Here is a 56,318-nt window from a genome sequence, read left to right as displayed (position 1 = left end):
CATCACCGGCAGGCACCACCCAACCACATTCAGCATCATCGACCAGGCGGGCCGTTTCGCTGTTGGCATCCACACTGGCCAGCACTGGTTTGCCAGCAGCCATGTACCCCAGCACTTTGCTGGGCACTGAATAGGTGCCTTTGCCAGGCAACAAACTCACCAAGGACAACGCCGCACAATTTTGCACCGCATTGAGTTGCGCCCGGGGTTGAAAGGGCAAAAAATAAATGTGGCTCATGCCGTGAGCCTGACGCTTCAGATCGGCAAGCACCGGGCCTTCACCCACAAACAGCCATTGAACGCCGGGCAACTGCCGGGCAGCGTCGATGACAACCTGAGCCCCGGATACATGGCCGATGGTACCCGCGTACAGCACCACAGGCTTGTTGGGATTTAAGCCATGTGATGTTAAAAATGCAGCACCAGCCGCCGGATCGGGATGAATTTCATCCACATCAATCCAGTTGGGAATGACAGCCACCGGCTGCACAGCGCCATGGCTACGCACATGCTGTTTGAAACCGTCGCAAATGACAGCCAAGGCGTCAGCACCGGCATACGCCTTGCGTTCCATCCATTTGAGTAGGCGAATAACGACGGGGTTACGCACAAGACCGAGATCGATGACGACATCGGGGTGTAGGTCTTGCACATTGAAAATCAGCTTGAAACCACGCAGCTTGGCGACCCACAACAACATGACACCCACCGGTAGCGGCTGCAGCACGGCAAACACCAAGGCTGGCTTGGGGCAGGTGAGCAAGTAGAGGAAGGCCCGCAGCACGAACGACAAAAAATTGAGCGCCCGTGTGAGCAAGCTGCGACGTTCGGATGTGAACAGCCACAACCGCGTGATGGTGATGTTGTTTGGTTGTTCAACCAACCGCCACTGCTTGGCATACGGCGGTTGAACACGGCCTGTGGGGTGGTTGGGAAAACCGGTAACAACCTCCACCTGAAAACCGGTCGTGGACAGGTGTTCGCCCAATTCCTTGAGCATGTAGCCAATTGGCGCATGCTCGGGTGGAAACCATTGGGACAATATCAGAATGCGGCGCTGGGGTTCTGGTGACATGCGGACTACCTGTAGGCGCACAGTGACTGGTAGGCCTCCAGCGTGGCATTGGCGCAGGCTGCCCAGGTGAACTGCGCGGCATGCTGCTTGCCCAGTTGCACCATGTCGGCACGTCGGGCTGTATCCTGCACGTCACGGATGGCTTGGCGAAGGTGGTCTGCGGTAACACTGTCCAGCAAGATACCGGCCTGGCCAGCCACCTCAGGAATGGAGGACACATTGCTGGCAATCACCGGACAACCTGCAGCCATGGCTTCGACCACCGGAATACCAAACCCCTCATACAAGGAGGGAAAAACCAGGCAAACCGCTTCACGGTAGAGTTGGCGGAGGGTGTGTTCGTCTGCCCAGGACAGGTGGTGATAGCGCCCGGCCAAATGTTGCTCACAAGCCAGCTTTTCAGGATCGGTGAAATCGCCACCGCCCACACAAACCAGGTGGAGGTGTGACCCGTTCAGTGCATGCACCAGGGGCATGAAATTTTTATAGGTGGACCGAGCGCCCACAAAGAGCACATACCCAGCCGAGTCGGCTTGGACTGGCAAGGGCGATGGACCATCGAATGGTGCATCATCAAAAAAAACAGGATTGGCTGCCAAGTGCGTGACTTTGACTTTGGCTGGGTTGACATCGGGCAGGTAAGTCAGCAGGTCGCGCCGGGTACTTTCGGAGATACACAACACTGCATCGGCAGCCCGAATGGCCCGGAATTTTTGCCATGAATGCACCAGCCGTTGCTTGAACGGAAAATAGCGCTCATAGGTGAAGTCGTACACCGTGACGACCGACCGAATGCTGCGATGGTTAGGCAAGCGATAGTACGATGAATGAAACAGCTCGCCTGTTGCAGACACGTCGCGATAGCGCTCCAGCAACCGGGGGGAATAAAACGAATAGTGTGGTTTCAGGGCGTCGGCGGGTTTTCCAACAAGGCCCTGGTTGGCCAACAACAATTCGCAGGGCTGAGGCCCGGCAGCCAACTGCGACACCAGTGCATTGAAATACACCGAGATGCCGCCGTAGCGTTGCAGCGAGAAAACAATGCCATCAAAGACCATCATGCCCCGCGACTGCACGCTGTGCCTGCACCATGCGCTGCACGATGTCTTCAATGGGAACGGTGGACCGCCAACCCAGTTGTTCATGGGCTTTGGATGGATCGGCTTTGCCTTCCGTCAAGTCGGAGGGGCGAAACAACCCGGGATCGGAGTCTACCCAGTCCTGCCAATTCAGCCCCACTGCTTTGAAAGCGAGATCGATGAAATAGGTCAGCGACACAGTGCGGCCTGTGGCAATCACATAGTCATCCAATTCCGGTTGCTGCAACATGAGCCACATGGCTTGAACGTAGTCGGGGGCCCAACCCCAGTCACGTGAAATCTGGATATTGCCAAGCTTGAGTCGCCCTTTACCGGATTGGGCAATTTGCACGGCACCTGCAATGATTTTCTGAGTCACGAAGCGGGCTGGGCGAAGCGGGCTCTCATGATTGAACAAAATGCCTGTGCACGCCTTCAGTCCATACGCTTCGCGGTAGTTGGCCACTTGCCAATGTGCCGCTGCCTTGGCGGTGGCATAAGGGCTGCGGGGTCGGAACGGCGTGTTTTCGTTGGCAGCAACACCATGGGTGTCGCCAAACACCTCGCTGGACCCCGCGTTGTAAAAATGGATGGGGCGATCGGTAAACCGAATCGCTTCCAGCAAATTCAACGTACCCACGGAAATACTTTCCAGCGTTTCAACAGGCTGCTCAAATGACAAGCCCACCGAGGTTTGGCCAGCCAGGTTGTACACCTCATCTGGCTGAACGCGCAGCAACAACTGGTAAACACTCCGGAAATCTGAAATGGAGACCGAGGCCATGTCGACCTGGGACTGAATATTCAGGGTTTTCAGGTTTCGAAGATTGGCCACCTGGGCATCCCGAGAGGCACCCACCACCCGATAATTTTTGGACAGCAGATGTTGCGCAAGATAAGCGCCGTCCTGCCCGGTGATACCCAATATCAATGCGGTTTTTTGACTCAAGCCCGGAACTCCCTCTGCGACGGACTGTAGGCCAACAGGCCAACGGCATAAAGGAAAAAGACGCCTTCAGCGAAATCGTAATGAAAGGAGTTGAACCCATTCAACACCAGGTAAGCGACCACGATGCTAAGCAGGGTGGTTTTGTGAGGGCTGGCCGCACGGACCACCACAGCGGCGAACACCGCGTACAACAGCAGCGCAAATACACCGCCCTGCACGGCAAACAGAAGATACTGGTTGTGGGGGTTGTCGAACACCCACAAACCAACCCGCTGGGCACAGGGGGCGATGGCAGGGCCAAAACCGCCGATGCCATGGCCGAACCATGGAGCGGCCTGAATGGCCTCCAGTGAGCACATCCAGAAATTCAACCTGCGGCCGTTGCTGGTGTCGACCGACACCGCTTGGTTGTTCATGAACTGCTGGGCCTCGAGCACAGCCGAGCCGATTCGGGCATGAACAAACGGAACCAAGGTGTATAAGGCAAAAGCCAACAGGCCCAAAACAACGGCCGTGGTTACCACCGCTTTGGAGCCTGCTCGACGGCCCGCCATCACCAGAAGAATGCAGTTCAAGGCCAACCAGCCTGAGCGCCCTTCCACCATGAAAATGAAGTTGTAGAAACACACCACCATCACCAGCAGCACAGCCGCATGGCCTGCTGCAGACCAATTCGGTGCAGACCGTTCCAGACGCCACACGGCGTATGCAGCCGCCATGACGATGAAAAAGTTGTGGGTGAGGTACATCTTGAAGTAAGTGGTGCCCTCGCCCGGCAACCAGCCAAGCTGCAAGGCGATGCTGGCCAGTACGCTGAGCACCACGCCCAGCGAGAAGGCGTCCAGAATGGTGATGCGATCGTCGTCATGGGCAGCCATGGCAGCAATAAACGGCAGCAGCGCAAACCGGGCGTATTTGTTGATGTAGGCCTGCGTGCCATCCCAGGTGCTTTCCGGCCAGGCGGCAGTTAGTAGTAGGTAGGCCAGCATTGCGAATGCAGACAGGCTCACCGGATGAGCCAGGGCAGAAACCAAACGCTGCCGGGCTTGGGCATTCAACAGCAGTGCCACCAGGGCAGCAACCAAAAACAGATTGACCGGTGCTGGTTTGATGGGCAGAAAGAAAGCAGACAGGGCCAGATAGACTGCAGGATTTTTAAGGCTGGCGAGGTTCACACCCACCCCCACTTTTGCCAGTGCATTTTCAAAAATGCGTAGGTGACTGGTGCAGTAATGAGCCCTGGCAAACCAAAGGCCACCTCGCCCAGGATGATGGCGATCAGCATTTCGGGCACGCTGGCCTGCACGTTGCGGCCAATGATGTAGCCGTTCACGAAATATTCCAGTTTGTGAATGACGAACAAATACACCACCGAGCCCAAGGACACCCAGGGGCCAAAGCGGATGGTGAGAACCAGGATGAGGGTGTTGGCCATGATGTTGCCTGCAGCCGGAATGAGGCTGGCAATGCTGGTGAACATGAGGAGCAGCTCGCGAAACGGCAACACCACGTCAAAGGCTGGCAGGATGCCGTAAATGAAGACCGCTGTGCAGAAGGTGTTCCAGATGCTGACATACACCTGCGCGCCCATGAGCAAGGTGAAGCAGCGCACGTAGCCTTCCATGGTGTGCACCCAGGCATGGGCCAGTGGGCGGGCTTGCGCCCCTGCAGCCACGCTGGCGCGGGTCATGAGCGCGGCAGACACGCCCAGAATGAGCGCAAACACCAACTGCAGGAACACGAAGAAACTGGCGCCACCGAAGTTTTTGGCGTAGCCCATGAGGTCACCCGTGGCATGGCGGGCCATGTCGAAAAATTCTTTGGCGCTGCCGGGCACCTTGCTGCGCACTTCCTCGGGCAGGCTGGCGGCCAAGGTGTTCAGGCTGCGAATGGCTTCTTCGGCCAGTTGTGGGCCTTGGGTGGCCACGCTTTCAATGACAAAACGCACGGCGGCGCCCAAGCCCAGAATAATGAGTACCAGGGCAGCAATCACCGTCAGCGTGGTGAGCCAGGTGGGCAAAAACAGGTAGATGGTGCGGCTGACTGGGTGCTGGGCCTGGGCTGCCTTTTTCAGAAACAGGCGCACATAAAAGCGCCGCGCAAAGCGGGTGAGCGAAAAAACAGCCAAACCCGCAATCAGACCCGTGCCAATTTTGACCGAGAGCATGAACACCCACAGCGTGAGGACACCGAGCACAGCCGCATATTCCCAACGCAGCGGGGCTTGGGCATTCGGCACATCGGGTTCAGGCACGCGGGGTTGGGGTAAATCACTCATGCAGGGGCTTTGTTGGGGTGCGCATTGGGTTGGAAAAGATTCTATCCCAGTTGCCCGAGCTCACCGTGCAAGCCTGCCCCTTCGGTGCCAAAACAACAACAAGGCCAGGGCCAACAAGCCCCACTGGTTCAATGCACCGCCGCCGCCTCCGCCACCACCGCCACTGCTGGCCGGCCCACCCGAGGATGTTTCGGTGGGCGTTACCGATGGGGTTCCGCCCGAGCCACCCGTGCTGCCCGATGCCGCCGAGGCTGGCATGAAGGTGCGTTCATTCACGCCACTGCCCACCACGCGGACCACGCCGCTGCTGGTTTGCCCACTGGCCGCGTCGGTGACGGTGAGTTGAAATTCGGCTGCATTGCTGGCCAAGCCGCTGTTCACGCTGAGGCTGGCCGTGTCTTGCCCCGATGTGCGAACCGGGTTGCCGTACACCTGCGACCACCGGTAAGCAAGCCCGCTGGCCTGGCCAGCCGCATTCGTGGACAGGTTGCCATCCAGCACCAACCCACCATCGCTTGAAGCCACCTGAGACTGCGGCACATTGGCCACGGCGCGCCCGCTGCCCAGCACACGCCCCAGTGCGCCTTCCGGATTGAGCAAGCCAACACCACAACTGCTCACCGTGCAACCGCAGCGCACCGTGCCAAACAGGCCGGCGCACACCCCGGCATTGTCGGGGTAGGCCCGGGCAGAGTTGCGCAAGGCGGCAATGAGGTCGGTGTTGCTGGCGCTGGGGTTGGCGGCTTTCAACAGCGACAACATGCCCGCCACCATGGGCGCTGAAAAACTGGTGCCGCGAAACAACAAGGTGTTGTTGCCCGCCGGGTCGGGTTGACCCCGCTGGCTGCCGGTGGCGATGCCACTGTTGTTGGCCCCCACGTAGCGGCCCTGGGCGTCACCGGGGGCTGAAATCGACAGGTCGGGCCCGTTGCTGCCTTTGGCGCTGTAGGTGGCCATGCGCCCATCATTTTGCGCTGCGGTGGCTGCAATGGCCCCTGCACAAGACGCCGGAAGCTGCAAATTGCCGCCACTGTTGTTGCCAGCCGACACCACCACCAGGGCATTGGCAGCGCGCGCGTCGGCGATGGCCTGGGCCAGGCCGGTGGCATCCCCGCTGCAACTGGTGCCCAGGGGCGAATCGGCTGCAAAGCTGAGGTTGATGATGCTGGCCCGGTTGGGATTGACGCCGATCAATGGGTCGACCCGGCCACTGCCGGTTGCCCAGTACATGCCATCAATGATGTCGGAGGAGGTTGCCACCCCGCAGCGCCCGGACACCCGCACCGGGAGCACCTTGGCATTCCAGTCCATGCCGGTCATGAATGCGGCATTGTTGGCTTGGGCAATGGCCACCGAAGCCACTGCAGTGCCGTGGAACGAACTGGTGGTGCTGCCGTCGGAACAGGTGGCGCCCGGTGGCGGCGCATCGCCAGGGTCGGTTGGGTTGGCATCGCGACCGTCGCCGTCGTTGGAGCCCCCTTCATTGCCCACACCGCCGGTGCCACTGCCGGTGGCGGGTGTCACCTGGGATACGAAGTCATAACCGGGCAGCAAGCGGCCCTTGAGATCGGGGTGGTCGTAGAGAATGCCGGTGTCGAGCACAGCAATGACCACGTTGGCGCTGCCACGGGTGGTTTGCCACACCGTGCGCATGTTCAGTGCTGCATAGGCACCCTGCCCCAGATAGCTGGCCTGGTTACCGGCGTAATTGGGATCGTTGGGTGCGGGCACCTCAGTGCGGTGAAGTGCAAAGTCGGGTTGCACAAAGCGCACGCCCGGTACGCTGCGCATGGCATTGGCCACAGCCAAGTCAGATTGCAGGCTACCCAGGGCAGGCAACTTGCGCAGTTCAACCAGCACACTGCCAGGCTGCAACAGGGGGCGCACTGGGTGAAGTTCTACGCCCAAACGTTGCTGAACTTGGCTCAGCAATGGAGCAGCAGGCAGGCTGCCGGTGTTGATGATCCAACGTTGTGAGGGCGCGGCCTGCACCCAAGGGGAATAGAGGCTGGCCACCAGCACGGTCAACAAGCCCAACATCCAACTGCGTTTGAAGTTCACATGCATCTCCTGGCAACAGTGGGTTTTACCGACAGAGCGAGGCGATGGATTCAAAAAAAACACCCCAGTTGCACTCAGCAACCGGGGTGCAGGCCTTAAGCAACCAGGTCGCCACCAATCACGCCGCCATCATTGCGGTAAATGGCAATGGTGGCAGAGCGCGGGAAGGTGTTGCCCGTTGGGTTGCCGGTGGCGTTGTTGCCCACCTTGGGGTCGGTGTTGGGCTGGGGCCAGCTGCTGCTGGGGCTGGACACGGAGGTGCCAGCGCGTGCGCTGGTGCCGGTGTTTTCGCCCGGGTGCTGAATGTTGATGAACAGTGTTTTGCCATCGGGGCTTTCCATCAGGCCGGTGATTTCGGCATCCCGCGGGCCCACCAGGAAGCGGCGCAGTTGCGACTCGCTCAGGTTTTTGCCCTTGAAGGTGTTGACCGCACCCACACCCGTGCCAATGGTGACGGGGCCGCCATCGCCGACCTTGCCCGGCACGGAGGCCAGCAGCATGCAGTTGGTGACGTCGGTGTACGCATCGTCATCGGTTTGGATCCACAAAATGCCGGTGGTGGGCGAGAACCAGCAGCCATCGGGCGAGGAGAAGTCCTGCTGGGCTGTGAGTGCTGACACGTTGACCCCTGCCGCCGTGTTGCGGATTTCAGCACCAAAGAGGTAGATGTCCCAGCGGAATGCGGTGGCGGCCGGGTTGGCGTTGGCCTCTGCAAACCGGATGATGTGGCCGTTGGCATTTTGCGCAGCGCCAGTGCCGGTGCCTGCGCTGTTCACGTCTTGATAGCTGCGGGGGTTGGCCGGGTCGACATACACCGGGCGGTCCTGGCTGTAGGCGGCGGTGCCCGATGGGGTGGTCACGAAAGCCCCCTGGGTTTGCCCAGCAGCCGTGATGGCAGTGCGGCGGCTGCTCTTGGTCAGCGTGAAATACACTTCGCCGTTTTTGGGGTTGACAGCCCCCCACTCCGGACGGTCCATGCGGGTACCGCCCACTGCATCGGCCGCAATGCGGGTGTGGATAAGCACATCACCGTCGTCGTTGAATGACAGACCATTGTAGGGGCCGGGCAGGTTACCCAACGCGGCGTTGACCGCCGTGCGGGTGAGTGGCAGCCACACGCCAGTGCCATCCGAATTGAATTTGGCCACATACAAGGTGCCGTCGTTGAGGTACAGGTCGCCAGCCAGAATGCCCAGCGATGCATCGGCTGGGTTCCAGTTTTTGGTGCTGACGTATTTGTAGATGTACTCGTTGCGGCTGTCGCAGCCCATGTAGTACACAATCGGCTTGCCTTCGGCCACGGGGCCCAGCCAGGCGCCTTCGTGGTAGAAACGGCCCATGGCGGTGCGTTTGCGGGGCACGGCGCTGGGGTCGAAGGGGTCGATTTCCACCACATAACCAAAGGTGTTGGCAGCGTTGCGGAAGTCGTCTGCAGCGGTTGTGCCGGAGGCGGTGACATCCCAGCGTGCAAATTCGTCGGTGGTGCCTGCCGTGGACCAGAACTTTTCGCTGCCCACCGAGGGGGTAAATTGCGAGGCGTCGCCACTGATGGTACCCAGGCCATAGCGCGCCAGGCGCAGGTAACGGCCCTGGTTTTTGTCCGCCCCTTTGCCGTCGGCCAAGCCAGTAACCGGCGTGGCATTGGGCCCGCTGCGGAAATAGAAGGGCCAGTTTTCTTCACAGGTGAGGTAGGTGCCCCACGGGGTGTAGCCAGCCGCGCAGTTGTTGAGCGTGCCGCGGGTGAGTTCGCCGGTGGGGCTAAACTTGGTCACAAAATATTTTTTGGCGGCGGCTGGGCCGCCCATGCTCATGACGGTGCCGGCGGTGTAGCGCTTGTTGAAGGGGCTGTCCACCACCACCGACCAGCGTTTTGTGGTGGTGTCACGGCGGATTTCAAACACGCTCACGCCATGGGCATTGACTTCCTTGCGAACCTGGTCGGCCGCGGTGGTGGTAACAGCCCCCACGGTGATGTCGGCGCGCGGGTTGCTGGTGATGCTGGCCGTGGCAATGCCATGGATGAACTGGGCGGTGCCCGCGATGTTTTCATGGTTGATGGCCAGCAGGGCGCGGTCGGTGGCCTTGGGGTCGAACTTGCCAGCGGCATTCATGCCAAAGTAGTGGCCGCCGTCATGGTGGTCGCCAGCCCGGTACTGCCAGGACGATGCCGGGTATGCCGGCACATTGGCGGTGTAGTCTGTGCCGTTGTAATGCGCAGGAATGGGGTTGCCCAGGGGGTCGGTGCTGACCAAGGGGTCGCCGGTGCGGTACAGCACCTCGTAGGTGTAGCCAGCGGGCAGCTTGATGTTGTCGTCCAGCAAGGCGGTGAGGTCGGTTGACCCGGCTGCGGTGCTGCTGGGGGTAAAGCTGAGGGATTGCACCGTGGGTGCCGCGGTGGCTGCAGAAGCCCCGTTGCCGCCACCCAGGCAGCCGGTCAAGCTGAGCATGCCCACGCCGGCGGCGCCAGCCTTGATGAAGTCCCGACGACCGGGGCTGGTGAGCGCCGCTTCAATGATGTCGTCGAGGTGGGGGGTGTTGGATAAATTTGTTGTGATGTCGTCGTCAAAGTCCTGCATTTTTGTGCCTCCATGTAGGAAGACAGAACCTTGCAAGACCGCTGTTTCAGAATGATGAATTGCTCATTATTTAACATTGATTGACATTTTGGCAGGCGCTTGCCTACCCCCAAACCCCGTGGCACACTCAAGCGACCAGGGTGTTTGCATGGGAGGCCCCTTGAACAAGGACGATGGTGTATTCAAAACCATTTGGAAGTGGTGGTTGTTGGTGTTTGCCTTGGGCCTGGCTGCTGCATTTGCAAACAAAGCCACCGCCGCCGAACCACCGGTGAAGCGGGATTACAACGTGGTGTACCGCCCTGCCTCCGTGAAATTTGTGGGCTTTGAGCGCAATGGGCGCCAAGTGGTGCATTCGGTGCAGATGATTGACCAAAGCCAGGTGCTGTGGAACGTATACTACCTGTTGGAAAAACTGCCGCAGGGCGGCTGGCGAATTTTCAGTTGCGACATTGAAAAAGCGGCCACCGACCTCATCTAGTGGTTATGAGCGCAACACACGACACCCCCACAGTGCAGATCAACCTGACCGATGCGGCGCAGGAACGGATTCTGGATCTGCGTGACAACATGCACAAACCCGCGATGATTCGCCTCTATGTGCAGGGGGGCGGCTGCTCGGGTTTTGAATACAAAATCGACATGGCGCGTGAGGTGGCCGAGGACGATATCCGCGTGGAAGTGAACCCGTACATTGAACTGTACGTGGACCCATTCAGCGCCCCTTACCTGGAAGGCACCACCATCGACTACGAAGCCCACACCATGAGTTCGCGCTTTGTATTCCATAACCCCCAGGCCAAAACCACCTGCGGTTGCGGCTCCAGCTTCTCGGTGGAATAAACCGGCCGCCGCTACAGCAGGCGGTTGCGCCGGAAGTGTGCATCCATCATCAACCGTTGAATCTGGAATTCGTCTTTGGGGTCGTTGGACACGAAGGCCTGAATTTGCAGTGCATTGAACACTGCGAACAAGCGGTTGACGCTGATGGAACCCGGGTTCTTTTCCAAGGCGGACACGGTGCGCTGGTCGATGCCCAGCAATTCTCCCAATGATTTTTGAGTGAGGCCCAACTCACGCCGGCGGTTTCGGATCACGCCGGTGAGGTCGATTACAGCAATTTTTTTAACAGTCATGGGGTGGTGTTCGGTGTGCAGAACCATTCACGGAACCGAAGTGTCACCCATGAAAAAAGCCCCGGCAAACCGGGGCTTGGATGTGCAGAACGAACCCGGGTTTACCCGATTAAATACTGCGCAGGGCAGCTACCCCGGTTTTAATGTGATCACTCACCTTGGGCTTGACGGTTTTTCCGCTGGCGTGGATCAATTCATAATCCGAAGGGTTGAAGCGTGCCATGCGCAAGCGGTACTCGGCATTCAAGCCCGGGTATAGGGTGTTGTTGCGGCCATTGGGGCTGAGGTACCAGCTGGCACAACCCGATTTCCACACCGTGTGTTCGCTGCGGTTGTCCATCACCCCCACAAACTTGCGCTCCACGGCCGGCTTCACGGCAATGGCTTTCAGGCTGCGCGCATTGCGCAATTGAATGGCCTGGATCACGTAATCAATTTGTGACTCGGCATAGGCAATGACGGAGGTGTGCCCAGGGCCAGTGAACGGGCCTACCAGGAAAAACAGGTTGGGGAAACCAGCCGTGGCCACGCCTTGGTAGGCCTCGGAGCCATCTTTCCATTTCTCGTTCAAGCTGGCACCACCAACGCCCTTGGCATCAATCGGTGAGCCGGTGTGGCGCACCTCGTAACCGGTGGCGTAAATGATCACATCGAGTTCATGCTCGGTGCCATCGGCCAGGCGAATGCCCTTCTCGGTGATGCAGTCAATCCCGGTGGTTTCCAGGTGAACATTGGGCTTTTGCATGGTGGTGTACCAGTCAGAGCTCACCAGCACGCGCTTGCAACCAAATTTGATGGTGGGGGTGAGTTTTTTGCGCAGATCTGGGTCTTTCACTTTTTTGCGCAGGTAGCTCAAGGCCAGCTTCTCGGGTTGCTGCTTGAAGAGGTCATATTTCAAAATCAGGAATGGTGCGGTCAGCTCGTTGTACCAGTAAACGCCCAAGCGGTCTTTTTTCATCGCCAGTTTGCTTTGGCGGTAGGTCTGCTTTTCGTTCTCGCCAATTTCGCGGTCGGGGCGCGGCATGATCCAGTTGGCAGTGCGCTGAAACACCACCAGGTTTTTCACCTGGTCGGCAATGGCAGGGCCCACCTGCACGGCGGTGGCACCCGTGCCAATCAGCCCCACGCGTTTGCCTTCCAGGCTCACGGAATGATCCCACGCGGCGGTGTGCACGACGGTGCCCTTGAAGGCGGATGCCCCTTTGAATTCAGCCACCTTGGGTGCCGAAAACGGGCCCACGGCCGTGACCACATTTTTGGCACGAATGGTTTCACCATTGGACAGGCCCACGGTCCACAGGCCCGTGTTTTCGTCGTACTGCGCACCCGTCACGGACGTATTGAACTGAATATGCGGGTAGATGCCGTACTTGCTGGCGCAATGGCGCAGGTATTTGTAAATTTCGCCCTGCTTGGCATACACATGCGACCACTCGGCCCAGGGTTCGAAAGAGTAGGAATACAGGGCGGATTTCACATCGCAACCGCAACCCGGGTAGGTGTTGTCGCGCCAGGTGCCGCCCACATCCTGACCTTTGTCGATGATGCGGAAGTTTTCAATGCCTGCCTGCTTGAGGCGAATGCCCATGCCCAGGCCAGACACGCCACAGCCCACAATGGCCACTTCGAGAATGGGGTTGGTATTGCTCATGAATGGATTCCTTGGTTGACTGACCGGCAGCCGAGTGGTTGATGAACGCACTGTACAGAGGCCACCGGTTGAACCGTGAGGGGCATGGGTGACAAACATGGAGTCATTTTGGGCCACGCTGTACAAGACATGACATAATGCCCGCATGCGCGCGCCACCCCCTTACCCGCTGGATGACACCACCGCGATGCGCCTGCTGGAGCAGGCCACCGTGGCCCAGGCTTACCCGCTGTTTTTTGCCAATTACGCCATGTCGCGCGGGTTTACCGAAGCGCAAGTGCTGGAACACACGGGCCTGACCCTGACCCAGCTGCAGGTGCCCAACAGCCGCATTCCAGCCGCCTTGCATGGCGTGCTGGTGATGAACCTGCTGCGCCTGTTCCAAAGCGAACACATTGCCATCGACATGGGCCTGCAAAGCAGCCTCACCAAGGCGGGCATGATTGGCTTTGGACTGATGAGCTGCGCCACCCTGCGCGAGGCGGTGGCCCTGGGCATTCGCTTTTTGCCCACCAAAGTGCCCTTTTACACCATTGACACCAGCGACGATGAACAGGGCCTGGTGTGCCACATTCGCGAGGCCATGCCGCTGTACCCGGTGCGCAAGTTTGCCATTGAGAATTTCATGGTCGAGGTGTGGCGGCTGTTTGAATCGCTGTTTGACCCCACGGGCCAACACCGCGATGCCACCGGCATTGAGTTGTGGTTTGACTGGCCGATGCCGTCGTATTACGGCGCCTATGCCAGCAGCCTGCCGGTGTGTCGGTTTGATGCGCCCAGCAACCAGATCCGCATTCCCACCCGCTGGCTGGACCTGAAGTTGCCCACCGCCAACCCGGTGACTGCGCAAATGGTGATTGCCCAGTGCGAGCAGGAAATGGCTCTGCTGGGCCAGGTGGATGATGTAAAAGCGCGGGTCAAAAACCTGTTGATGTGTGGCAACGGGCAGTACCCCAGCGTGGAGCGGATCGCCCACCAACTGCACACCACACCCCGAACCCTGAAACGCCGCCTGCAAGCACTGGGCACGAGCTACACGGCACTGCTGGGTGAAGTGGTGGCCCGTGACGCTTGCCGCCTGCTGGAGAGCACGCCGCTGAGTGTGGATGAGATTGCGGCACGGGTGGGCTACCAGGACCGTGCCAACTTTACCCGGGCCTTCAAAAAACTAACTGGCCGCACGCCCACCGAGCACCGCCAGTGGGCATTGACCCAACCCACCCAGCATTAGCTGAGCAGGCTTAATTGAGACATCAAGCGATTTTTCATGAGGGTGTATAAATCGCCATCCAGCAGGTGGTACGTGGCATCAAAACCCGCACGAATCCTTTCCAAGGTCTGCTGGAGATGTTTTCGGGCTTTGGTCATATCGCCCAGACCGAATAGCAGGGCATCTTGCAACAAGGCATCTTGACTGATGGCTTTGCTGACCCGGTTCAATGCCAAGGCCAAGTGGGTTGGGGTTGATTCCGGATTGGGTACCACGTCGTACGCCGGTGACAAACGCCAACACCCCTGAAGACTGTCATAGCACACGGCATGGTTGCGCAGGTGGTCGTCGTCGTTGCCGCACACGGCGTTGAAAACCATGCGATCAAACAACTCGAGTTGATCGGCTTGAGGTGCGCCCATCAAACGCAACTGACCGGCCAGGGTTGCATAACTGGGCAACCCGAACTGCCCTTCCCGCATGCCCAAACCCGGAAATTCGATCTGCAGCATGCTAGCCGCACTCATGCACAGCGTGCGCTGCGGCCCCTGGCGGTCGAAGCGCTTCACACGCACCACGGTGTGGTGCGTGGAAAACTCTGCATACGCTGTGCGCGCAAAATGCATGCCGCTGGCCGCTCCCCAGGATTGCGCAAAATGCTCCAGCATCGGGATATTGGTGGTGTCAGCTGCGGTCAGAGGCTTGACCAACCAGTACTGGCCTTGGGTATCTTGCACCGTGGCCTTGGGGCGCGCACCACCCAAGCTGGGCGTTTGTTGCAGGCGCTGCCGCAGAGCACTGTCCAAGGCGGGTTTTCGATTGGCCATGGCCTGCAGTTCCAGCACCACGGCCTGCAGCTTTGGCAAGCGCGGCGTGGCCAATTGGGCTACCCGCGGTGTGGGCGAACCACCCACGGCAAGCCCACCCCAGCGGTCTGCATTGCTGGCTACTTTGAGAAAGGTCAACATCGGCGATTGACTCGGTAAGTCGTGCAATTTGCAAAGCACCGCTTGCCCCCAGGAATCCGGACAGGCATCGCGAAGCACATCATGCAAGCCACCGTAGCGTTGCGCAGTGTAGACGAGCCCCTGCTGAGTGCTGCGCGGCAAATTGATCGGATCAATCGACCAGGGGTGGCCTGCATCCTCATAGCTGGGGGCGTATTTGAAACGTCCGATGCGGCTGCTTTCATCCTGCCAATAGGCGCCCACGGTCAACCATTGCGCAGTGCCCGGCTGCTGCATGTAAACGTACAAAGGCCGGATGCGTGAACGGCTAGAAGTAGCCAAGGTCATCCCCAGATTCTTGGCGGGAGAGGCGGGTACGCTTCGCAACCACACCTTGCAAGAGCGCTTGCGGCAGCGGGGGTGTGGCCACGGTGTTCAAACCCAAGGCATACAACGCAGACAGAACTGTACCGATGCCAACGGCTGGATCACCTTTCTCAATCCGACTCAGGGTGGGCAGGGAGACGCCGAGGCGCGTTGCCAATTGCGCAGCCGTTAGGCGCTGAAGCAGGCGTTGCGTGCGAATGGCCACACCCCACTCCAACACCTGGGCTTGAACAACGGCTGGCGCAGCCAGTGCAGGATTTTGTTTTTTCGGCATAAAATACCTTATAGATGTATTTTTATACCATATAACTATACATCTATGAAAATATTTTCCAGACAATCAAGTGAGAAAATGCGCCACCAGGGCCTGGGTATCCGGGTCGTGGGGCAGGCTGATGTGGTCGGTGCCCTTCACTTTGGCGGCCAGCGGCTCTACGGCGAAATGCCGCATCAAATTGGCCGATGACTCGTGCGGAACCACATCGTCCTGCTCGGCCAGCACAATGAACGTGGGGCAATGCACATAACCGGCACATTCGGTGGAGTTGAATTTGCTGCGCAACAACCACGACACCGGCGCCAAAGGCACCTTGCTTTTGGCGATGGTTTCCAGGCTGTCGTAAGGGGTAAACAGCACCAGCTTGTGCACCGGCGCACTGCTGGCCAGTTGCATGGCCACACCGGTTCCCAGGCTGCGACCAATCACGGAAATCCGGTTCAAGTCGCACCAGGGTTGCTCGGCCACCCACCGGTAAATGGCGCGGGCATCGGCCACCAAGTGCTTTTCAGAGGGCGTGCCGCCCGAATGGCCATAACCCCGGTGGTTGAAAAACACCATGGGCAGGTTTTTAAACCCGTGGGCTTCCGTGAGCAGCCAACGCACGTCTTCACTGCGGCCGCCGAAGTAAATGGCACAGGGCAACTGGCTGCCGGCACCCCCCAGGCCTTTGGGCATGCGCACCCAGCCTTCCAGGTTAACGCCTGGGGCGACATTCAGGCTGAGCTCGGTGAATTCAGAATCGACGGCGGTGCGCACTGGCAGCGGGTCGAGCTGCGGGCTGAAAATGTGACGGGTTTGACTGAAGTAAAGGTAGGTCCAGTAGGCCGCAAACCCCATGGAGGCCGACAGGGCCACTCGGGGTACCACTTTGTTGATGCGTTGCGGTTCGGTCTTCATGATGCTGGGTGCCACAAAAAACAGTGAAGTTCCTGACTGTGACAACGGCATGACGTGTCACTTCTTGAGATTCAGTGTATTGAAACCGCTTTGTCACAAATGCGTGATCTGCGGGCTTTTGGTGCGCCAGTTGCGCGATTGGAGGGAATTGCCCACATGACGTGTCACAAGGCACAGCGCCTTTGCAGCATGGAATGGGAAAACTTCCCGGGACAAAGCGGCTAGACTGAACTAGCGTGCGTAGAACACCCAAAGAGGATGAATGTGATGCAGTTGACATGGAAAGGATTGGCACTGGCAGTGAGCCTGGTGGCCAGCACGGCTGCCTGCTCGAAAAAGCCAGACACGCCAAAGACAGCCGAACCCCCCGTGGCGCAGAACGAAGCCACCAAGCCCAGCACACCCGCTGTGGTGTATGTAAGCCACCAGGATGGCCCCCTGACCGTGTACGCGGTGGGCGATTACACCAAGTTGGGCGAGATCAACGTGGGCGAAGGGGCCCGCGGTGTGGGGCTGAGTGATGACGGCAGCTTGCTGGTGGTGGCGGTGAAAAGCAGCGCCGACCTGGCCATTGTGGACACCGCCACCCGGCAGGTTGTAAAACGCGTACCGGTTGGAAAAAACCCCGAGTTTGTGCGGGTGCTGGGCGACCGGGCATTTGTGGCCTATGAACCCTCATCGGAAGGTGGGCCGCCGCCCAAGCCAGGCTCCAAAGAGGCCAAAGCGCGCGAAAAAGCCAAACAAGATGACGATGATGACCTGCCAGCCCAGGTGGCGGTGATTGACTTGAAAAAGGGCGAGAAGATCAAGGAAATTACGGCCGGCATGGAAACAGAGGGCATCGAATTTTCTGGCGATGGGAAAAACATCATCGTGACCAATGAAGCCGATGAAAATGTGTCGGTGCACAGCATTGAAACCGGTGAAGTGGTCAAACGGATTGACACCCGGCAATACGGCATTCGGCCACGGGGCGTTAAACGCGCACCAGACGGAAAGCACTATGCAGTGACCCTGGAATACGGCAACAAACTGCTGAAGCTGGACAAAGACTTCAATGTGGTGGACACCACACCCACCGGCGAAGTGCCTTACGGCGTGACCTATTCCCGCGACGGCAAGGAAATTCTGGTGGCCCTGGCCCGTGGCAAGGTGATCCAGGTGTTTGATGCAGACACCCTGAACCTGAAGCGTGAAATGCCGGTGGGCGACCGCTGCTGGCACTTCAGCTACACACCCGATGACAGTCAACTGGTGGTGGCGTGTGGCCGCAGCCGTGAAATTCGTGTGTTGAATGCCCAAACCGGTGAAACCTTGAAAACCATCACGGAAGGCGACATGCCCTGGGGCGTGATTGTTTCGCCAAAGTCAGTGGGCACCCTGGACATGCCCGGCAAATAAACCTGCCATACTGGGGGCAGTGCACGCCCCCAGTTCCCCCATGCGCCCATTACCCATTCGGATCATAACCCGCCGGCTTGTTGTCAGTGTGTGCGTACTCCTGACCATAAGCCTTGGTGCTGGCGCACACGCCCAGCAACGCAGCGCCCGAGGGCAGGAGTTTTACGAGCTGGGCCAGCAAATCGGCAAGGCCATTCAGGAAGGCCGCGACGACCAGGCTGAGCAAATGGCCCTGCAACGGTTGGAGATTGCCGGTGAGGGCAATGGCCACATGCAACGGGCCGCTTATTTCACGCTGGGCACTGCGCTGGCTGCACAAGGCCGCGCTGCGGAGGCCGAAATTGCCCTGAACAAAGCACTGGACATGCAAAACCCTGAACTGGCTGCCGGGCGGGACCTGAGCATCAAGATTTTGGGCCGCCTGGCTGTGGTGCAGGGCCAGCAAGGCAAACTGGCCCTGGCCAACCAGTCCATGGAATTGACCATGGGGCTGCTTCGGCAACAGGGGTTTAACTCGGCCGACGACTTGAAATGGTTCCGCCCCCTCATCCACAACCTGATGCAGCTCAAGCAGTTTGACCAGGCACAGGCCCGACTGGATGAGGCCTTTGGGATTGCGAACCGGCTGCCTGCAACGGTCGACCTGAATTTCCGCCTGGGCCAGTTGCGCGAGGTGCAAGGCGACCTGTTGGCCAGAACCGGGCGGCACCGACAAGCCGTTGCAGAATTTGACAAGGCTTTGACACTGTACAGCCCGCAGAACCCGGACATCCGCACTGACGTTCAACGCTGCGCACTGAGCAAGGCGGAGAGTTTGCTGCGGGTGGGACAAACCGCGGAGGCTGCTGCTGTGGTGGCCACCTGGCTGCCCATGATTCGTGATGCACGCGGTGAAAAGCACACGCTGTACGCCCGGGCGCGAGTGCTTCAGGCTCATGCTGTGAGCCTGACGGAACCCAGCGAGGCACTGCCCCTGTATGCCCAAGCCTGGGCAATTTTTCTGGACAACGATGCCAACAACGAACTGGTGCAGCTGCTGCCACGCTACGTGGCTGCCTTGCAGTCGGCCGGGCAGCTGGGCACAGCCCGGGACGTGACCCTGACTGGACTGGACCGCATTGACCGCCTGTTTGGGCAAACACAGGGGCTGGATGACCGCGTGCGAGAGGATTTGGCCAGGGCCACCCAGGGCAATTTTGAACGCGCCCTTGAACTGCTGACGCGCATGAACCGCGACACGCCCGGTGCAGGCCATGATCGGGATGCCTTGGGTGTGCTGTCTCGGATGCAAAGCCGGCTGTTCACCGAGCAGCTGCGCAAAGCCGATGTCAAGAGTTACAGCAAGAACACTGCACTGATGGACAAAGTCCGGGTGTTCAAGGCCGAAAGTGCGCGACTGGATGCCTTGCGGCTGCAAGGCCTGGTTCGCGGACAGACGGATGCCGACCCAGTGGCGCCGACCTCAGCCACGGAAGACCCGATGGTGGCGCAACGCAGAATCAAGTCCGACACGGAATACCGTGAACGGCGAAAGGCCCAATCAGCCCTGGTGAAAACGCTGGCCGACGATTTGTGGAAGACCTTTCCACGGTACATGGAGCTGACACGCCCGCGAGCCATTGATGTCACGGAATTGCAGAAGACTGTGCTTCGCAAGGACGATGCCGTGCTGAGCTATGCCTTGCTGGAGCATGAACTGCTGATTTTTCTGACCACACAACACCAATTGGTGTTGCGCAGTGTGCCGGTGGAGCGCAGCGACCTCAACCGCTGGGTGCAAGAGGTGCGGGCAACCATGGAAAACCCCGGTGACAACCTGGAGCATTTACAGGACCTGAACCCGGCCACACTGCACCGCCTGTACAGCATCCTGATCGAACCGGTTCAAGCCGAACTGGCGGCCTACCCCCGCTGGATTGTGGTGGCCGACGGCCCATTGTTTACCCTGCCCTTTGAGTTGTTGGTGAGCCGATGGGGGCCGCGCGAACAAACTGCGTTTGAAGCACTGAAAGCCACGCAAGGTGACACCCTGGGCCAGTACCGGGTGCTCAATTACCTGGCCCGCAACACACGCATCAGCTACCTGCCGAGCCTGTCGTCCCTGGTGTCGGTCCGCTTGTACAGCAACCCATTGCCGAGGTTTGAAACCGAGCTGACCTCTTTTGCCAACCCATCGTTTGGATCGGCCTCTGGAGACGTTCTGGAACGCGCACAACGCAGCCTTCACAAGCGCGGGGCGCTCAGCATTCCCCCCTTGCCGGAAACCGAAACCGAGGCTCGCCAATTGGCCCAAGTGCTGGGCAAAACCAGCCGCCTGTTTTTGGGAGAAGAGGCGCAGGAGCACCGTGTTAAAACCGAAAACCTGGCCAGCACCCGTTACCTGCACTTTGCCACCCATGGATTGCTGGGCAGTGAAACCGCCCGCCTGAACGACGGGCCCGCAGCACTGAACCAACCTGCCCTGTTGATGAGCCTGAGTGGCAACCTGCGCGGCGAAGACGGCTTGCTGACCATGTCCGAAATTTTGGGGGGATTGACGCTGAATGCCGAACTGGCGGTGCTGTCAGCCTGCAACACAGCGGGTGAAACGAGCAAGGCCAACAGTGGCGAGGGGTTTGCCGGCTTAACCCGGGCCTTCATGTTTGCAGGTGCCCACCGCTTGATGGTGAGCCACTGGAGTGTAGAAAGTGCCACCACCGAACGGCTGGTAACTCACACATTCCAGGGCTTGACCCGGGGCAACACAGCCGACGCGGCGCTGGACCAGGCCCGAAAGGACTTGATTCAGGACACCCTGACGGTGGGGGGCGTGGCCCTGTCGACTGCGCACCCTTATTTTTGGGCGCCGTTTGTGCTGGTGGGCGACTGAACTGGCGCAGCGGGCTGCGCAGGCTCGGCAGACCGAACAGACCGCATGATGACAGCGCCTGCATTGCGCTCAGGCGCACCGGTGGGATTGCGAACCACAGGCTTGCTGGCTTTGGGCAGCAAGGCCGGTGGATTGCCTTTGATGCCCTTCAATTCGAGCGCATTCACCTGGAATGTGGCTGGGCCCGTGACGGCGTACTCGGTACCTTGTTTGTACAGGGTTACTGTCATTTTGCCGCCAGGGGCAAGCTCAACGGTTGAGCCTTCCGTTAAAAAATCCAATGGGGCCAGTGCGCCGCCTGGCTTGGCCTGGGCGTTGCCTTGAAGGTCGATGATGGTGCCCACCTCGGCTGGTCCGGCAGCCTGCAGCAGCGCCATGGGGCCCACACTCAAGCTCAGTGCAAGCCATGCTGAGCGGACGGTTTTTGATGACAGGTTCATGCTGATTGCACTCCGTAAACAGACAGGTCGCTTCGCCCTTTTAAGGACTTTAGCCCCAGATCACGCCAATGAACAGCCCCCGGTGCATGGTGCTCAATGGAATCCACCACGGCGCGGGACACCACAATGCCCTGCCCCAGGCCCTTGCACAGCCCTTCCAGCCGGGCCGCCACGTTCACCACGTCCCCAATGGCCGTGTACTCACGGCGTTGCGGCCCACCGATAAAACCCACCAAGGCCTCACCCACATGCAACCCGATGCCGATGTGCAGCGAGGGCAGTTGTCGGGCAGCCAATGTTTGGTTCAGGTCAGTCAAGGCCTGCTGCATGTGCAAGGCTGACCGCACCGCGCACAGTGCCGGGCATTCCAGGGTGTTGGGGGCACCATAAAAAGCCATCAGGCCATCGCCGATGAATTTGTCCACCGTGCCACCGTGGGCATGCACGTGGTGCGTCATTTGGTCAAAGTACAGGTTCAGGAGTTCAACAACACGCTCGGGTGCAGTGTGTTCTGACAAGGTTGTAAAGCCACGGATGTCGGAAAACAGAACACACACCGGCACGCGACTGCCCTGTGACTGGGCCTTGAGTTGCCCACTGACCATGGCTTTGAGGACCTGTGGGCTGACTGACGACCCAAAGGCCTGTTGCAGGCGATGGCGCTCACGCAGGCCAAGGATTGCATCCACCGACCAACGGGTGGCCACCGTGCCCATGAGGGCCATGCACCAGGACACCGCGGGCCACCACCACTGGTGTGCAAGCCCATACCCTTGCAGGCCCACAGCGAAGACCATGGCCAGGGCCACACCGCCAAACCACCACCCCGCCCGCACACGCCAATAGGCCAGGCACGCCAACAGCAGCAAGGTTGGCAACAGCCAGGCAGGCATGGGTTGAATGCTGGCATGGTGCAACTGGGTGAGCGCAATTTGCGCATGCACCAGCACACCGGGCACGCGACGGTTGTCGGCATCCCAAGCGGCGATGGCACGGGGCACCCGGTGAATGTCGGTGTCGTTGAGCACAGAGCCCAGCAGCACGATGCGGCCCCCAAACTGGCCCTGCAACCAGGCTGTGTCACCCTGGCGGGCATGGTCTAGCACGGCCAACAGGGGGATATAGTCAAAGCCTTGGCCCAGGCCGTAGTTGATCCAACCCGTGCGCTGGGGCTGCAGGCCTGCTGCTTTCAACAATTCACCGGCAAAGTAGTGCGCGCTGCCATCGGCGGACAATTCGGGCTGGCAACCGGCACCCGGCAAAGCGCGCACCCGGTTGTCGCTGTGCACGCACAACATCACCGAGGCTTCCTTGTCGAAATCACCGGGTTGGCGATTCAACACGGCGCGGTAATCCACCAACGGTTCGCGGAACTGGCCGCGCTCGGCGTCCCAAATGCGGGCCACCACCACGGGCACGGACTGGCTGGTGCGCAACAAGCCTTTGAGCAGGCTGCGGTGAAAATCCACCAGACCGTCTCGCGATGCCACACCATCGAACCGTTTTTCAGGCAGAACAAAATCCACCCCAATGGCCCGTGCCTGCCCGGTTGCAGCCGCTTGCAGGGCGGCAGCCAACTCTTCGTGAATCAGCGACAGGGGTTTGTCCAGTTGCTGAACAAAGGCATCGTCCACACCCACCACCCGAATCATGTCCCCGGTATTTACCCGGGGTTGGTGGTTCAGTGCGGGGGTGTTCATCCACGCATCCAGCACAGCCAACTCAACAGGGTTGTGCTCACCAAATGCCAGCAAAGCCGCGCCCAGCAAGCCGGAGAGCAACAGACCAACACAGTGCAGGGGACGAATCATGGACGAGGAACACGGGTGAATGCCGACACAATAACTGGTTTGGCGATTCATTTGGCGTTAATTTGCACTGCCTAGTCTGTGACCATGCTCAACAGATTGGACTTTGGCAACATGCATCGCGACTGTGAAACCTGCCCGCAGGAATCGCCGAGACTGAACCTCGCGATCAGCGATCTGCGTGTTGAACGCGAATTGCGGGAATTCATTGCCGACACCTTCAAGCGCCATTACGATGCGCGCCTGGACACCTACTGCAACACCCTGGTGGGTGTTCGTGCAGAAGGCGGGCAGTTGCAGGCGGCTGCAGGCTACAACCTGGCCGACGAAGGCCCCTTGTTTCTGGAACAGTACCTGGACGAAGGCATTGAGCAACGGGTGTACCGCCAACTGAGCTGGCAAATTGACCGGGAAGACATTGCCGAGGTGGGCAACCTGGCTGCAGCGGGCGCCGGTGGCACACGCCTGCTGGTGAGGGTGATGACCCAACACCTGCACCGCATGGGCCGACGCTGGGTGGTATTCACCGCCACCCAAAGCCTGATCAACAGCTTTCACCGCCTGGGATTGCAACCAATTGCACTGGCACCGGCCATGGCCGAGAAGGTGAAATGCCCGCAAGCCTGGGGACGCTACTACGAGCAAAAACCGTGGGTGGTGATCGGTGACATTGCGCAGGGCTATGCACAGCTGGAAGGCTTGAACCAACTGATTCCGGCGGAGTGCCTGCAATGAAAGTGCATCACACACTGGACGCGGTCTTGAGCAACTACCGGGGGAATATCATCGGTGGGCCGCAGCAACACTGGACTGCTGACACATTGCGGCGACGTGTGCTGGACTGGATGAGTACCCTGCGCGCACACCCGGCCCTGCTGAACCGCACAGCCAGCGTGGGCGTGCTGATGGACAACAACCCCAACTGGATTGCGATCGACCTGGCCGCTGCATTGCTGGACGTGGTGATGGTGCCGCTGCCTGATTTTTTTGTGCGGGAGCAACTGGTGCACCTGGTGCAAGAGGCCCAGGTTGGACTGCTGATCACCGACCAGCCAGCCATGGGTGCTGCACTGGGGTTCTCTGGTTTGAAAACCACACACCCCACCACCCTGAACGTGATGGGATCGAACACCGACGGATGGTCGACACTGCCATCGGGGTTTAACAAAGTGACCTTCACATCGGGCACCACCGGGCAACCCAAAGGCGTTTGCCTGCGGGTTGACCAGCAGGTGGGTGTGGCACAGGCCCTGGATGCCGCCACGCGAAGCCTGCACATTCAGCACCACCTGTGCCTGCTGCCATTGGCAGTATTGCTGGAAAACATTGCGGGGGTTTACGCGCCCCTGCTGGCCAACGCCAACATTGTGTGCCCACCACTGGCCCAAACCGGTCTGACGGGTGCCAGCCAGTTTGATGCGCAGCAGTGCCTGAATACCATTGCACAGTACCAGGCCGAGAGCGTGATTGTATTGCCGCAAATGTTGTACGCATTGCTGATGGCCACCGAGGCTCAGGATGCACGCACCCGCAGCCTGCGGTTTATTGCGGTGGGCGGCGGAAAAGTACCGAAGAGTCTCCTGACCCTGGCGCACCAGCTGGGCTGGCCTGTGTTTGAAGGCTACGGGCTCAGCGAATGCGCCTCGGTGGTTTGCCTGAACACACCCCAGGCACAACAGGCGGGCAGCGTGGGCAAACCGCTGGACGGCGTTGAATTGCGCATTGCCGTCGATGGCGAAATTTGGGTGAAAGGCCGTGGCTTTGCAGGCTATCTGCACGACTTGAAAGCAGGCCGAGGCAACACGGTTGCCCAGGGCGACTGGATACCCACTGGCGATTTGGGTCGCCAGGATCCGGCTGGTTATGTGTGCATTGATGGGCGAAAAAAGAATTTGATCATCACCGGTTTTGGACGCAATGTGAGTCCCGAGTGGCCAGAGAGCCTCCTTCTGGCCACTGGCTTTTTTCTTCAAGCCGCCGTGTTTGGAGAAGGAGAAGCCACGCTCACTGCGGTACTGGTTCCCCGATCCCCGTTGCGCGATGCGCAATTGGCGTCGGCCCTGGACCAAGTCAACCAGCAACTCCCGGACTACGCGCGCATCACGCGCACCGTGGTCGCGGCCGAACCTTTTCAACATCACAACGGCATGGCAACAGCCAACGGTCGAATTCGACGCGAGGCCATTGCGCAGCGTTACCTTGCCGTTTCAGTGAACGCTCCCACGGAGATCCAAGCAGCATGACTTCTTTTTTTCAACAGCTTCAACGGGAAACCGAACCCAGCCGACAAGCCCTGGTCAGCACGCCAATTATTCAAGAGGCGCTACGCGGCGAGGTAACCCGACAGCAATACATTGCCTTTCTAAGCCAGGCTTACCACCATGTGCGCCACACGGTGCCGCTGCTGATGGCTTGCGGCAGCCGCTTGGGCAGTGGGCATGAATTTTTGAAGAAGGCGATTGCTGAGTACATCGAGGAAGAATACGGCCATGAGCAGTGGATTCTGGATGACATTGCAGCGGCTGGCGGCAACCCGGAACAGGTGAAGAACAGTCAACCCCACATCAGCACCGCGGCCATGGTGGCTTACGCTTACCACCAGATTGACCGCCGCAACCCGGTTGGTTTTTTCGGCATGGTGCATGTGCTGGAAGGCACCAGCACCGCGCTGGCGACATTGGCGGCTGAAAAAATCCAGACGAACCTCGGGTTGCCACCCAACGCTTTCAGTTACCTGACCTCCCACGGCAGCCTGGACCTGGAGCATGTGAAATTCTTTGAGAACCTGGTCAACCAACTAACGCTGGCGGATGACCACCAGGCAGTGATCGACACCGCCCATGCCATGTACCACCTGTATGGCAACTTGTTTCGCAGCCTGCCTCAGTCGGACAGCCACGCCTTGTTTGATGAAGCCCTGACTGCACACTGAGAGGAGGCTCACGCCATGCGCCTGAACAACACACCCCATCGAACCATATTGACTGGTGCCAGCGGTGGCATTGGCCGTGCCATGGCCTTTGAATTGGCCAAAGTCAGCAACAGCTTGCTGCTGTTGGGCCGGCAGGCCGATGCCTTGCTGGCCTTGCGCGATGAGCTGCTGCGCGAGCAGGGGCCAACGCCCATCCAGGTGGACGTGCTGGCGGGTGACCTGCTGGACCCCGACTACCTGAAAGTCGTGAGCGAGAAGGCCGCTGCACTGTCGTGCAATCTGTTGATCAACAATGCCGGCATCAATGCCTTTGGGCCCAGTCACCGGGTGGATGCGCAGGCACAAACCCGCATCGTTCAAACCAACCTGCTGGCCCCCATGCTGCTCACGAATGCCCTGCTGCCCGGTTTGTTGAAGCAGCCTCACGCCCAAGTGGTGCAGGTGGGTTCCATTTTTGGCTACATCGGCTACCCCGGCAACGCAGCCTATTGCGCCAGCAAATTCGGCCTTCGCGGTTACGCGCAGGCACTGGCCCGGGAAAACGCCGACAGCCCGGTGCGCGTGAAATATTTTGCGCCACGGGCCACGTCCACAACCATCAATGCAGGGGCTGTGGATGCTTTGAACAAGGCATTGAAAGTGAAGAGCGACACACCGGAGTTTGTGGCGCGGCAGCTCATCGATTTTTTGGACACGGCCGACTTTGAACGCAAGCTGGGCTGGCCCGAAAAACTGTTTGTTTTCTTGAACCAGCTCTTCCCCGGCCTGAACGACCGGGCCATTGCTGGCCAGTTGCCGGTGATACGGCAACATTTCTGACCCATACCTGGAGCACTTGAATGAAACCACTGTTTAAAACCCACCTGGCTGCCCTGGGCCTGATGGCCATGACCAGCCTGGCCTGGGCCATGCCCAGCGAAGCTGTGCGCAATCTGCAATCCGACTGGGCTGAGGCCATGTACCACCAGAAGGACGATGCCAAGGAAAAAGCCTTGGAAAAATTGTCGGACACGGCGCGTGGTGTGGTGGCCAGCAACCCCAAAGACCCGGACGCCTACATTTGGGAAGGCATTGTGCTGGGCAGTTATGCTGGCGCAAAAGGCGGTTTGGGTGCATTGGGCCTGGTGAAAGAGGCCAAGGCCGCTTTTGAAAAAGCCATCACGATGGATGCCAGGGCACTGGACGGCTCTGCGCTGACGAGTTTGGGCTCGCTCTATTACCAGGTGCCCGGCTGGCCTTTGGGTTTTGGCAATGATGAAAAGGCTGAAGAGTTTCTGAAGAAGGGCTTGGCGATCAACCCAACCGGCATCGACCCCAACTATTTCTACGGTGATTTTCTGTACCGCAAAGGCCGATACAACGAGGCCGAAGCCGCACTGACCAAAGCCCTGGCAGCACCAGCACGCCCTGGCCGTGAATTGGCCGATGAGGGCCGCCGTGGCGAAATTCAGGCCTTGTTGGTCAAAGTGAAAGCCAAGAAGTAAAAAGCGCACTACACTGCTGAAAAAAACGTCGTGGGAGACAGTTCAGTGCGTGTATTGCTGGTTGAAGACGATGAAGACATTGCCAGCGGCGTGGCCGAAGCGCTGCGCCGCCGCGCCTATCAGGTGGACTGGATTTCCGATGGACGGCAGGCCCTTCGCGCTGCGCTGGACAACCCCTTTGACCTCATCATTCTGGATTTGGGCTTGCCCGGGCTGGACGGACTGGATGTACTGGGCCAACTCCGCCAGAAACAGAAGTCCACGCCCACCATCATTGTGAGTGCCCGCGACACCACCCGAAACCGGATCGACGGATTGAACGCCGGTGCGGACGATTACCTCATCAAACCCTTTGACCTGGAAGAATTGTTTGCGCGCATCCATGCGATTGAACGACGTTCCAGTGGCGCATCGACCAACGTGCTCAAGTTGGGCTTGGTCGAGCTGGACCTGCGAGGCCTGACCGTGCGGTACAACGCCGAGGAAGTGGTGCTTCAACGCCGTGAATTCAGTCTGTTGAAGAAATTGATGGAAAACCCGCGGCAGGTATTCACCCGCGAGCAGTTGGAAGAAAGCCTGTACGGCTGGACATCGGATGTGGGCAGCAACACCATCGACGTGTATGTCCACAACATTCGCAAGAAAATGTATCCAGAGGTCATCAAAACCCTGCGGGGAGTTGGATATCGCATCGACCCCACCATTGCGGGCGGCGGTTCATCCGAATGAACTTCACCGCACAAACCGTGATTGAGGCACAACCCGAACGACGCCACGTCGACAGTGCCTATTCGATGCGAACCCGCATCATGTTGGGTTTGGTGGTTGCTGTGGCGGCCATCATGGGCATTGCTGGCGTGGCCAGCTACCGGGTTGCCCTGCATGAGGCCGATGAAATTTTCAGTGCCCGACTGGCCACGTCTGCCCGGGTGCTGGATACGCTGCTGGCCCAGCAAATTGAACACGCCACGATCGAGAAACCGATTGTGATCCACATCCCGGGGGGCTTGAAAGACGCGGACCCGGAAGACCCCTCCCCATCCGGACACCCGTACGAAACCAAACTGGCTTTTCAAGTGTGGAACCATGAAGGCCGCTTGCTGGTGCGGTCTGAATACGCACCCGACCAGCGCCTGGGTTTCGGGCGCGAGGGGTTTTTTGAGCGCCATGTGGGCGAACGCGACTGGCATGTGTTTGCCATGGACTCGCAAGACGGCCACATCTGGATTGAAGTGGCCGAGGAGATGGGCTTGCGGGCTGAAATTGCCGGCGATGTGGGGGTGGTGTTGAGCAGCCCGCTGTTCATTGGGTTTGTGGTGCTCCTGGTGGTGGTGAATTTGATTGTGATTGCCGGTTTCCGACCATTGTCCAAACTGGCAGAAACCATTGAAAGCCGTGACCCCAAAGACACCTCACCGGTGGCCCTGGACCGAACACCGAATGAAATTCTGCCGGTGGTTGAGGCGCTGAACCGCCTGCTTGACCGCATGGCCCATGTGATGAGTCGCGAACGGCGATTTACCGATTCGGCCGCACACGAACTGCGAACGCCGTTGGCAGCACTGTCGGTGCATGCACAAAACATCAGCAGCGCCCGCAACGAGGAGGAGCAGGCAGTCTCGCTGGCTCACCTGATGACCGGCCTGAACCGAACCAAACACCTGGTTGAACAGATGCTGACCTACAGCCGCATCCATTCTGATCTGGACGGTGAAGTGCCAGGCCCGGTGAACCTCAATGAAGAACTGCGCTACCTGGTCAACAACCAGCGTGCCGTGCTGGAGGGCACCGGCCTTCACATTGCCTTGTCGCTGCCGGAACAGGTGGTGACCATTCAAGCCCGAAAAGGCCTGTTGGAAATGATGATCCGCAACTTGCTGGACAATGCCTGCAAATACACGCTGAACCCGGCAGAACCGGTGGAAATCGGTTTTAATGAGGTGGACGCACACACCCTGACGCTGACCGTCAGCAACAGTGCCGAACCCATGACCACCGATCAAGCCCAGCAAATTTTTGAGCCGTATTACCGCATTCCGAATGCGCGCCAAAAGGGCAACGGGCTGGGCCTGGCCATCGTGAAAGAGGTGGTTGAACTGCATGGCTGGTCCCTGGCCTTGAGCCAAGGCGACGGGCGTTTCAACATTGTGGTCAGCCTGTACAACGGAGAACAAGAATGAGCAAGCCATCCAACGAGAGACAGGCCATTGAGCATCACACGATTGCTGTTCATGGCGCCAACCTGCAAGTGCTGGTTGGTGGCGAAGGGCCGGAAGTGTTGCTGGTCCATGGTTTCCCCGATGACCACACCGTGTGGCGCAAACAGATTCCGGCCCTCATTCAGGCTGGGTTTCGGGTGATTGCGCCCGACCTTCGCGGCTTTGGCGAGTCATCCCTGCCCAAATCGAAAAGCGCTTACCATTTAAGCCACCTCACCAATGACCTGGTGATGGTGCTGGATGCACTGCATGTGGAGAAAGCCCATGTGGTGGGGCACGACTGGGGGGCCATCATCGGCTGGTTCTTCACCATGGGCAATCAGGACCGGGTGTTGTCTTACACCGCAATGTCGGTGGGCCATCCTTTGGCCTATGCCAAAGGCGGATTGGCTCAAAAATTGAAAGGCTGGTACACCGTGGCTTTCCAGTTGCCGTGGGTGTCTGAAGTGCTCATCAAGGCGGCCAACTGGACAGCGCTGCGCACATTCACCGGGCAGACCGAGGAGGCAGAGCGCTGGATTGACCGGATGCGTCGACCGGGCCGCCTGACCGCAGGGTTGAACCTGTACCGCGCCAATGTCGACCTGATTCTGGCCCGCAAATACCCGGAGATTACCGTGCCGGTGATGGGCGTGTGGAGCGACGGCGATCGCTACCTGGCCGAGTCGCAAATGGTGGAAAGCGGCAAACTGGTCAAAGGCCCCTGGGAATACCACCGCATGGAAGGGGCCAGCCATTGGTTTCAGCTGGAAAAGCCCATGGAAACCAACGCCCTGCTCATCAATTACCTGAAGCACCACGCAGCCTAAAAACCAGTCGAGGAAACACGACGATGAAGGCAGCAGGACCGTGAAAACCCTTAAGGAAAAAACCCCCCTCCAAAGAGAATATATCTTCTGATTTGTCAACCATTTAGAATCGCCTGCAGGGAGGATGGGTTTCCCAGCCGCTGGCCGTGCAGCGCCAGCCGGAAACCACAGGAATGGCCATGACAGAACACGCACGCCTCATTGTCGTTGATGATGAGCAGCCCCAGCTCAATGCACTGTGCTCCATTTTGGAGGAGCACGGTTTTGAGGTCACGGCCTGCTCAAGCCCCATGGAGGCCATCGCCAAATACCAGGCGACCACCTATGACCTGCTTCTGACCGACCTGAAAATGCCCAACATCAGTGGCATCGACCTGGTCGCCCACCTTCGCAACCTGGACCCCCAACTTTGCGCTGTCTTGATGACCGGGCACAGCACTGTGCAATCGGCGGTGGATGCCATGCGGTCTGGTGTGCTGGACTATGTGCTCAAGCCATTCAAGTTCAGCGAAATACTGCCCGTGGTGCAGCGTTGCCTGCATGTGCGGAAACTGCGAATGGAAAACCAGCGGCTCATCACCGAACTGACGGCATCCAATCGCCAACTGTCGGAGATGAATGCCGAACTGGATGCGTTTGCCGGACGGGCATCCCACGACCTGAACTCCGTGATACACCTGATTCAGGGCTACGCCTCCAGGCTCACCAGCCGATCACCCGACAACTTCACCGACGACGAATGGAAATACCTTCAACGCATTCGGCAAACCAGCGAACGGGCCAGCACTGTGGTCACGGATTTGTTGTCGTTTGCCCGTTTGGGCCAGGCCAGCCTGGACATTCAACCGGTGGACCTCAATGCCATTGCCACGCAAGCGAAAATCCTCACTGAGTTGATGGCCGATGGCCCGCCAGCAGCCTGGGACATGGCCGAATTGCCCACGGTACCCGGCGATGCCTCACTGCTGGAGCAGGTGTTCATGAACCTGTTTTCCAACGCACTGAAGTTTTCGAGTCAGCGTGAAACCCCCCGCATTGAACTGGGCTATCGCGATGAGGGAAGCCACCATGTGGTGTGGATCCGAGACAACGGCTCGGGCTTCAACCCCGAGCACCAAGACCGTCTGTTCAAACCCTTTCAGCGGTTGCACACCCAATCGGAATTCGAAGGAAATGGACTGGGCCTGGCCCACGTGAAGCGCATCATCGAGCGTCATCAAGGGCAGATCTGGGCAGAATCCAACCCAGACGACGGCGCCTGCTTCTACCTGAAATTTTCCAAAACCCTGCAATTGACACCGGGTGTGCAAAGCCTGCCGCCGCTGCCACCCCCGCCACCGGCACGCCCTGAGCCCGACAAACGACCCATACCCGATTTGACGTTGGCGCTGCAACGCATCGGCGGATACCTGGGAAAAATCGGTGGATGGGCCATTGAGTACACACCAAACCGGCATGTGTACTGGTCCGATGAAATCTGGCGAATTCTGGATGCAGAGCCAGGCGAGCAGGCGGCACCCACGTTTGAAACCGGACTGCTGCTGTACCCCGAGCCCTACCAGGCCCGTGTTGCGCAAGCCCTGATGGACTGCGTCCAGCAGGGCACCGTGATGGACCTGGAAGCACAGATTCGCACCTTCCAGAACCGCTTAATCTGGGTCCAACTGCGCGCAGAAGCGGTGTTCGATGAACAGGGCGTACTGCAGCGCATTCAAGGCTGCATGCAAGACATCACCGACCGCCGCATGGCCATGACCACCCTGCGACGCATCAACAAAGCCCTGCAAGCGCAAAACCACATCAACATGGCCTTGCCCAACTTCACGCGGGTGGAGCAGGTGTTTGATGAGATCTGCACCCAAACGGCAGCCACCGGCGAGATCCCCCTGGTGTGGGTGGTGCAGAAAGACCCGGTTCGGGGCGGCCTGCGGGTGGTGTCCAGGGCCGGAAAGCACCAGGACATTATCGACACCATCATGGCCAACACCAATGTGTGCTTCCAGAATGAATGGCTGGATACGCTGCGCCGACGGGAAATCGTCTTGTGTCTGGACATCACCAACAATCCCCATGCCCAAGGGTGGGTTGGGCTGGCCAAATCTCGCGGGTTCTCATCATTTGCCATCATTCCCCTGCACTTGCGTGACAAGCTGATCGCCGGCGTGATCTATTTCGGCGAAGGGGTGGCCGCCTTTGACAAAGACCTGGTCGACCTGCTGCATGCCATTTCCAAAAACCGCTCTATCTCCCTGGAAAACCTGACCAACCAGATTGAACGGTCGGCCACACTGGAAAGGCTGAAGCTGCTGGAAACCTGCGTTGAGCGCTTCAATGACATGGTGGTGATCACCGAAGCAGAACCGGTGGTGGCCGATGGACCAAGAATTCGCTGGGTGAACCAGGCGTACTATCAGCGCACGGGTTTTACGCCCGATGAAGTGATCGGCAAAACACCGCGTATTCTGCAAGGCCCCCTCACCCAGCGGGACGCTTTGCAACGCATACACGCTGCATTGTCCAACTGGCAACCCGTCCGGGAAGAACTCATCAACTACACCAAGGCCGGCGAGCTGATGTGGTTGGACGTGGACATTGTGCCCATTGCCGATGAGAAGGGCTGGTTCACCCACTGGGTGGCCATTTTGCGCGACATCACCGAGCGCAAGCGCGCAGAAAGCGCCTTGAATGCAACCCTGCACCGCTTCCGTTCATTGGCCAATGCCACCAGCGATTGTATTTGGGACTGGGACCTGAACACGGACGAGGTGTGGTGGAGTGACGGCATTCAAACACTGTTTGGCCTGAACCACACCCAACTCGACAGCACACCAAAGTCGTGGTCAGACCGCGTGCATGCAGACGACCGTCGCCGGGTGCTGGATCGAATCAAGCAAATCCTGACCGGCAGCGATGACTTCTGGAAAGACGAGTACCGATTTGCGCGCGCCGACGGCAGTTGGGCGGAAGTGGTTGACCGGGGCTTTGTGATTCGCGACGACGCCGGCAAGGCCTTGCGCATGATTGGCGGCATCACCGACATGACCCACATCCTGGAAGTCACCCGCCGCAGCAAATCCCAGTTGGTGAAGATGAACCTGCTCAACGAAATCACGCATGCCATTGGCAAGCGGCTGGACCTGGACAGCATTTACAAAGTGGTGGTCAATGCGCTGGAGAAGGACCTGCCATCGGACTTTTGCTTCATGGCCTCCCACCTGCCGGAAGCGCGGGCCATGACCGTGCATTGCCTGAGCAACAACACCAAAACCATGGCCTGTGCCGTGGGCTTGCAAGAGGGGCATGATGTGCCAGTGCGGGGCACGCTAATGGAAATGGCCGCCCAAGGCCAGTTTGTGTATGAACCCGACATGGTCAACACCTCCTGCCCGGTGGCGCAAAGCTTGCAAAGCAGTTGCGGCTTGAACAGTGTGGTGATTGTGCCCCTGAAAAAAGGCGACACGGTGCTGGGCGTGATGGTGACCGCACGCAAGGCGGTCCATGGTTTTGAAAATGATGACATGTCATTCCTCATCCAACTGGCTGAGCATGTGGCCCTGGCATTGCACCAGGCTGAACTGCTGCGTGAACTGCAAGTGGCGTATGCAGAGCTGAAGCAAACCCAGGCCCTGGTGCTGCAGCAAGAGCGGCTGGGCGCGCTGGCGGAAATGGCTGGCGGCATTGCCCACGACATCAACAATGCCATTTCACCAGCCGCCTTGTATGTGGAGTCGCTGCTCAACGCCGAGCAACAACTCAGCCCCAAGGGCCGCAAACAACTGGAAACAGTCCAGATTGCAATTGACGATGTGGCCAACACCGTGGAACGCATGGGGCGGTTTGCCCGTTCCCGCGAAGAAGAACACCACCTGGAACCGGTGGATGTGAACCTGGTTTGCCGTGAAGTGCTGGAGTTGACCCGGGCCAAATGGGAAACCACCCCCCGAAAAAATGGCATTCACATTGAATTGCACACCGCCCTGGGCAACAACCTGCCCGCGCTGGGTGCCTCTGAAGCGGAATTGCGTGAAGCCATGGCCAACCTGATCTTCAACGCCGTGGATGCCATGCCGCAAGGCGGTTTGCTCACCGTTCGCACTGAACTGCGTCGGGAAGGCCGGCAGGACCTGGTGGTGATCGAGGTGCAAGACACGGGCGTTGGCATGAGTGATGAAACCCGCCGACGCTGCATTGAGCCGTTCTTTACCACCAAAGGGCAGCGCGGTACAGGCCTTGGCCTGGCCATGGTGTATGGCATTGTGAAACGCTTTCACGGGCGGCTGCTCATTCAGAGCACGCCCGAACAGGGCAGCACCGTGTCAATGGTGTTTGAGTACCATCCACAAGCCCGATTCAAGACTCAAACCGTTCAGCCAAGCGTTCTGGACACTGCGCCCGGGCGGCCACTGGACATTCTGCTGGTGGACGATGACCTGAGCGTGCTGGAAGCCGTGACCGACATGCTGCACGACATGGGGCACCGCGTGACAGCTGTGAACAACGGTCATGCTGCACTGGAAGCACTGGCCGTCAGCCTGGAGCATGCGGAACCCGTGGATGTTCTGATCACCGACCTGGGCATGCCCGACATGGATGGCAAAGAACTGGCCCGACAGGTCAAAAAAATGGACCCGCGCATTCACACCCTGCTGCTCACGGGTTGGGGCAAACAAATGAATACCAACCATGAGCGGGTGCCCCATGTGGACTTGATTCTGGCCAAGCCCCCCAAGGCCGTCGATATTCGCAGCGCCTTGAATGTGCTGGTGCACAGCAGTCCCGTTTAACACCTGGACTGCCTTATCCGGTTGACTATGTCAGCAGTGCACGCTGGTCGGCCATCATGCGCTCGGACACCAGCGCCGCATTGATTTTGTAGCCACCATCGGCCAGCTCACGCCGGATCCTTTCGATCTTGTCGGCATCCAGTGGCGCCCGGTTGTCCAGAATCATGGACCCGGTTTTTTTGGTGATGGACACCACCACATCTTGCCCGTCTTTTTCAGCAGCAGTCCGTATGCTGTTTGGCCGGGCAGACGACAGCACATCATTTTTCTTGGGGTCGGGGGCGTTGTACACCACCACATTGTTGTTGCCGGTAATCATGGAACCACACAACGCAGAATTGAAAAACACTGCAAAATTATCAGACTGCAGAAGCGGAGGGCATTCCGCTTCTGCCATGTTGCATGTAGGAATTAAGCCAACGCGCTGAACACCACGCCCAGTGCGGCCAGGCTCCACACCGTCACCGCGCCGGCGGGCAAATCAAACAGCCCCGAGAGGGTGAGCCCCAGGCCATAGGCCACCCCACCCAAGGCATACCCGGCCAACAACCGGCGGTGCGTTTGCCAAGCGCGGACAGCCAGCGCGGGCATGATGAGGCTGGAAAACACCAGGTACACCCCCACCAACTGCACCGACACGGTAACCGCCAGTGCAAACAGCACATAAAACCCGGCCCGCCCCAAGCGTTCGCGAAAGCCAAACCAGGCCACCAGAATGACCGCCGACACCAATGCACCCCACAGCAACTGGCTTGGGCTCACCCACAAAATCTGGCCAGCCAGCAAGTCTTTCAAATGCTCGCCGCCATGCGGATTGTTGGCCAAGAGCAAAATGCTGCCACTGGCGGCCAGCACAAACAAGGCACCAATCAGCGCCTCTTGCACTTCAGGCCATTTCTTTTCGATCCAGGTGAGCAGCAACGCCCCCAGCAAGGCCGAAACCACCGCGGCCACTTGAACCTGAAGGCCCTGCGGCTCAAACCCCAGTGTGTCGGCCAGCACCACCCCCAACGCTGCAATTTGCGCCACCGCCAGGTCGATGAACACAATGCCCCGTTGCAACACCTGCTGGCCCAGCGGAATGTGGGTGGACAACACAATCAGCCCAGCCAGCAAGGCCGGGCCCAAAATGGTCCAGCTCACCGCGTCCCAATTCATGCACCACTCCGCTTGGTTTTTTGGGCGGTGGCCTGTGCCGCCAACAATCGGTTCACCGTGTCATCAAACAAGCCAAACAAATCCTTGGCAGCCGGTGTTCCGCCCACCGTAAAGGGCAGCTCCACCGCCGGAATGCCTGCATGCTCGGCCAGCCAATTCGATGGGCGGTCACTGCTGTACGCCGCGCGAATCACCATCTGCGCAGGCTGGCTTTTCAACACGCCCAACACCTCCGACAAGTACGCGCCACTGGGCTCTACCCCCGGCTTGGGTTCCAGGGCAGTCACGGCTTTCAGGCCCAACCAATCCTCCAGGTACGGAAAACCTTTGTGCTGCACCACAATCTGCGTGCCTTTCAAGGGTGCGGCCTGCGCCTGCCAACGGGCCATGGCGGCCTGCCAGCGTTTGGCAAAATCCTGCTGGCGTTGCTGGTAAAAACCCGCATTGCCGGCATCCACCTCGGCCAGCCGCTTGGCCAACGCATCGGCCACCCGCGCGATGTTGCGCGGGTCGGTTTGTATGTGCGGATTACCCCCGGGATGCACATCACCCTCTGCACGGCTTAAGCGACTCGGCACTTCGAGCATGGTGACTGCACTGGCTGCTTCAAAATAGCCGGGCTTGCCCGGTTGCACGCCCGTGTTGCCCGACTGGCGCAACACCACCGGCAACCAACCGATTTCAAGCTGTGCACCGGTGCACACCACCAACTGGGCTGAACGCAGTTTGGCCACCAGGCTGGGTTTGGCCTCAATGTGGTGAACATCCTGCAAGGCGGTGGTCGCGGTAAAAACAGCCACCTTGTCACCACCCAGCTCTTGAGTTAATGCAGCCCATTCGGGTTCACAGGCGAATACATTCAGTGCGGCCTGGGCATGGCCACTCAAGGTCAACAGCATGGCCAGGCTCACTGCATGAGCCCCGTTTAAAATGACTTTCTTCAACATGCCCATCTCCTCAATAGCTGTGGGCGCCGTGGGCACCCAAATTCATTTGGTACTGCACAAACACTTGATTGTCTGCGCGAAGCTGGCTGGATTCGTCGCGGGCCAACTGCAAGCGAATGCGCGAGAACTCGCTGGGGTTGTAGTCAATCATCCAGCTCACGCGTTTGGGGTTGTAGCCCGAAAACACCAAATTGGCGGTGTTCGCACCATAATCCACAGAGCCACCATTCAAGCGATCAATCCGCAAGCCCGTTCTCCAGCCTTTCACAAACTGGTAAACACCTTGGGCATACCAGCCCGATTGCGAAGCGCTGTAGCTGTCTGTGTTGAGCAGTCCGTCTTCCGAACGGTGCATGAACTCGGTTTGGAAGGTGAAGTTCTGGTTCACCGGGTTACCATTGGGAGCCCATTTGTACACAAAATCCGCAATCCCGATTCGGCTTTGCCCGTTGAACGTGTTGGTCACTTCGGCGCCCGTGCCATCCACATCGGCCGACTGTCGGTCTTCCGGCGATACCCGAAGATAACTCAGCCCCGCACGCCAGCTGCTGCTGATGCCCCAGTCACCCCCCACATGGCCAAATACTGCGCCAGCGGCGGTGCCGTTCTTGCTGCGTCCGCTGGATTCCGCAATCCGCCCGCGCCCCACTTCTGCGCCCAGTTCCACAAACAGGTCGGTGGGGGCCAGCCATTTCAACTGCAAGCCATCGTCGGCAAACTGATTACCCAAAAACGCGACATACACCAAGGGGTTGTCCACAAAGTCCCAGGTGTGGGCATGGCGTGCATTCTGGTAACCAATGCCGGAATAAAACCGGCCCATTTTCAAGGTGAGGTTGGCGGGCAAACTGGTGGTTTGAACAAAGGCCTCCTCCACACCCACCGTGTTGTCAGGTGCCAAAGCCAGGTTCAATCCACCATAAAAATTGGGGTCCACGTTGGCATAAATACCCAGTTCACTTTCGCCCAGGTTAAATCCACGGTCTGCCGGGGCAATTTCACCCCCAGCCTGAAAACCAGTGATGCTGTAAGGCTGCGGGTTGCTGCGCGTGGCATAGGTGCCCGACAAAATCAGGGAGATATCGGGATTGAACACATTGCTGGCGGCAGCAGTTTGCGCAGGTGTCGAGGTGGCGGCCACATCCTGCGCCGCGGTTTGTGCCGTGGTCTGCGCAGTGACCTGTGCAGCCTGTGCCTTCTGGTCCGCCTGGGTGGCCAATTGTTGTGTGGCCTGCAACTGTTGCTCCAGCGATTGAATGCGGGCCTCGTAGGCCCGCTTCATGGCCTCGAAATCAGCCCGAAGCTGGGCCAGGTCGTTTTGAGTGGGGGTGGATGCGTTGGCGCCAGCCCAGGCTGATGTGCCCATAGCCGACAGCAACGCACACGCCAATGCGTGTCGTTTGAACATGGAAATACTCGCTTAAAAAATGATTCGAATGGACGATCAGAACATTCAAGCGAGCGCTGGGGGTGCTCGGGAACGGTAGAACAACCGCCCGCGAGCCGATGAAAATACTGGTTGAGCATGCACCTGCGGCGCACTGGCCACCCTGGGTGGCAACTGGTGAACATGCGCAGGGGGCGCCGATTGAAAGTCGGCCAGTGCCAGGCACTTGGCACACACTTTGGCGGCTGAATGCAACTCATCTTTTTGAGACAGATGGCCAGCAGCCCAATCCACATTGTGCTGATAGACGTGCGTGACCGCCAGCTGCTGGGCCAAGCCCAACACCAGCGCCAACCACACGGTCATCCAGGCACGATTCAACATACAAACGCGCAACTCAAGCGATGGAACAGTATAAACACAATCGACACGTGATCGGTTTAGCCTATAAGCGTGGTCAGGAATTTCCATTGGCCTTGAACGCCGCTCAAACGTTAGACTAGTTCAACACTGAAACACCTACACACTCTAATCCAGGAGGGAATATGTCCGATTTGTCCAAATGCCCATTCCATGCGTCTGCCGGCGCCAATGCTGTCAACACCGCATTATCGAACGCCGATTGGTGGCCCAACCAGTTAAAGCTTAGCATCCTGCATCAACACACCGCACAATCCAATCCGCTGGGTGAAGCATTCAACTATGCAGAAGCTTTCAAGAAGCTGGACTTGCACGCCGTGGTCAAAGACCTGCATGCCTTGATGACCGATTCCCAGGACTGGTGGCCCGCCGATTACGGCCACTATGGCCCGCTGTTTATCCGCATGGCCTGGCACAGCGCCGGCACGTACCGCGTGGCCGATGGCCGCGGTGGTGCAGGCTCTGGTGAGCAGCGCTTTGCCCCGTTGAACAGTTGGCCCGACAACGGCAACCTCGACAAGGCACGCCGCCTGTTGTGGCCCATCAAGCAAAAATACGGCAACCAGATTTCCTGGGCTGACCTCATGATTTTGGCTGGCAACGTGGCCCTGGAATCGATGGGGTTCAAGACCTTCGGTTTTGCCGGCGGACGTGAGGATGTGTTCGAACCGTCGGAAGACATTTACTGGGGTGCCGAGACTGAATGGCTGGCCACCAGCGACAAACCCAACAGCCGTTACAGTGGTGACCGCGAACTGGAAAACCCGCTGGCTGCGGTGCAAATGGGCCTGATTTATGTCAACCCCGAGGGCCCGGACGGCAACCCCGACCCGGTGGCCTCGGCGCGCGACATTCGCGAAACCTTTGCCCGCATGGCCATGGACGATGAAGAAACCGTGGCCCTGGTGGCAGGCGGACACACCTTCGGCAAGGCCCATGGTGCAGGCGATGCCAAACACGTGGGCCCAGCGCCCGAGGGCGCCGATGTCGAGGCCATGGGCTTTGGCTGGATCAACAGCTTTGGCAGCGGCAAAGGCGAGCACACCATCACCAGTGGCATTGAAGGTGCCTGGAAACCCAACCCCACCCAGTGGGACAATGGTTATCTGGAAACACTCTTCAAATACGAGTGGGAACTGACCAAGAGCCCGGCTGGCGCCCATCAGTGGACACCCAAGGGTGGTGCCGGTGCCGACACGGTGGTGGATGCACACAACCCCAACAAGCGCCATGCACCCATGATGACCACGGCCGACCTGGCCATGCGTTTTGACCCGGCGTATGAAAAAATTTCGCGCCGCTTCTTGAACAACCCAGCGGAATTTGCCGATGCCTTTGCACGGGCCTGGTTCAAGCTGACCCACCGCGACATGGGCCCAGTTGCCCGCTACCTCGGCCCCTTGGTACCCAAGGAAGTGCTGGTGTGGCAAGACCCAGTGCCCGCCGTAAACCATGCCCTGGTTGATGCACAAGACGTGGCTGCACTGAAAGCCAAAGTACTGGCCAGCGGCTTGAGCACGGCTGAGTTGGTGAGCACGGCCTGGGCATCTGCATCCACCTACCGTGGATCGGACAAACGGGGTGGGGCCAATGGCGCACGCATTCGCTTGGAACCCCAACGCAACTGGGAAGTGAACCAACCTGAGCAATTGGCCCGCGTGCTGAGCAAGCTGGAAAATATCCAGAAGGAATTCAACGCAACAGCAAGCGGCGGCAAACAAATATCACTGGCCGACCTGATTGTGCTGGCTGGTGGTGCAGCGGTTGAAGACGCAGCCAAAAAAGCTGGGCATGCGGTGAATGTGCCATTCACGCCTGGGCGTACCGATGCCACACAGGCACAAACCGACGTCGAGTCGTTCGCTGTGCTGGAGCCGCAAGCCGATGGTTTCCGCAACTACCTCAAAGCCGGCACCAAAGCAAAGGCAGAAGCCTTGCTGGTGGACAAGGCTCAACTGCTGAGCCTGACTGCACCGGAAATGACTGTGCTGGTGGGTGGCCTGCGCGTGCTGGGTACCAATGTGGGCGGTAGCAAACACGGTGTGTTCACCCACACACCCGGCGTGTTGACCAACGACTTTTTCACCAACCTGGTGGACATGGGTGTGGCGTGGAAACCCACAGGCAGCAATGCCTATGAAGCCCGCGACCGCAAAACCGGTGCTGTGACATGGACAGGAACCCGGGTTGACCTGGTGTTTGGTTCCAACTCGCAACTGCGCGCCATTGCCGAGGTGTATGCACAACACGATGCCAAAGCCAAGTTTGTGAATGACTTTGTGGCTGCGTGGGTCAAGGTGATGAACAACGATCGCTTTGACCTGAAGTAATCAACAGTCACGACGGGTTTTAAAGCCAACAACCGCAGCACCTCACGAGGGTGTTGCGGTTTTTTTAATCCACAATGGGTGGATTGAAAACCATCTATTGTGGATATACGCAGCACCATGACCCCCACATCACGCCCACAGCCCATGTTGATGCTGAAACTCACCCTGGTGGCGCTGTTTTGGGGCGGCACCTTTGTAGCGGGCCGCACGGTGGCCCAACACCTGCCCGCCATGACAGCCGCTTTTGGCCGCTACCTGGTGGCGGCCGTGTTGCTGGTGGGTGTGGCCTTCCACAGGGAGGGCGGGCTGAAGCGCCTGAATCGGGAACAATGGCTGACCACTGCCGCACTGGGTGCCACCGGCATTGCGCTGTACAACATCTGTTTTTTTGCGGCACTGGCGCACATGCCCGCCGGGCGCACAGCGCTTATTGTCAGCCTCAACCCCATCATGACCGCGGTGCTGGCCAGCATCGTGTTTCGCGAGCGGCTGGGAGGGTTGCGCTGGGCCGGCATTGCACTGGCCCTGTTTGGGGCCGGGGTGGTGGTCACCCGGGGCGACCTGCTGGGCACCTTGCACAACGTCAGCCAATCCCTGGGGCCTGGCGAAGGGCTGATGGCCATCGCCGTGCTGGGCTGGGCCTGTTACACCTTGGTGTCCCGAAAAGCAGGCGAAACATTGACCCCGATTGCCGCCATCACTTGGGCCACCTTGTGGGGTTTGCTGTTTTTGTTGTTGGGCTCATTGCATGAGCTTGGCAGTATTCAGTGGGCTGAAGTTCCCTGGCAAGTTTGGGCAGCCCTGCTCTACCTGGGAGCCTTTGGCACTGTGGTGGCTTTCCTGTGGTTTTATCAGGGCGTACAACAACTGGGCCCCTCACGCACAGCGGTATTCACCAACCTGGTGCCCGTGTTCGGCATCGCGCTGTCGGCGCTGATATTGCGAGAGCCCATCCTCATCTCCATGCTGGTGGGTGGCAGCATTACCGCGTTCGGCGTTTACCTCACCAATCGCGTGAACATCAACCCCGCTCAAAGCCCAAACGCTGGCGAATAGCGGGCACCGCCATGTCCAGAAACGCCCTGAGCTTGGCTGACGGCCTTCTGCCCTCATGCTGCAGCGCATGCACTGGCAATGCGTCCGGCCAAAACTCCTCCAGGCAATACACCAAGTGGCCCAGGCGCACAGCCTCCTCCACTTGGTACGACAGCACCCGCGCAATGCCCAAGCCCCGCTGGGCCGCCTCAATGGCGGAGTCATTGGTGCTGCAAACCAGGCGGGGGGCCACACGCACCACTGTGGCTCGCGGCCCTGCTCCAAACTGCCATTCTTGAACCGGGTTGACTTGCATGGGGGCAATCAGGCTGTGTTGCTCCAGCGCCTGTGGTGTGCTGGGTAAGCCATGGGCCTTGAAGTACTCGGGTGAGGCAACCAGCACCTTGCGAACCTGGCCCAGGGGTGTAGCCACCATGCGGGAATCTGGCAAGGGGCCAATCCGAATGGCCACATCCACGCCCTCATCCACCAGGCTCAACACATTGTCCTGAAACAGGCTCACCACCTGCACAGCGGGGTGTTGCTTCAGAAAATCCACCACCACGGGCATGACATGCAAGCGGCCAAACAGGGCCGGTGCCGTCACCACCAGCGTGCCTTGAGGCGTGCTGGTTAAACCAGTGAGGGCCTCGTCCGCATCACGCATTTGTTCCAACAGAGGTTTCACAGCTTGCAAGTAGCGCTCACCGGCCTGCGTCAACTGCACAAACCGCGTGGTGCGGTTGAACAAGCGCACTTGCAAGGCCTGTTCCAACTCAGCCACCCGCTTGGTGACCACCGGGGCTGACAACCTGCAACGCCTGGCGGCCGCCGAAAAACCGCCGGTTTCTGCCACGGCCACAAACACTTCCAAGGCATGCAGCTTGTCCATCATTATTCCCGAAACAGAAATTAAGTTATTCCAAATTAACCCATTCCGCATTATTTGAAAACAATGGAGACTGATTTCACACCGCCTTCGCGGTCAACCCAACCCACTTGGAGCACACCATGAGCCGCATCAACCTTGTCACCCCTGCCAACGCCAACCCCGAACAACTGGAACTGCTCAACGCCATCGAGCAGCAAATGGGCGGTGTGCTGAATTTCCTGAAAGTGTTTGCCAACTCGCCCGCCGCGCTGAAGGCCTTCCTCGGCCTGTACGGCATTGCCAGCAGCGGCGTGCTGGAACCCGCCACCCGAGAGCGGATTGCACTGGCCGTGGCCCAGCAAAACGAATGTGAATACTGTGTGTCCGCCCACACCGCCATCAGCCGCAAGGCCGGCCTGGCAGCCGATGACATTCTGCAAGCCCGCCACGGCCACCATGAACACCCCAAAACAGCCGCACTGATTGGCTTTGCCAAACAAGTCATGGACAGCCATGGCGATGTGTCTGCCGCCGACCTGCTTGGGCTGCGTGCGGCGGGTGTCACCGACGCAGAAATCATCGAGGTGATCGTGCATGTGGGCCTCAACTTTCTGACCAATGTGGTGGGCAAAGTGAGCCAGGTGGACATCGACTTTCCAAAAATCAGCCTTCAACTGGCCGCTTGAAGCGACCACCATTCACCACCCCGGGAGACCGCCATGGGACACGCTTTTGCCGACATCGCATTCACCGACACCGTGAAAAGCCGCCAGCTTGAAGCCGGCAGCCGTGAACGTTATGCAGCATTGCAAGCCAGTTCAACGGCGGGCCATGCCCTGGGGCCCCGGGAAAAAGCCTTCATCGAAAGCCGTGACCATTTCTTCCAGGCCACAGTGAGCGAAACCGGCTGGCCCTATGTGCAACACCGGGGCGGGCCGCAAGGCTTCATTCAGGTGCTGGGCACCAACACCTTGCGGGTGCCCGACTTTCGCGGCAACGCGCAGTTTGTGAGTGACGGTAACCTGCAAGGCAACAACCGCATCGCGCTGATTTTGATGGACTACGCCCAGCAAAAGCGCCTCAAAATATTGGGCAACGCCACCTTGTTGGCTGAAGCGGAGCGCCATTGGCGCATTGACGTGGTGGCCTTTGACTGGAATTGCCCCAAATACATCACGCCCCGCTTTACTGAAACAGAAATCACGGCGATGATCAAACCATTGCATGACCGCATCACCCAACTCGAATCCCTTTTAAGCCGGACCCCACAACCATGAGCACCGAAGCCCCACGCCCACCGCTTCCACCCTTCACGGCCGACACGGCTCGGCAAAAAATTCGCGCCGCCGAAAATGCCTGGAACACGCGCCACCCGCAGAAGGTTTCCCTGGCCTACACGCCCAACTCCCGCTGGCGCAACCGCAGTGAAATTTTTTCGGGGCGGGAAGCGATTGTCGAATTTCTGACCCGCAAATGGCAAAAAGAGCAGCAGTACCGCCTCATCAAGGAGTTGTGGGCCTACACCGAGAACCGCATCGCCGTGCGCTTTGTGTATGAATGGCAAGACGCATCAGGCCAATGGTTTCGCAGCCATGGCAATGAAAACTGGGCATTCGACGAGAACGGCTTCATGGCCGAGCGGCATGCCAGCATCAACGACATCCCGATTGCAGAGGCCGAGCGCCTGTTTCACTGGCCACAGGGCATTCGGCCCGATGACCACCCGGGCCTGACGGCGCTGGGCCTGTAAGCCAACGCCCGGCTTAAAACTCCGTTAAAATGGGGGTTTGCCATTGCAACACCTGCAGGAACCCCCCATGCCCGCATACCGCTCAAAAACCTCCACCGCCGGCCGCAACATGGCGGGCGCCCGCTCACTGTGGCGTGCCACCGGCATGAAGGATGACGACTTCAGCAAACCCATCATCGCCGTGGCCAACTCCTTTACCCAGTTTGTGCCGGGCCATGTGCACCTGAAAGACCTCGGTCAATTGGTGGCGCGTGAAATTGAAGCCGCCGGCGGTGTGGCCAAAGAATTCAACACCATTGCCGTGGACGACGGCATTGCCATGGGCCACGACGGCATGCTGTATTCCCTGCCCAGTCGCGACATCATCGCCGACTCGGTGGAATACATGGTGAATGCCCACTGCGCGGACGCCATTGTGTGCATTTCCAATTGCGACAAAATCACCCCCGGCATGTTGATGGCTGCCATGCGCCTGAACATCCCCGTGATTTTTGTATCCGGCGGCCCCATGGAAGCGGGCAAGGTGAAACTGGCCAACCCCAAAACGCAAACCATCGAATTCAAAAAGCTCGACCTGATCGATGCCATGGTCATGGCCGCCGACGACAAGGTGAGCGATGCCGACCTGGCCGAGGTTGAGCGCTCTGCCTGCCCCACCTGCGGATCGTGTTCGGGCATGTTCACCGCCAACTCCATGAACTGCCTGACCGAAGCGCTAGGCCTGTCACTGCCCGGCAACGGCACCGTGGTGGCCACCCACGCCGACCGCGAGCAACTGTTCAAAAAGGCCGGGCGGCAAATTGTCGAGCTGTGCAAGCGCTACTACGAACAGGAAGACGACAGCGTTCTGCCACGTTCTGTCGGTTTCAAAGCCTTTGAAAACGCCATTGCGCTGGACATTGCCATGGGTGGTTCCACCAACACCATTCTGCACTTGCTGGCCGCTGCACAAGAGGCCAACATCGACTTCACCATGGCCGACATCGACCGCATGTCCCGCGTGGTGCCCCAGTTGTGCAAGGTGGCCCCCAACACCAACAAATACCACATTGAAGATGTGCATCGCGCCGGTGGCGTGATGGCCATTTTGGGCGAGCTGGACCGTGCGGGCAACCTGCACACCGACGTGCCCACCGTGCACGCCAAAACCATGAAAGACGCGCTGGACCAGTGGGACATTGCCCGCAACCCCAGCGACGCGGTCAAGCACTTCTACATGGCTGGCCCAGCCGGTATTCCCACCCAGGTGGCATTCAGCCAAAACACCCGCTGGCCCAGCCTCGACGTGGACCGCGCCGAGGGCTGCATCCGCTCACTGGAAAACGCCTACAGCAAGGAAGGCGGCCTGGCCGTGCTCCACGGCAACATTGCGCTGGACGGCTGCGTGGTGAAAACCGCCGGCGTGGACGACAGCCTGCTGGTGTTTGAAGGCCCAGCCCATGTGGTGGAAAGCCAGGACGAAGCGGTTGAAAACATCCTGAACGACACTGTGAAAGCCGGTGACATTGTGGTGGTGCGTTACGAAGGCCCCAAAGGCGGCCCCGGCATGCAGGAAATGCTCTACCCCACCAGCTACATCAAGTCCAAGGGCTTGGGCAAAGCCTGCGCCTTGCTGACCGATGGCCGCTTTTCGGGTGGTACATCAGGCCTGTCGATTGGCCATTGCTCACCCGAAGCCGCAGCCGGTGGCGCCATTGGTTTGGTGAAAAACGGCGACCGCATCCGCATCGACATCCCGAACCGCACCATCAACGTGTTGGTGAGCGATGAGGAACTGGCCAAGCGCCGTGCCGAGCAGGACAAACTGGGCTGGAAACCCGTGAAGCCACGGCCTCGCAAGGTGTCGGCCGCACTGAAAGCCTATGCCATGTTGGCCACCAGTGCAGACAAAGGTGCCGTGCGTAACCTGGATTTGTTGGAAGACTAATGCGACAGACACGCTGCGGCGGTCGGCAACACCGCTGCAGCGCCTTCTGAACCCTGAAGGGTGTTATTCGATAAATTTGTCGATGATGCTGTCTGCACCAATCAGCGGCAACAACCGAACCAGCACCTGCTCCATCACGCCAGCATCGGCATAGGTAATCCGTTTAGCTTTGCGTTCTTTCCACGACAGGGTTTGAATCAAACTGGCAGCAACCACCGAATCCTTTTCCAAAGTGCCTTTCAGGTTGCCCAAAGCCACTTCCGTGGGGCCTCCCCGAATGCTGGTGCTGATCGGGCAACAAATCAGCAAGCCAGTCTGCTGATTGTATTGGCGGGATGACAACACCAAGGCGGGGCGGTATTTGCCAATTTCTTTGCCTTTGGTGGGTTCAAAGTCGAGCCAAACCACATCATTACGGGCTGGAATGTAAGCAGCCATTAGTCCTCACCAAAGTCGGCACCAAGCTCGGCACCAAACGGCTTGGCCAGCAAGTCGGCATGGGCAGACTCTGGGTTCAGCCCTTCCAGCAAATCGGCCTCGGTAAAGGGCAGATGGACGCGGCGGCGAGGCACTTGCATCAAAGGCTCGATGATGATTTTGCCGTCCAGCACTTCGATGTTGACCGGGCTGGACACGTCCAGACGGGCTTCAGCCAACAACTTGCTGGACAAACGGATGGCAGCACTGTTGCCCCACCGTTTGATTTCACTGTGCATGGTCACTCCCTGCGCTTCAGTCACATGTAGATACAATTGTTTCTACAATACAGATTTTTACACAGGGGGTCAAACCGCCAAGTCAAGAAACCTCACCAGCGGCGTTGGATTCAAACCCCAGCTTTGAATGGTGATGGCCTTCATGCCGCAGAATCCCCTTGCTTGAACCAAGCCAACAGCCGCCGCGCAATGGCATCGCCCCGTTCATACTGAATAAAGTGGCCCGCACCGGCATACACCTCCAGCGCAATGCCTTTGGGAAACGCCTTGGGGCTCACCACTTCCCACACGGCTTCGGGCATGGTCACATCCAACTCGCCCCGCAAGGCCAGCGTGGGCACGGGTATGGTTTTGTTGAACAGCGAACGAATGTGAAAACCCAGTGGCATGAACGAAAACATGGAGGTGCGGTAATACTCCAGCGCGGCTTTCAACACACCGGGTTGCTGAAAGGTTTGAATGACTGACTGCTGCATGGCAGGCATGCCGACATACCCAGGGCTCCAGAACTTCAACAACCAAGCCAGCAAGGCAAAGCCCCGGCGGCGAATCAACCAATCCGCCAAACCTTTGAACTGAAAAAACAGGATGTACCAGGCATGCAGCACATACACCGGGCAGCGCGTGGCAATTTTTAACCAGCTCATGCCATAGGGCACACTCATGGCGCACAGGGTTTTGTACAAGGCGGGGCGATGCTGGGCCATCAGGCAGGCAATCACCGAGCCCCAATCATGCCCCACCAAATGGCACTGTTGTTGCCCGGTTTCTTTCAGCAACACAGCCACCAAGGCGTTCAGGGCATCGCGCACAAACACGGCGTCGTGCGCCCCATCCCGCCGCTGGTTCAAGGGGCTGTAACCCGGCAAATAGGGGCACACCACCTGGTAACCTTGCGCCGCCAGTGTGGCGGCAATGCCCCTGTAGCCTTCCGGGTTGTCCGGGAAGCCATGCAGACACAAAACCAAGGGGCCGGTATTGCCCGCACGCAATACGGGAAAGGTCAGGCCTGCAGCCTGAATGTTTTCTTCAACCACAGCTGGGCTCATGCAGTGAGCCTGCCTTGAGCACTGCCGGATTGCACCGGCAAAAACTGACCATAGCCGTGCTCGCTGCCCAACTGCGGCACCACCGCACCATCCTGAACAGCCACTTTTCCGTTGATGAACACCTGCTCGACAATGCCCGGGTTGCGGTTCACCAAACGTTGCAGGCCAAAATTCTGCATCTCGGCCCAGTGCACCGCTTCCAGGTTCTGCTCAAACACTTGGGGATTGATCACCACCACATCCGCCCGGTCACCCACCCGCAGCTTGCCAGCATCCAGACCAAACCAGTCGGCTTGCTCACCTGTCATGCGCCACACGGCCTTTTCAATGCTCATCACGGGTTTTCCGGCTTGAATACTCTCGTGCACCAACTTTAAAAAGCGCAGCGGCAGGTTGTAAAACGCCATGTTGCGAATGTGCGCCCCGGCATCGGAAAAACTAATGAGGGCGTGCTTGTGCTGCACCAGGCTGCGCACCACATCGGGCTTGTGGTTGCCAACCGTGGTGTACCAGCGAATGCTGCGGCCAAACTCCACCACCAGGTCCAGAAACAAATCCACCACATGAATGCCGCGCGCCTGGGCCACCTCGGCAAAGTTTTTGCCGACCAGGGTTGCATCGGGGCATTCCAGAATTTGTGCGTCGCCAAAGTCACGCTGCCACACGCGGGGGCTCAACTTTTCGCCATAAAACTTGCGGAAATTCCGGCGGTAGGTTTCGTCCTTCAACAAGGCATTGCGAGCCACCTGGTCGCGCAGGTCCAGCGCCATTTCACCGGCACCAAATTCCTCAAAAAACACCACATCAATGCCTTCTGCATACACGGTAAAGGGCGTGGGCAGCAATTGCCAGCGGAAGTTGCCACCCAAGGCATTGGCCACCCATGAAGCCAACTGCGCCATTGGCTTTACCGTTTTGTTGCCCTTCAAATCGATGAGGGCAATCAAGGTGGTTTTCAGCGGTTTGCGCAGCCAGCCACCAATGGTCTCGCTCAGGAATTCCAGAATTTGGAACGGGTTGGCCGCATTGGGTGCGCCTTGATGCACCCGGTTGTAACGGCGCAGCAGGCTATTCAGGCGGCAGGTTTCACGCCAGCGTGCATAGGTGCTCGGCAGGCTTTTGGACCAGGCCCGGTCGCCGTCCACCTTGTCCCACTTCAGCGACATGGTCGACAAGCCCAAAAATCCAGCCTTCAAGGCCTCTTCCAACAAGGCTTCCATGCGCCGCATTTCGGCCTCTGTGGGCACCACAGACCGGTCCGTGGCCCGCTCCAGCCCCATGACACTCACGCGGATGTCGCTGTGGCCCAAAAATGAAATCACATTGGGGCCCAGCGGATGGGTCTTCAAGAAATCCACCCACTCCTTGGGCGAATTCCAACGCTTGTGTTCCCGAAGAATGGGCAACACTTTCTCGCGGGGCACTGTTTCCACACGGGTAAAAATGTCGGAAGCGTCTTCAGCATCGCTGCAGATCATGCTGAGCGAGCAACTGCCCACCAGTACGGTGGTCACACCGTGGCGCACCGACTCGGACAATGACGGCGCCACAATCAGCTCGGCATCGTAGTGGGTGTGGGTGTCCAGAAACCCGGGGGTTACCCAACGCCCGGTGGCATCAATCACCCGGGGGCAGCCTGTTTCGTCCAGTGGCGTGGCGCTAATGGCAGCGACCCGTCCGTCGCGAATACCCAAGTGTTGAATGGAAGCCGGGCCTCCCTGCCCGTCCATCAACAACCCGTTTTTAATGATCACCTCAAATGCTGGGTGCATGCCGTGTCTCCTCATTGTTTTTTCAAAGCGTAAACAAGCTGTTGAAAAAATACTTGATCGATTCGGACAGCCGTTCGCGATTTGTTATCGGATCAACGTGAAGACCAACCCCACCAACGCTGGCAAGGCCTGAATGTACAGAATTTTCCGGCTGGCCGTGAAGGCGCCAAAGACCCCTGCCACCACCACACACCCCAGAAAAAACAATTGGATGGCGGTGCCGCTGGTGCCCAAAAAAAGCCCCCAGAACAGGCCCGCTGCCAGAAACCCGTTGTACAGGCCCTGATTGGCCGCCAACACTTTGGTGGCCTCGGCTTGTTCGGCGCTCATCCCAAAGGCTTTGCGGCCTGCAGGCTTGGTCCACAAAAACATTTCCAGCACCAAAAAATACACGTGAAGTACAGCAACCAGCATGGTGACAACCTGCGCAGCGATGAGCATGAAACCTCCGGTGACGTCATTGGGGAATGTTCAATCAGACTAACCGACTTTCTGGGGCGGGTTTGCCCACGCCAGCCAGATTGACTACCATGTGAGGCTTGTTTCAACTGGCCTTGCCCCATGCTTCAGTACCAAACCATTCCCGTGACCCCGTTTGCCCAAAATTGCTCCATTGTGTGGTGCGACGAAACCCGAAAAGCCGCCATCATCGACCCCGGTGGCGACCTGGATACGTTGCAAAAAACGGTGGGGAAACTGGGCATCACCCTTGAACAAATCTGGCTGACGCACGCGCACATTGATCATGCAGGCGGCACTGCCGAGCTGGCCGAGCGCTTGAACTTACCCATTGTTGGCCCGCACACCGGCGACCAGTTCTGGATTGACCGGCTGGCCGACCAAAGCCGCATGTTCAACTTCCCGCTGTCGCGCCCATTCACGCCCACCCGCTGGCTGAATGATGGCGACACGGTGAGCATCGGCAACAGCACGTTGAACGTGCGCCACTGCCCTGGACACACACCGGGCCATGTGGTGTTTCACTCGCCCGAGGCGAAGCGTGCATTTGTGGGTGATGTGCTGTTTGCGGGCAGCATTGGCCGAACCGACTTTCCGGGGGGCGACTTCGATACGCTCATCGACAGCATCAAGCAACGCTTGTGGCCCATGGGCAACGACACGGTATTTATTCCAGGCCACGGCCCGGAAAGCAGTTTTGGGGAAGAGCGCAAGCGAAACCCGTATGTTCGGGATTTGCAGTTTTAATCAGACCCATGTGGGCTGTTGGCCGTCGGTGCACACGTTAGCGAACAAACAACCAGACGGTCAACACCACACCCACTGCAACAATAAACCCGCGAAGAATTTTCTCGGGCAGTCGGTGCATCAGCCAGTTGCCCGTAAACGCTCCACCCACACCGCCGATCATCAACGCCAGGCAGGTCACCCAGTCGATGTGATCAGAAAAAGCAAAGATGGCGACTGCGGAGGCATTCATAGCCATGGCCAGCATGTTTTTGGTGGCGGCCGCCATGCGCACCTGTTGCCCGGCGATGGTTAAAACCGCCAGCATCAAAAACCCGATGCCCCCGCCAAAATAACCGCCATAGACGCCAATCAAAAACTGCGCACATTGAATGGTCCTGTCCGACAGCGCTTTGCCAGCCTGCTCCGGTTTTTTCCTGAAACTACCCCACGCAAACACCGTGGTGGCGAACAGCACCAGCCAAGGCACCAATCGGCTAAACATGCTGACCGGGGTGCACAGCAGGAGTACCGCACCTGCAATGCCGCCAACGATACTCAGAATGAACAGCCGCTTCAAACTGACGCCGTGAACGCCACCAGCCAAGTGCCGACCCGCAAAAGACGACGTGAGCTGATTGGGAAACAGGGCCACCGTGGATGTGATATTGGCGGCCAGTGGGTTCAGCCCCGCCAACAGCAGCGCCGGAAACGTGATGAATGAGCCGCCACCGGCGAGCACGTTTTGAGTGCCAGCATACAGGCCAGCCAGCGCCACGAGAAGCAGCAATGCAGCGTCATGCTGCGCGAAGAAATGTGTGAACACAGAATGGACTTTGATCAGAGGGGTTTATTCAGGCCAACAATCGCCATGAGGATTGTTGATGTTAAACAGATTTTGTGTGCGTGGTGAGTCGAAGCGGTCTGATAAAACCGGGGGATAACCCGATGCAGATTTTGTTTTTCCAGATCAAGATCTATTAACTATCCAGCACCCCATGTACAGATTCCGCTCGTTCATTAACCCTGTTGAGCGACCAGAACCAAGGCAGTGTTTGTAACCATAACGCGGCGCTAATCAAGATTTGGTCTTTCGGGGCCAATGTTCATGAAACTGGGAATAAAAGGCAAAGCGCTTATTCAGGAGTTCGAGCGTTTCAGCGCGACGCTCTACGACAGCGACGGAGCAGGCCATTGCACCATTGGGTGGGGTCATTTGGTACATCGCGGCTTTTGTGACGGGCGCGAGAATGAATCAGTGTTCAGAAAAGGGATATCCAAATCGCGAGCAGATCAACTGTTTATGGTCGACGTTGAGGATGCCGAGGCTTTTGTTAACAAGATCCTCAAAAGCAGAGGACTGTCAGTAAATCAAGCACAGTTTGATGCGCTCGTCTCCTTTACTTACAACGTTGGTAGTGGCAACTTCAAATTGATGATGGATCGGTGTTTCGAACGCTTCCCCGATCAACCGCTAGACAGTATTCCCCAATGCATGCAAACGTATAACAAAGCAGGCAGCCGAGTATTGCAAGGCCTCGTCAATCGCCGAAAAAAAGAGATCGAGCTTTTTATGAATAGGGACTGATGCCCATGAACCTCAAAATCAGCGTTCTCGCTGCGATCGTTTTTGGATTTACTCAGGTCGTCTTGGCGGCAGACCTTACGCCCTGCGATGAGCTCAAGCAGGCCAAATTGGATCTACAGCAAACAATCCGCCAAGTTCAAAAAAATCATGGCAAGGACAAACCATTTCTTCTGGCCCTGAAAACCAGTCAACAAACCTGGGATCGCTCGGTCCAAGCAAACCTTGCACTCGAATTTCCCAACGCTTCGCCGGACACCTACGGCAGTGTTTTGTCGGACTGCCTGTGTTTGTCTCGTCTGAATCAAACCCGGCAGCGCCTTGAATACCTCCGAGAATGGCTAAAGCCCGTTGAGGAAGGGGACGTCTGCTCTGGCAGCCGAAATTAAAATAGAGACCGCTTACCCCACCGCCGCTCGAGCGCACCCGATGCAGCCGCCGACAGCAACTTCTGAAAACTGGGGCAGGCTGCGTGGTTGGATGCCGGACATTGCGCAGCGTGGCGCAAACCCTTGCTCATGGCGCGCAGTCGTTTGACTGCAGCGTCCAGCTCATCTGCTTTGGCTGCGAGCAGTTGTCGATCAATGTCGGGCTTGCCTTCAGGCGTCAGCATCGAGCGGATTTCCTCCAGCGACAGCCCAGCCCCCTGCCCCAACGCAATCAGGGCGAGCCGGTCAAACACCGAGTCCGGAAATTTGCGCCGCTCCCCCTTCTTGCTCACCGAACAAATCAGCCCCACCTTCTCGTAATACCGAAGTGCAGATGCGGGTACGCCACTGTGTTTGGCCACCTGGGCAATGTCCATGCGAAAACCTCTTGACTTGAAGTTGACTTCAACTTGTACCTTGTTTGCATGAACACCGTCAAGTGCACAGGGAGGCACCATGAACACATTGCACACCATCCTTCACACCGTGACCATTGGCCTTGGGGCCACCGGGGTCATGGACTTGTGGCTCCAAATCCTCAAGCATTTCAACGTGCCAACCTTGAACTTCGCATTCATCGGCCGCTGGGTTGGGCATTGCCTGCGAGGGCGGTTTGTACACGCCGCCATTGGCAAAGCCAGCCCTGTTCAACATGAGCTGGCACTGGGTTGGTTCACCCATTACGCCACGGGTGCGCTGTTTGCGGGTTTGTTATTGGCCATGGTGGGAACGGATTGGTTATTGGCCCCCACTGCGACGCCTGCGCTGTTGGTGGGGCTTGCCACGGTGGTGTTCCCGTTTTTTGTGATGCAACCCGCCATGGGTTTGGGTGTGGCATCAGCTCGCACCCCTGCCCCTTTTAAAAACCGCCTGCGCAGCCTCATCAACCACGCCGTGTTTGGTGCGGGCCTGTATATCGCTGCATTCAGCGTCAACCTGCTTGTCCACTGATTCGTCTGGAGACCTAACCATGAAACACATCGCCGTGATTTACCACAGTGCCCATGGGCACACCGAACACATTGCACAACATATTGCAGCAGGCTCAAGCCATGAGCCTGACACCGAGGTGACATTGATCAAGGCTGATGAAGCCGCACGCAACCCGGAGAGCATACTGCGCTACGACGGGCTGATTCTGGGTTCACCAACCTACCTGGGCGGTGTGTCTGCGCCCTTCAAGGCATTCATGGATTCAACGGGCGGGTTGTGGAAAAAGCAGTTGCTGAACGGCAAGCTGGCCGCTGGCTTTACGGTGTCTTCATTGCCGGCCGGTGACAAGCAAAGCACCTTGATCTCGCTGTTCACCTTCTGCATGCAGCACGGCATGTTGTGGGCGGGCAACCCGATTCTGCCCGAGCAACACACCGGTGTGCCCTACGACGAGGCGGCCAACCGGCTGGGCTCCTGGAGTGGGCTGATGGCCCAAGCGGGTCATGGATCGGCCGCCAACGCCTTTGTACCCGGCGACATCCGCAGCGCGCAGTTATTCGGCCAACTGTTTGCGCGAAGCCTTCAACGGCTGACGCCCATTCATCAGCCCGCCTCAACCACGCAAGGAGCCCACCATGTTTCCCAAACGTTTTGAATCCTTTTTATTCAGTGCCATCCTCTCGGGGTTGATGTCCCTCTTGGTGTCGGGCATTTCAACCCTGAAGGCAGTCGAACCCACCTTGAGCAACCCCAGCCTGTGGATCACCACCTGGCTTTCCACCTGGCTCTCGGCCTGGATTGTGGCGTGGTGGGTGGCCTGCCCGGCAGTGATCGTCATCGGGCCCATCGCCAGGCAGTGGGCTAGCAGATTAACCAAGCACGCGTGACTCAGGCTGTCTGCACATTCACCTCGATGATTGCACCATCGTCTGGAATGTGAAGGCGGTCTGCCACACCCGCATGCTGCGCTGCCCGCGCCAAGGCCTGTCGGGTCACGGGGCAGTGGCTGATCGCCTCCAGGTGGTTGGCCACCACCAGCCCTTCACTCAGGCGTGCAAATTCCAACACATCCTCAACCCCCATGATGATGTCGCCGCCCATGTCAAAGCGGGCCCCACCGGCTGGCACCACACTGACTGCGGGCTGGTGGGTCAACACAAACTCGGCAATCGCCGGGGTCAGCAGCGTATCTCCACTGAGGTACAGCGACGGCTCTCCGGGCATTTCAATGAAATAACCCACACCATGCTCCATCAGCGAGCCCACAAACCCGCGGCCGTGCACGCAACGCACGGTACGAACCTGGCCCTCGAAAAATGCACCCACGCCTTGCTCATTGAGCTTGAGTGGCTGCACATTCAAGCCCTTGGCAGCCAGGTGGGGTGCATCATGCGGCGTGCAAATCACCGGTATTTGTCGTTCGCGCAGCCAGGCCTTGCCCGCCCGGTCCAAGTGGTCAAAGTGCCCTTTCTGGCAGTGTGTAATCAGGCAGTGGGTAATGCCCTGCAAGGCCACTTCGGCCTCTGTGGGCAAACCCACCGTGGGGTTTCTCA

At 58.7% G+C, this 56,318-nt stretch carries 54 protein-coding genes (2 of these 54 only partly in view); 26 read left to right on the top strand and 28 right to left on the bottom strand.

Annotated elements, in window-relative coordinates; all coding sequences use genetic code 11:
* The 7 genes from NQT62_RS14900 to NQT62_RS14870 all read right to left on the bottom strand — a co-directional run.
* On the bottom strand, nucleotides 1-1,075 hold the 5' portion of the coding sequence (locus NQT62_RS14900) for a glycosyltransferase family 4 protein (RefSeq protein ID WP_256765535.1). It extends 155 nt beyond the left edge of the window; 1,075 of the gene's 1,230 nt are visible here — the first part of the coding sequence; the start codon lies at nucleotides 1,073-1,075; its stop codon lies beyond the left edge, outside the window.
* Between the two features lie 5 nt (nucleotides 1,076-1,080).
* Nucleotides 1,081-2,136: a glycosyltransferase family 4 protein gene (locus tag NQT62_RS14895; RefSeq protein WP_256765534.1), complete on the bottom strand. Its 1,056-nt coding sequence runs from the start codon at nucleotides 2,134-2,136 to the stop codon at nucleotides 1,081-1,083.
* Nucleotides 2,123-3,103, bottom strand: coding sequence for a GDP-mannose 4,6-dehydratase (locus tag NQT62_RS14890; protein WP_256765533.1), 981 nt, complete (start codon nucleotides 3,101-3,103; stop codon nucleotides 2,123-2,125). The genes NQT62_RS14895 and NQT62_RS14890 overlap by 14 nt, the downstream gene beginning before the upstream one ends.
* Nucleotides 3,100-4,278, bottom strand: coding sequence for an O-antigen ligase family protein (locus tag NQT62_RS15555; RefSeq protein WP_256765532.1), 1,179 nt, complete (start codon nucleotides 4,276-4,278; stop codon nucleotides 3,100-3,102). Before NQT62_RS15555 ends, NQT62_RS14890 begins: the two co-directional genes overlap by 4 nt.
* A complete protein-coding gene (locus NQT62_RS14880) occupies nucleotides 4,275-5,381 on the bottom strand; it encodes an AI-2E family transporter (protein WP_256765531.1) in 1,107 nt (368 codons plus the stop codon). Before NQT62_RS14880 ends, NQT62_RS15555 begins: the two co-directional genes overlap by 4 nt.
* A 60-nt stretch (nucleotides 5,382-5,441) precedes the next feature.
* The gene (locus tag NQT62_RS14875) at nucleotides 5,442-7,442 is read right to left on the bottom strand and encodes a S8 family serine peptidase (protein ID WP_256765530.1); all 2,001 of its coding nucleotides are present in this window, start codon (nucleotides 7,440-7,442) and stop codon (nucleotides 5,442-5,444) included.
* A 95-nt stretch (nucleotides 7,443-7,537) separates the two neighbouring features.
* Entirely contained in the window at nucleotides 7,538-10,018 is a 2,481-nt protein-coding gene (locus NQT62_RS14870; protein ID WP_256765529.1) for a PhoX family protein, read from the bottom strand.
* A 148-nt stretch (nucleotides 10,019-10,166) separates the two neighbouring features.
* On the opposite strand from NQT62_RS14870, the gene NQT62_RS14865 reads away from it, so the two are divergent.
* Nucleotides 10,167-10,499 carry a DUF4864 domain-containing protein gene (locus tag NQT62_RS14865; protein WP_256765528.1) on the top strand — a complete coding sequence of 111 codons (333 nt, stop codon included), beginning with the start codon at nucleotides 10,167-10,169 and terminating at the stop codon, nucleotides 10,497-10,499.
* A gap of 5 nt (nucleotides 10,500-10,504) precedes the next feature.
* A complete protein-coding gene (locus NQT62_RS14860; protein WP_256765527.1) occupies nucleotides 10,505-10,861 on the top strand; it encodes a HesB/IscA family protein in 357 nt (118 codons plus the stop codon).
* A gap of 11 nt (nucleotides 10,862-10,872) precedes the next feature.
* Here the strand turns inward: NQT62_RS14860 and NQT62_RS14855 are convergent, their stop codons facing one another.
* Together NQT62_RS14855 and NQT62_RS14850 are read right to left on the bottom strand one after the other, a co-directional pair.
* Nucleotides 10,873-11,181 (bottom strand): helix-turn-helix domain-containing protein, encoded by a 309-nt coding sequence (locus NQT62_RS14855; protein ID WP_256765526.1) that lies wholly within the window; start codon nucleotides 11,179-11,181, stop codon nucleotides 10,873-10,875.
* A gap of 82 nt (nucleotides 11,182-11,263) precedes the next feature.
* Nucleotides 11,264-12,805: a flavin-containing monooxygenase gene (locus NQT62_RS14850; RefSeq protein WP_256765525.1), complete on the bottom strand. Its 1,542-nt coding sequence runs from the start codon at nucleotides 12,803-12,805 to the stop codon at nucleotides 11,264-11,266.
* Between the two features lie 145 nt (nucleotides 12,806-12,950).
* Here NQT62_RS14850 and NQT62_RS14845 point away from each other — a divergent pair, with 145 nt between their 5' ends.
* Nucleotides 12,951-14,036: an AraC family transcriptional regulator gene (locus NQT62_RS14845; protein WP_256765524.1), complete on the top strand. Its 1,086-nt coding sequence runs from the start codon at nucleotides 12,951-12,953 to the stop codon at nucleotides 14,034-14,036.
* On the opposite strand, the gene NQT62_RS14840 is transcribed toward NQT62_RS14845, so the two are convergent.
* From NQT62_RS14840 to NQT62_RS14830, 3 genes are all read right to left on the bottom strand, one after another.
* Entirely contained in the window at nucleotides 14,033-15,304 is a 1,272-nt protein-coding gene (locus NQT62_RS14840) for a type II toxin-antitoxin system HipA family toxin (RefSeq protein ID WP_256765523.1), read from the bottom strand. The two genes, NQT62_RS14845 and NQT62_RS14840, sit on opposite strands and share 4 nt — an antisense overlap.
* Nucleotides 15,291-15,623 (bottom strand): helix-turn-helix domain-containing protein, encoded by a 333-nt coding sequence (locus tag NQT62_RS14835; RefSeq protein ID WP_256765522.1) that lies wholly within the window; start codon nucleotides 15,621-15,623, stop codon nucleotides 15,291-15,293. Before NQT62_RS14835 ends, NQT62_RS14840 begins: the two co-directional genes overlap by 14 nt.
* Before the next feature lie 66 nt (nucleotides 15,624-15,689).
* Nucleotides 15,690-16,526: an alpha/beta hydrolase gene (locus NQT62_RS14830; RefSeq protein WP_256765521.1), complete on the bottom strand. Its 837-nt coding sequence runs from the start codon at nucleotides 16,524-16,526 to the stop codon at nucleotides 15,690-15,692.
* 267 nt (nucleotides 16,527-16,793) lie between these two features.
* On the opposite strand from NQT62_RS14830, the gene NQT62_RS14825 reads away from it, so the two are divergent.
* Nucleotides 16,794-17,927 (top strand): cytochrome D1 domain-containing protein, encoded by a 1,134-nt coding sequence (locus NQT62_RS14825; protein WP_256765520.1) that lies wholly within the window; start codon nucleotides 16,794-16,796, stop codon nucleotides 17,925-17,927.
* Nucleotides 17,928-17,967: 40 nt separating this feature from the next.
* Entirely contained in the window at nucleotides 17,968-20,796 is a 2,829-nt protein-coding gene (locus tag NQT62_RS14820; RefSeq protein ID WP_256765519.1) for a CHAT domain-containing tetratricopeptide repeat protein, read from the top strand.
* On the opposite strand, the gene NQT62_RS14815 is transcribed toward NQT62_RS14820, so the two are convergent.
* Nucleotides 20,760-21,236 carry a hypothetical protein gene (locus tag NQT62_RS14815; protein WP_256765518.1) on the bottom strand — a complete coding sequence of 159 codons (477 nt, stop codon included), beginning with the start codon at nucleotides 21,234-21,236 and terminating at the stop codon, nucleotides 20,760-20,762. The two genes, NQT62_RS14820 and NQT62_RS14815, sit on opposite strands and share 37 nt — an antisense overlap.
* Entirely contained in the window at nucleotides 21,233-23,047 is a 1,815-nt protein-coding gene (locus NQT62_RS14810; protein ID WP_256765517.1) for an adenylate/guanylate cyclase domain-containing protein, read from the bottom strand. The genes NQT62_RS14815 and NQT62_RS14810 overlap by 4 nt, the downstream gene beginning before the upstream one ends.
* 111 nt (nucleotides 23,048-23,158) lie before the next feature.
* Between NQT62_RS14810 and NQT62_RS14805 the strand changes: the two genes are divergently transcribed.
* From NQT62_RS14805 to NQT62_RS14765, 9 genes are all read left to right on the top strand, one after another.
* On the top strand, nucleotides 23,159-23,779 hold the full coding sequence (locus tag NQT62_RS14805) for a thermostable hemolysin (RefSeq protein ID WP_256765516.1): 621 nt from the start codon (nucleotides 23,159-23,161) through the stop codon (nucleotides 23,777-23,779).
* On the top strand, nucleotides 23,776-25,287 hold the full coding sequence (locus NQT62_RS14800) for an AMP-binding protein (RefSeq protein ID WP_256765515.1): 1,512 nt from the start codon (nucleotides 23,776-23,778) through the stop codon (nucleotides 25,285-25,287). The genes NQT62_RS14805 and NQT62_RS14800 overlap by 4 nt, the downstream gene beginning before the upstream one ends.
* Complete coding sequence (locus NQT62_RS14795; protein WP_256765514.1) at nucleotides 25,284-25,976, top strand: iron-containing redox enzyme family protein; 693 nt, start codon at nucleotides 25,284-25,286, stop codon at nucleotides 25,974-25,976. The genes NQT62_RS14800 and NQT62_RS14795 overlap by 4 nt, the downstream gene beginning before the upstream one ends.
* Before the next feature lie 15 nt (nucleotides 25,977-25,991).
* Nucleotides 25,992-26,795, top strand: coding sequence for an SDR family oxidoreductase (locus NQT62_RS14790; protein WP_256765513.1), 804 nt, complete (start codon nucleotides 25,992-25,994; stop codon nucleotides 26,793-26,795).
* 20 nt (nucleotides 26,796-26,815) lie between these two features.
* The gene (locus NQT62_RS14785) at nucleotides 26,816-27,460 is read left to right on the top strand and encodes a tetratricopeptide repeat protein (RefSeq protein ID WP_256765512.1); all 645 of its coding nucleotides are present in this window, start codon (nucleotides 26,816-26,818) and stop codon (nucleotides 27,458-27,460) included.
* A gap of 45 nt (nucleotides 27,461-27,505) precedes the next feature.
* On the top strand, nucleotides 27,506-28,189 hold the full coding sequence (locus tag NQT62_RS14780; RefSeq protein ID WP_256765555.1) for a response regulator transcription factor: 684 nt from the start codon (nucleotides 27,506-27,508) through the stop codon (nucleotides 28,187-28,189).
* Nucleotides 28,186-29,640 carry an ATP-binding protein gene (locus tag NQT62_RS14775; RefSeq protein WP_256765511.1) on the top strand — a complete coding sequence of 485 codons (1,455 nt, stop codon included), beginning with the start codon at nucleotides 28,186-28,188 and terminating at the stop codon, nucleotides 29,638-29,640. The genes NQT62_RS14780 and NQT62_RS14775 overlap by 4 nt, the downstream gene beginning before the upstream one ends.
* Nucleotides 29,637-30,488 (top strand): alpha/beta fold hydrolase, encoded by an 852-nt coding sequence (locus NQT62_RS14770; protein ID WP_256765510.1) that lies wholly within the window; start codon nucleotides 29,637-29,639, stop codon nucleotides 30,486-30,488. Before NQT62_RS14775 ends, NQT62_RS14770 begins: the two co-directional genes overlap by 4 nt.
* 179 nt (nucleotides 30,489-30,667) lie before the next feature.
* Nucleotides 30,668-35,272 (top strand): ATP-binding protein, encoded by a 4,605-nt coding sequence (locus NQT62_RS14765; protein WP_256765509.1) that lies wholly within the window; start codon nucleotides 30,668-30,670, stop codon nucleotides 35,270-35,272.
* 25 nt (nucleotides 35,273-35,297) lie between these two features.
* Here NQT62_RS14765 and NQT62_RS14760 read toward each other — a convergent pair whose 3' ends face one another.
* The 5 genes from NQT62_RS14760 to NQT62_RS14740 all read right to left on the bottom strand — a co-directional run bounded on the left by NQT62_RS14760 (nucleotide 35,298) and on the right by NQT62_RS14740 (nucleotide 39,148).
* Nucleotides 35,298-35,591 carry a flagellar biosynthesis anti-sigma factor FlgM gene (locus NQT62_RS14760; protein ID WP_256765508.1) on the bottom strand — a complete coding sequence of 98 codons (294 nt, stop codon included), beginning with the start codon at nucleotides 35,589-35,591 and terminating at the stop codon, nucleotides 35,298-35,300.
* A 92-nt stretch (nucleotides 35,592-35,683) separates the two neighbouring features.
* A complete protein-coding gene (locus NQT62_RS14755) occupies nucleotides 35,684-36,430 on the bottom strand; it encodes a metal ABC transporter permease (RefSeq protein WP_256765507.1) in 747 nt (248 codons plus the stop codon).
* A complete protein-coding gene (locus NQT62_RS14750) occupies nucleotides 36,427-37,377 on the bottom strand; it encodes a metal ABC transporter substrate-binding protein (RefSeq protein WP_256765506.1) in 951 nt (316 codons plus the stop codon). Before NQT62_RS14750 ends, NQT62_RS14755 begins: the two co-directional genes overlap by 4 nt.
* A 10-nt stretch (nucleotides 37,378-37,387) precedes the next feature.
* A complete protein-coding gene (locus tag NQT62_RS14745; protein ID WP_256765505.1) occupies nucleotides 37,388-38,785 on the bottom strand; it encodes a putative porin in 1,398 nt (465 codons plus the stop codon).
* Between the two features lie 45 nt (nucleotides 38,786-38,830).
* On the bottom strand, nucleotides 38,831-39,148 hold the full coding sequence (locus NQT62_RS14740; protein WP_256765504.1) for a hypothetical protein: 318 nt from the start codon (nucleotides 39,146-39,148) through the stop codon (nucleotides 38,831-38,833).
* Between the two features lie 161 nt (nucleotides 39,149-39,309).
* Here NQT62_RS14740 and katG point away from each other — a divergent pair, with 161 nt between their 5' ends.
* A complete protein-coding gene (katG, locus tag NQT62_RS14735) occupies nucleotides 39,310-41,514 on the top strand; it encodes a catalase/peroxidase HPI (RefSeq protein WP_256765503.1) in 2,205 nt (734 codons plus the stop codon).
* A gap of 117 nt (nucleotides 41,515-41,631) precedes the next feature.
* Complete coding sequence (locus NQT62_RS14730; RefSeq protein WP_256765502.1) at nucleotides 41,632-42,570, top strand: DMT family transporter; 939 nt, start codon at nucleotides 41,632-41,634, stop codon at nucleotides 42,568-42,570.
* Here the strand turns inward: NQT62_RS14730 and NQT62_RS14725 are convergent.
* Entirely contained in the window at nucleotides 42,536-43,444 is a 909-nt protein-coding gene (locus tag NQT62_RS14725; RefSeq protein WP_256765501.1) for a LysR family transcriptional regulator, read from the bottom strand. The two genes, NQT62_RS14730 and NQT62_RS14725, sit on opposite strands and share 35 nt — an antisense overlap.
* Before the next feature lie 116 nt (nucleotides 43,445-43,560).
* On the opposite strand from NQT62_RS14725, the gene NQT62_RS14720 reads away from it, so the two are divergent.
* The 4 genes from NQT62_RS14720 (at nucleotide 43,561) to ilvD (ending at nucleotide 47,097) form a co-directional block, all read left to right on the top strand.
* Nucleotides 43,561-44,106, top strand: a complete 546-nt coding sequence (locus NQT62_RS14720) for a carboxymuconolactone decarboxylase family protein (RefSeq protein WP_256765500.1) — start codon at nucleotides 43,561-43,563, stop codon at nucleotides 44,104-44,106.
* A gap of 33 nt (nucleotides 44,107-44,139) precedes the next feature.
* Nucleotides 44,140-44,697, top strand: coding sequence for a pyridoxamine 5'-phosphate oxidase family protein (locus NQT62_RS14715; protein WP_256765499.1), 558 nt, complete (start codon nucleotides 44,140-44,142; stop codon nucleotides 44,695-44,697).
* On the top strand, nucleotides 44,694-45,170 hold the full coding sequence (locus NQT62_RS14710; RefSeq protein ID WP_256765498.1) for a nuclear transport factor 2 family protein: 477 nt from the start codon (nucleotides 44,694-44,696) through the stop codon (nucleotides 45,168-45,170). The genes NQT62_RS14715 and NQT62_RS14710 overlap by 4 nt, the downstream gene beginning before the upstream one ends.
* Before the next feature lie 67 nt (nucleotides 45,171-45,237).
* Complete coding sequence (gene ilvD, locus NQT62_RS14705) at nucleotides 45,238-47,097, top strand: dihydroxy-acid dehydratase (RefSeq protein WP_256765497.1); 1,860 nt, start codon at nucleotides 45,238-45,240, stop codon at nucleotides 47,095-47,097.
* 63 nt (nucleotides 47,098-47,160) lie between these two features.
* Here the strand turns inward: ilvD and NQT62_RS14700 are convergent, their stop codons facing one another.
* From NQT62_RS14700 to NQT62_RS14680, 5 genes are all read right to left on the bottom strand, one after another.
* The gene (locus NQT62_RS14700) at nucleotides 47,161-47,535 is read right to left on the bottom strand and encodes a type II toxin-antitoxin system PemK/MazF family toxin (RefSeq protein WP_256765496.1); all 375 of its coding nucleotides are present in this window, start codon (nucleotides 47,533-47,535) and stop codon (nucleotides 47,161-47,163) included.
* Nucleotides 47,535-47,813 carry an AbrB/MazE/SpoVT family DNA-binding domain-containing protein gene (locus NQT62_RS14695; RefSeq protein ID WP_256765495.1) on the bottom strand — a complete coding sequence of 93 codons (279 nt, stop codon included), beginning with the start codon at nucleotides 47,811-47,813 and terminating at the stop codon, nucleotides 47,535-47,537. The genes NQT62_RS14700 and NQT62_RS14695 overlap by 1 nt, the downstream gene beginning before the upstream one ends.
* A gap of 140 nt (nucleotides 47,814-47,953) precedes the next feature.
* A complete protein-coding gene (locus NQT62_RS14690) occupies nucleotides 47,954-48,862 on the bottom strand; it encodes an alpha/beta fold hydrolase (protein WP_256765494.1) in 909 nt (302 codons plus the stop codon).
* Nucleotides 48,859-50,634: an N-acyl-D-amino-acid deacylase family protein gene (locus NQT62_RS14685; RefSeq protein WP_256765493.1), complete on the bottom strand. Its 1,776-nt coding sequence runs from the start codon at nucleotides 50,632-50,634 to the stop codon at nucleotides 48,859-48,861. Before NQT62_RS14685 ends, NQT62_RS14690 begins: the two co-directional genes overlap by 4 nt.
* An 84-nt stretch (nucleotides 50,635-50,718) precedes the next feature.
* Entirely contained in the window at nucleotides 50,719-51,075 is a 357-nt protein-coding gene (locus tag NQT62_RS14680) for a DUF1304 domain-containing protein (protein WP_256765492.1), read from the bottom strand.
* 120 nt (nucleotides 51,076-51,195) lie between these two features.
* Here NQT62_RS14680 and NQT62_RS14675 point away from each other — a divergent pair, with 120 nt between their 5' ends.
* Nucleotides 51,196-51,840: an MBL fold metallo-hydrolase gene (locus NQT62_RS14675; protein ID WP_256765491.1), complete on the top strand. Its 645-nt coding sequence runs from the start codon at nucleotides 51,196-51,198 to the stop codon at nucleotides 51,838-51,840.
* 37 nt (nucleotides 51,841-51,877) lie between these two features.
* Here NQT62_RS14675 and NQT62_RS14670 read toward each other — a convergent pair whose 3' ends face one another.
* The gene (locus tag NQT62_RS14670; protein WP_256765490.1) at nucleotides 51,878-52,645 is read right to left on the bottom strand and encodes a sulfite exporter TauE/SafE family protein; all 768 of its coding nucleotides are present in this window, start codon (nucleotides 52,643-52,645) and stop codon (nucleotides 51,878-51,880) included.
* Between the two features lie 282 nt (nucleotides 52,646-52,927).
* On the opposite strand from NQT62_RS14670, the gene NQT62_RS14665 reads away from it, so the two are divergent.
* Entirely contained in the window at nucleotides 52,928-53,407 is a 480-nt protein-coding gene (locus tag NQT62_RS14665) for a lysozyme (protein ID WP_256765489.1), read from the top strand.
* 5 nt (nucleotides 53,408-53,412) lie between these two features.
* A complete protein-coding gene (locus NQT62_RS14660; RefSeq protein WP_256765488.1) occupies nucleotides 53,413-53,793 on the top strand; it encodes a hypothetical protein in 381 nt (126 codons plus the stop codon).
* On the opposite strand, the gene NQT62_RS14655 is transcribed toward NQT62_RS14660, so the two are convergent.
* Nucleotides 53,790-54,209, bottom strand: coding sequence for a helix-turn-helix domain-containing protein (locus tag NQT62_RS14655; RefSeq protein ID WP_256765487.1), 420 nt, complete (start codon nucleotides 54,207-54,209; stop codon nucleotides 53,790-53,792). The two genes, NQT62_RS14660 and NQT62_RS14655, sit on opposite strands and share 4 nt — an antisense overlap.
* 79 nt (nucleotides 54,210-54,288) lie before the next feature.
* Between NQT62_RS14655 and NQT62_RS14650 the strand changes: the two genes are divergently transcribed.
* The 3 genes from NQT62_RS14650 to NQT62_RS14640 are packed head-to-tail and all read left to right on the top strand — an operon-like array spanning nucleotide 54,289 to nucleotide 55,652.
* A complete protein-coding gene (locus NQT62_RS14650) occupies nucleotides 54,289-54,783 on the top strand; it encodes a DUF2938 domain-containing protein (protein ID WP_256765486.1) in 495 nt (164 codons plus the stop codon).
* A gap of 19 nt (nucleotides 54,784-54,802) precedes the next feature.
* Nucleotides 54,803-55,420, top strand: coding sequence for a flavodoxin family protein (locus NQT62_RS14645; RefSeq protein WP_256765485.1), 618 nt, complete (start codon nucleotides 54,803-54,805; stop codon nucleotides 55,418-55,420).
* The gene (locus tag NQT62_RS14640) at nucleotides 55,401-55,652 is read left to right on the top strand and encodes a DUF2798 domain-containing protein (RefSeq protein WP_256765484.1); all 252 of its coding nucleotides are present in this window, start codon (nucleotides 55,401-55,403) and stop codon (nucleotides 55,650-55,652) included. Before NQT62_RS14645 ends, NQT62_RS14640 begins: the two co-directional genes overlap by 20 nt.
* A 1-nt stretch (nucleotide 55,653) precedes the next feature.
* On the opposite strand, the gene NQT62_RS14635 is transcribed toward NQT62_RS14640, so the two are convergent.
* Nucleotides 55,654-56,318, bottom strand: partial view of an MBL fold metallo-hydrolase gene (locus NQT62_RS14635; RefSeq protein ID WP_256765483.1) — the 3' portion only. The gene runs 124 nt beyond the window's last position; the window shows 665 of its 789 coding nt (coding positions 125-789); its start codon lies beyond the right edge, outside the window; it ends in the stop codon at nucleotides 55,654-55,656.

Origin of the sequence: Limnobacter humi (assembly GCF_024518835.1) — a bacterium.
Lineage (GTDB): Bacteria > Pseudomonadota > Gammaproteobacteria > Burkholderiales > Burkholderiaceae_B > Limnobacter > Limnobacter humi.
Note: the sequence above shows the minus strand (reverse complement) of the source record. Positions and strands in the feature narration are given on the sequence as shown.

Excerpts from the sequence above, each read along its gene's own strand:
- NQT62_RS14760 (WP_256765508.1), bottom strand. The coding sequence starts at position 35,591 with ATGATTACCGGCAACAACAATGTGGTGGTGTACAACGCCCCCGACCCC.
- NQT62_RS14720 (WP_256765500.1), top strand. The coding sequence starts at position 43,561 with ATGAGCCGCATCAACCTTGTCACCCCTGCCAACGCCAACCCCGAACAA.
- NQT62_RS14655 (WP_256765487.1), bottom strand. The coding sequence starts at position 54,209 with ATGGACATTGCCCAGGTGGCCAAACACAGTGGCGTACCCGCATCTGCA.
- NQT62_RS14730 (WP_256765502.1), top strand. The coding sequence starts at position 41,632 with ATGACCCCCACATCACGCCCACAGCCCATGTTGATGCTGAAACTCACC.
- NQT62_RS14650 (WP_256765486.1), top strand. The coding sequence starts at position 54,289 with ATGAACACATTGCACACCATCCTTCACACCGTGACCATTGGCCTTGGG.
- NQT62_RS14845 (WP_256765524.1), top strand. The coding sequence starts at position 12,951 with ATGCGCGCGCCACCCCCTTACCCGCTGGATGACACCACCGCGATGCGC.
- NQT62_RS14765 (WP_256765509.1), top strand. The coding sequence starts at position 30,668 with ATGACAGAACACGCACGCCTCATTGTCGTTGATGATGAGCAGCCCCAG.
- NQT62_RS14660 (WP_256765488.1), top strand. The coding sequence starts at position 53,413 with ATGAACCTCAAAATCAGCGTTCTCGCTGCGATCGTTTTTGGATTTACT.
- NQT62_RS14745 (WP_256765505.1), bottom strand. The coding sequence starts at position 38,785 with ATGTTCAAACGACACGCATTGGCGTGTGCGTTGCTGTCGGCTATGGGC.
- NQT62_RS14725 (WP_256765501.1), bottom strand. The coding sequence starts at position 43,444 with ATGATGGACAAGCTGCATGCCTTGGAAGTGTTTGTGGCCGTGGCAGAA.
- NQT62_RS14775 (WP_256765511.1), top strand. The coding sequence starts at position 28,186 with ATGAACTTCACCGCACAAACCGTGATTGAGGCACAACCCGAACGACGC.
- NQT62_RS14690 (WP_256765494.1), bottom strand. The coding sequence starts at position 48,862 with ATGAGCCCAGCTGTGGTTGAAGAAAACATTCAGGCTGCAGGCCTGACC.
- NQT62_RS14680 (WP_256765492.1), bottom strand. The coding sequence starts at position 51,075 with ATGCTCATCGCTGCGCAGGTTGTCACCATGCTGGTTGCTGTACTTCAC.
- NQT62_RS14810 (WP_256765517.1), bottom strand. The coding sequence starts at position 23,047 with ATGATTCGTCCCCTGCACTGTGTTGGTCTGTTGCTCTCCGGCTTGCTG.
- NQT62_RS14790 (WP_256765513.1), top strand. The coding sequence starts at position 25,992 with ATGCGCCTGAACAACACACCCCATCGAACCATATTGACTGGTGCCAGC.
- NQT62_RS14860 (WP_256765527.1), top strand. The coding sequence starts at position 10,505 with ATGAGCGCAACACACGACACCCCCACAGTGCAGATCAACCTGACCGAT.
- NQT62_RS14820 (WP_256765519.1), top strand. The coding sequence starts at position 17,968 with ATGCGCCCATTACCCATTCGGATCATAACCCGCCGGCTTGTTGTCAGT.
- NQT62_RS14835 (WP_256765522.1), bottom strand. The coding sequence starts at position 15,623 with ATGCCGAAAAAACAAAATCCTGCACTGGCTGCGCCAGCCGTTGTTCAA.
- NQT62_RS14880 (WP_256765531.1), bottom strand. The coding sequence starts at position 5,381 with ATGAGTGATTTACCCCAACCCCGCGTGCCTGAACCCGATGTGCCGAAT.
- NQT62_RS14755 (WP_256765507.1), bottom strand. The coding sequence starts at position 36,430 with ATGAATTGGGACGCGGTGAGCTGGACCATTTTGGGCCCGGCCTTGCTG.
- NQT62_RS14685 (WP_256765493.1), bottom strand. The coding sequence starts at position 50,634 with ATGCACCCAGCATTTGAGGTGATCATTAAAAACGGGTTGTTGATGGAC.
- NQT62_RS14710 (WP_256765498.1), top strand. The coding sequence starts at position 44,694 with ATGAGCACCGAAGCCCCACGCCCACCGCTTCCACCCTTCACGGCCGAC.
- NQT62_RS14795 (WP_256765514.1), top strand. The coding sequence starts at position 25,284 with ATGACTTCTTTTTTTCAACAGCTTCAACGGGAAACCGAACCCAGCCGA.
- NQT62_RS14855 (WP_256765526.1), bottom strand. The coding sequence starts at position 11,181 with ATGGTTCTGCACACCGAACACCACCCCATGACTGTTAAAAAAATTGCT.
- NQT62_RS14695 (WP_256765495.1), bottom strand. The coding sequence starts at position 47,813 with ATGCACAGTGAAATCAAACGGTGGGGCAACAGTGCTGCCATCCGTTTG.
- NQT62_RS14825 (WP_256765520.1), top strand. The coding sequence starts at position 16,794 with ATGCAGTTGACATGGAAAGGATTGGCACTGGCAGTGAGCCTGGTGGCC.
- NQT62_RS14850 (WP_256765525.1), bottom strand. The coding sequence starts at position 12,805 with ATGAGCAATACCAACCCCATTCTCGAAGTGGCCATTGTGGGCTGTGGC.
- NQT62_RS14800 (WP_256765515.1), top strand. The coding sequence starts at position 23,776 with ATGAAAGTGCATCACACACTGGACGCGGTCTTGAGCAACTACCGGGGG.
- katG (WP_256765503.1), top strand. The coding sequence starts at position 39,310 with ATGTCCGATTTGTCCAAATGCCCATTCCATGCGTCTGCCGGCGCCAAT.
- NQT62_RS14870 (WP_256765529.1), bottom strand. The coding sequence starts at position 10,018 with ATGCAGGACTTTGACGACGACATCACAACAAATTTATCCAACACCCCC.
- NQT62_RS14770 (WP_256765510.1), top strand. The coding sequence starts at position 29,637 with ATGAGCAAGCCATCCAACGAGAGACAGGCCATTGAGCATCACACGATT.
- NQT62_RS14715 (WP_256765499.1), top strand. The coding sequence starts at position 44,140 with ATGGGACACGCTTTTGCCGACATCGCATTCACCGACACCGTGAAAAGC.
- ilvD (WP_256765497.1), top strand. The coding sequence starts at position 45,238 with ATGCCCGCATACCGCTCAAAAACCTCCACCGCCGGCCGCAACATGGCG.
- NQT62_RS14815 (WP_256765518.1), bottom strand. The coding sequence starts at position 21,236 with ATGAACCTGTCATCAAAAACCGTCCGCTCAGCATGGCTTGCACTGAGC.
- NQT62_RS14785 (WP_256765512.1), top strand. The coding sequence starts at position 26,816 with ATGAAACCACTGTTTAAAACCCACCTGGCTGCCCTGGGCCTGATGGCC.
- NQT62_RS14865 (WP_256765528.1), top strand. The coding sequence starts at position 10,167 with ATGGGAGGCCCCTTGAACAAGGACGATGGTGTATTCAAAACCATTTGG.
- NQT62_RS14750 (WP_256765506.1), bottom strand. The coding sequence starts at position 37,377 with ATGTTGAAGAAAGTCATTTTAAACGGGGCTCATGCAGTGAGCCTGGCC.
- NQT62_RS14665 (WP_256765489.1), top strand. The coding sequence starts at position 52,928 with ATGAAACTGGGAATAAAAGGCAAAGCGCTTATTCAGGAGTTCGAGCGT.
- NQT62_RS14740 (WP_256765504.1), bottom strand. The coding sequence starts at position 39,148 with ATGTTGAATCGTGCCTGGATGACCGTGTGGTTGGCGCTGGTGTTGGGC.
- NQT62_RS14805 (WP_256765516.1), top strand. The coding sequence starts at position 23,159 with ATGCATCGCGACTGTGAAACCTGCCCGCAGGAATCGCCGAGACTGAAC.
- NQT62_RS14895 (WP_256765534.1), bottom strand. The coding sequence starts at position 2,136 with ATGATGGTCTTTGATGGCATTGTTTTCTCGCTGCAACGCTACGGCGGC.
- NQT62_RS14640 (WP_256765484.1), top strand. The coding sequence starts at position 55,401 with ATGTTTCCCAAACGTTTTGAATCCTTTTTATTCAGTGCCATCCTCTCG.
- NQT62_RS14675 (WP_256765491.1), top strand. The coding sequence starts at position 51,196 with ATGCTTCAGTACCAAACCATTCCCGTGACCCCGTTTGCCCAAAATTGC.
- NQT62_RS14700 (WP_256765496.1), bottom strand. The coding sequence starts at position 47,535 with ATGGCTGCTTACATTCCAGCCCGTAATGATGTGGTTTGGCTCGACTTT.
- NQT62_RS14830 (WP_256765521.1), bottom strand. The coding sequence starts at position 16,526 with ATGAAGACCGAACCGCAACGCATCAACAAAGTGGTACCCCGAGTGGCC.
- NQT62_RS14645 (WP_256765485.1), top strand. The coding sequence starts at position 54,803 with ATGAAACACATCGCCGTGATTTACCACAGTGCCCATGGGCACACCGAA.